The sequence below is a fragment of the Blastococcus sp. SYSU DS0753 genome (assembly GCF_054051175.1).
The window spans coordinates 1-56481 of record NZ_JBJHAT010000001.1 but is presented as its reverse complement, the minus strand read 5'-3'; the positions used below and the strand labels follow the sequence as shown (position 1 = coordinate 56481).

Annotated in this window: 54 protein-coding genes and 3 riboswitches (1 of these 57 only partly in view); of the genes, 32 read left to right on the top strand and 22 right to left on the bottom strand. The window is 76.4% G+C overall.

From position 1 onward, the window contains the following. Together ACI799_RS00270 and ACI799_RS00265 are read right to left on the bottom strand one after the other, a co-directional pair. Positions 1-893: the 5' portion of an LLM class flavin-dependent oxidoreductase gene (locus tag ACI799_RS00270; RefSeq protein WP_456588304.1), read on the bottom strand. 136 nt of this gene lie to the left of the window's left edge; 893 of the gene's 1029 nt are visible here — the first part of the coding sequence; the start codon lies at positions 891-893; the stop codon falls past the left edge of the window. Positions 894-943: 50 nt separating this feature from the next. Further along, positions 944-1546 (bottom strand): AAA family ATPase, encoded by a 603-nt coding sequence (locus tag ACI799_RS00265; RefSeq protein ID WP_456612066.1) that lies wholly within the window; start codon positions 1544-1546, stop codon positions 944-946. Positions 1547-1787: 241 nt separating this feature from the next. On the opposite strand from ACI799_RS00265, the gene ACI799_RS00260 reads away from it, so the two are divergent. The 4 genes from ACI799_RS00260 to ACI799_RS00245 are packed head-to-tail and all read left to right on the top strand — an operon-like array spanning position 1788 to position 5489. Further along, positions 1788-2486, top strand: a complete 699-nt coding sequence (locus ACI799_RS00260; RefSeq protein WP_456589661.1) for a hypothetical protein — start codon at positions 1788-1790, stop codon at positions 2484-2486. Positions 2487-2521: 35 nt separating this feature from the next. Then, a complete protein-coding gene (locus ACI799_RS00255; RefSeq protein ID WP_456589662.1) occupies positions 2522-3559 on the top strand; it encodes an AAA family ATPase in 1038 nt (345 codons plus the stop codon). After that, on the top strand, positions 3556-4536 hold the full coding sequence (locus ACI799_RS00250; RefSeq protein WP_456612065.1) for a DUF58 domain-containing protein: 981 nt from the start codon (positions 3556-3558) through the stop codon (positions 4534-4536). The genes ACI799_RS00255 and ACI799_RS00250 overlap by 4 nt, the downstream gene beginning before the upstream one ends. Then, positions 4533-5489: a VWA domain-containing protein gene (locus ACI799_RS00245; RefSeq protein WP_456612064.1), complete on the top strand. Its 957-nt coding sequence runs from the start codon at positions 4533-4535 to the stop codon at positions 5487-5489. The genes ACI799_RS00250 and ACI799_RS00245 overlap by 4 nt, the downstream gene beginning before the upstream one ends. A gap of 67 nt (positions 5490-5556) precedes the next feature. On the opposite strand, the gene ACI799_RS00240 is transcribed toward ACI799_RS00245, so the two are convergent. The 4 genes from ACI799_RS00240 to ACI799_RS00225 form a co-directional block, all read right to left on the bottom strand. Further along, positions 5557-6432 carry an alpha/beta fold hydrolase gene (locus ACI799_RS00240; RefSeq protein ID WP_456589665.1) on the bottom strand — a complete coding sequence of 292 codons (876 nt, stop codon included), beginning with the start codon at positions 6430-6432 and terminating at the stop codon, positions 5557-5559. A 108-nt stretch (positions 6433-6540) separates the two neighbouring features. Next, positions 6541-8361 (bottom strand): carbohydrate-binding domain-containing protein, encoded by a 1821-nt coding sequence (locus ACI799_RS00235; protein WP_456612063.1) that lies wholly within the window; start codon positions 8359-8361, stop codon positions 6541-6543. Beyond that, on the bottom strand, positions 8358-9170 hold the full coding sequence (locus ACI799_RS00230) for a polyphosphate polymerase domain-containing protein (protein ID WP_456589667.1): 813 nt from the start codon (positions 9168-9170) through the stop codon (positions 8358-8360). The genes ACI799_RS00235 and ACI799_RS00230 overlap by 4 nt, the downstream gene beginning before the upstream one ends. Further along, positions 9167-9805, bottom strand: a complete 639-nt coding sequence (locus ACI799_RS00225; RefSeq protein WP_456600381.1) for a DUF4956 domain-containing protein — start codon at positions 9803-9805, stop codon at positions 9167-9169. Before ACI799_RS00225 ends, ACI799_RS00230 begins: the two co-directional genes overlap by 4 nt. Before the next feature lie 179 nt (positions 9806-9984). On the opposite strand from ACI799_RS00225, the gene ACI799_RS00220 reads away from it, so the two are divergent. Both ACI799_RS00220 and ACI799_RS00215 read left to right on the top strand, forming a co-directional pair. Further along, positions 9985-10455, top strand: a complete 471-nt coding sequence (locus ACI799_RS00220) for a hypothetical protein (RefSeq protein ID WP_456600382.1) — start codon at positions 9985-9987, stop codon at positions 10453-10455. Continuing rightward, the gene (locus tag ACI799_RS00215; RefSeq protein ID WP_456600383.1) at positions 10452-10892 is read left to right on the top strand and encodes a VanZ family protein; all 441 of its coding nucleotides are present in this window, start codon (positions 10452-10454) and stop codon (positions 10890-10892) included. The genes ACI799_RS00220 and ACI799_RS00215 overlap by 4 nt, the downstream gene beginning before the upstream one ends. On the opposite strand, the gene ACI799_RS00210 is transcribed toward ACI799_RS00215, so the two are convergent. After that, a complete protein-coding gene (locus ACI799_RS00210) occupies positions 10867-11331 on the bottom strand; it encodes an SRPBCC family protein (RefSeq protein WP_456600384.1) in 465 nt (154 codons plus the stop codon). The two genes, ACI799_RS00215 and ACI799_RS00210, sit on opposite strands and share 26 nt — an antisense overlap. 59 nt (positions 11332-11390) lie before the next feature. Here ACI799_RS00210 and ACI799_RS00205 point away from each other — a divergent pair, with 59 nt between their 5' ends. Beyond that, entirely contained in the window at positions 11391-11822 is a 432-nt protein-coding gene (locus tag ACI799_RS00205) for a DUF1622 domain-containing protein (protein ID WP_456600385.1), read from the top strand. Beyond that, positions 11819-12175: a hypothetical protein gene (locus ACI799_RS00200; protein WP_456600386.1), complete on the top strand. Its 357-nt coding sequence runs from the start codon at positions 11819-11821 to the stop codon at positions 12173-12175. The genes ACI799_RS00205 and ACI799_RS00200 overlap by 4 nt, the downstream gene beginning before the upstream one ends. A 67-nt stretch (positions 12176-12242) precedes the next feature. Here the strand turns inward: ACI799_RS00200 and cobN are convergent, their stop codons facing one another. From cobN to ACI799_RS00170, 6 genes are all read right to left on the bottom strand, one after another. Continuing rightward, positions 12243-15869, bottom strand: coding sequence for a cobaltochelatase subunit CobN (cobN, locus tag ACI799_RS00195; RefSeq protein WP_456612062.1), 3627 nt, complete (start codon positions 15867-15869; stop codon positions 12243-12245). Positions 15870-15923: 54 nt separating this feature from the next. Further along, positions 15924-16004: riboswitch (cobalamin riboswitch) on the bottom strand. A 52-nt stretch (positions 16005-16056) separates the two neighbouring features. Beyond that, a complete protein-coding gene (locus ACI799_RS00190) occupies positions 16057-16680 on the bottom strand; it encodes an ABC transporter ATP-binding protein (RefSeq protein WP_456612061.1) in 624 nt (207 codons plus the stop codon). Beyond that, entirely contained in the window at positions 16680-17480 is an 801-nt protein-coding gene (locus ACI799_RS00185; RefSeq protein WP_456589676.1) for an ATP-binding cassette domain-containing protein, read from the bottom strand. Before ACI799_RS00185 ends, ACI799_RS00190 begins: the two co-directional genes overlap by 1 nt. Then, a complete protein-coding gene (locus ACI799_RS00180; protein WP_456589677.1) occupies positions 17477-18334 on the bottom strand; it encodes an ABC transporter permease in 858 nt (285 codons plus the stop codon). Before ACI799_RS00180 ends, ACI799_RS00185 begins: the two co-directional genes overlap by 4 nt. Beyond that, positions 18331-19464 (bottom strand): ABC transporter permease, encoded by a 1134-nt coding sequence (locus ACI799_RS00175; protein WP_456589678.1) that lies wholly within the window; start codon positions 19462-19464, stop codon positions 18331-18333. Before ACI799_RS00175 ends, ACI799_RS00180 begins: the two co-directional genes overlap by 4 nt. Beyond that, positions 19446-21059, bottom strand: a complete 1614-nt coding sequence (locus tag ACI799_RS00170) for an ABC transporter substrate-binding protein (protein ID WP_456589679.1) — start codon at positions 21057-21059, stop codon at positions 19446-19448. Before ACI799_RS00170 ends, ACI799_RS00175 begins: the two co-directional genes overlap by 19 nt. A 161-nt stretch (positions 21060-21220) precedes the next feature. On the opposite strand from ACI799_RS00170, the gene ACI799_RS00165 reads away from it, so the two are divergent. After that, positions 21221-22039: a DUF4383 domain-containing protein gene (locus ACI799_RS00165; RefSeq protein WP_456612060.1), complete on the top strand. Its 819-nt coding sequence runs from the start codon at positions 21221-21223 to the stop codon at positions 22037-22039. On the opposite strand, the gene ACI799_RS00160 is transcribed toward ACI799_RS00165, so the two are convergent. Beyond that, on the bottom strand, positions 22021-22761 hold the full coding sequence (locus tag ACI799_RS00160) for a siderophore-interacting protein (RefSeq protein WP_456612059.1): 741 nt from the start codon (positions 22759-22761) through the stop codon (positions 22021-22023). The two genes, ACI799_RS00165 and ACI799_RS00160, sit on opposite strands and share 19 nt — an antisense overlap. Positions 22762-22868: 107 nt before the next feature. On the opposite strand from ACI799_RS00160, the gene ACI799_RS00155 reads away from it, so the two are divergent. The 9 genes from ACI799_RS00155 to ACI799_RS00115 all read left to right on the top strand — a co-directional run bounded on the left by ACI799_RS00155 (position 22869) and on the right by ACI799_RS00115 (position 34270). Then, positions 22869-24368: a pyridoxal phosphate-dependent decarboxylase family protein gene (locus tag ACI799_RS00155; protein ID WP_456612058.1), complete on the top strand. Its 1500-nt coding sequence runs from the start codon at positions 22869-22871 to the stop codon at positions 24366-24368. Continuing rightward, positions 24365-25735 (top strand): lysine N(6)-hydroxylase/L-ornithine N(5)-oxygenase family protein, encoded by a 1371-nt coding sequence (locus ACI799_RS00150; protein WP_456612057.1) that lies wholly within the window; start codon positions 24365-24367, stop codon positions 25733-25735. The genes ACI799_RS00155 and ACI799_RS00150 overlap by 4 nt, the downstream gene beginning before the upstream one ends. Then, the gene (locus tag ACI799_RS00145; protein ID WP_456612056.1) at positions 25732-26316 is read left to right on the top strand and encodes a GNAT family N-acetyltransferase; all 585 of its coding nucleotides are present in this window, start codon (positions 25732-25734) and stop codon (positions 26314-26316) included. Before ACI799_RS00150 ends, ACI799_RS00145 begins: the two co-directional genes overlap by 4 nt. Next, a complete protein-coding gene (locus ACI799_RS00140) occupies positions 26313-28130 on the top strand; it encodes an IucA/IucC family protein (protein ID WP_456612055.1) in 1818 nt (605 codons plus the stop codon). The genes ACI799_RS00145 and ACI799_RS00140 overlap by 4 nt, the downstream gene beginning before the upstream one ends. Then, positions 28127-30280 (top strand): penicillin acylase family protein, encoded by a 2154-nt coding sequence (locus ACI799_RS00135; protein ID WP_456612054.1) that lies wholly within the window; start codon positions 28127-28129, stop codon positions 30278-30280. Before ACI799_RS00140 ends, ACI799_RS00135 begins: the two co-directional genes overlap by 4 nt. Next, complete coding sequence (locus tag ACI799_RS00130; RefSeq protein WP_456612053.1) at positions 30277-30864, top strand: GNAT family N-acetyltransferase; 588 nt, start codon at positions 30277-30279, stop codon at positions 30862-30864. The genes ACI799_RS00135 and ACI799_RS00130 overlap by 4 nt, the downstream gene beginning before the upstream one ends. Positions 30865-30895: 31 nt before the next feature. After that, the gene (locus tag ACI799_RS00125) at positions 30896-31468 is read left to right on the top strand and encodes a hypothetical protein (protein WP_456589688.1); all 573 of its coding nucleotides are present in this window, start codon (positions 30896-30898) and stop codon (positions 31466-31468) included. 147 nt (positions 31469-31615) lie between these two features. Continuing rightward, complete coding sequence (locus ACI799_RS00120) at positions 31616-33046, top strand: reverse transcriptase family protein (protein WP_456600397.1); 1431 nt, start codon at positions 31616-31618, stop codon at positions 33044-33046. Positions 33047-33091: 45 nt separating this feature from the next. Further along, positions 33092-34270, top strand: coding sequence for a precorrin-3B synthase (locus ACI799_RS00115; RefSeq protein ID WP_456612052.1), 1179 nt, complete (start codon positions 33092-33094; stop codon positions 34268-34270). Between the two features lie 73 nt (positions 34271-34343). Here ACI799_RS00115 and ACI799_RS00110 read toward each other — a convergent pair whose 3' ends face one another. Beyond that, positions 34344-34661, bottom strand: a complete 318-nt coding sequence (locus tag ACI799_RS00110; protein ID WP_456612051.1) for a hypothetical protein — start codon at positions 34659-34661, stop codon at positions 34344-34346. A 266-nt stretch (positions 34662-34927) separates the two neighbouring features. On the opposite strand from ACI799_RS00110, the gene ACI799_RS00105 reads away from it, so the two are divergent. From ACI799_RS00105 to ACI799_RS00090, 4 genes are all read left to right on the top strand, one after another. Further along, on the top strand, positions 34928-36157 hold the full coding sequence (locus tag ACI799_RS00105) for a DUF222 domain-containing protein (protein ID WP_456612277.1): 1230 nt from the start codon (positions 34928-34930) through the stop codon (positions 36155-36157). A gap of 141 nt (positions 36158-36298) precedes the next feature. Next, entirely contained in the window at positions 36299-36919 is a 621-nt protein-coding gene (locus ACI799_RS00100) for a precorrin-8X methylmutase (RefSeq protein WP_456612050.1), read from the top strand. Next, positions 36916-38424, top strand: a complete 1509-nt coding sequence (locus ACI799_RS00095) for a precorrin-2 C(20)-methyltransferase (RefSeq protein ID WP_456600401.1) — start codon at positions 36916-36918, stop codon at positions 38422-38424. The genes ACI799_RS00100 and ACI799_RS00095 overlap by 4 nt, the downstream gene beginning before the upstream one ends. Before the next feature lie 49 nt (positions 38425-38473). After that, entirely contained in the window at positions 38474-39700 is a 1227-nt protein-coding gene (locus ACI799_RS00090; RefSeq protein WP_456612049.1) for an MFS transporter, read from the top strand. Positions 39701-39722: 22 nt separating this feature from the next. On the opposite strand, the gene ACI799_RS00085 is transcribed toward ACI799_RS00090, so the two are convergent. Then, the gene (locus ACI799_RS00085; protein ID WP_456612048.1) at positions 39723-40460 is read right to left on the bottom strand and encodes a cobalt-precorrin-6A reductase; all 738 of its coding nucleotides are present in this window, start codon (positions 40458-40460) and stop codon (positions 39723-39725) included. A gap of 26 nt (positions 40461-40486) precedes the next feature. Between ACI799_RS00085 and ACI799_RS00080 the strand changes: the two genes are divergently transcribed. After that, complete coding sequence (locus ACI799_RS00080) at positions 40487-41578, top strand: cobalt-precorrin-5B (C(1))-methyltransferase (RefSeq protein ID WP_456612047.1); 1092 nt, start codon at positions 40487-40489, stop codon at positions 41576-41578. 74 nt (positions 41579-41652) lie between these two features. Here ACI799_RS00080 and cobM read toward each other — a convergent pair whose 3' ends face one another. The 6 genes from cobM to ACI799_RS00050 all read right to left on the bottom strand — a co-directional run bounded on the left by cobM (position 41653) and on the right by ACI799_RS00050 (position 46273). Then, on the bottom strand, positions 41653-42393 hold the full coding sequence (cobM, locus tag ACI799_RS00075; protein WP_456612046.1) for a precorrin-4 C(11)-methyltransferase: 741 nt from the start codon (positions 42391-42393) through the stop codon (positions 41653-41655). Beyond that, a complete protein-coding gene (cbiE, locus tag ACI799_RS00070) occupies positions 42390-43622 on the bottom strand; it encodes a precorrin-6y C5,15-methyltransferase (decarboxylating) subunit CbiE (protein ID WP_456612045.1) in 1233 nt (410 codons plus the stop codon). The genes cobM and cbiE overlap by 4 nt, the downstream gene beginning before the upstream one ends. Positions 43623-43718: 96 nt before the next feature. Next, positions 43719-44156, bottom strand: coding sequence for a hypothetical protein (locus tag ACI799_RS00065; protein ID WP_456589699.1), 438 nt, complete (start codon positions 44154-44156; stop codon positions 43719-43721). Continuing rightward, on the bottom strand, positions 44149-44745 hold the full coding sequence (locus ACI799_RS00060; protein ID WP_456612044.1) for a TetR/AcrR family transcriptional regulator: 597 nt from the start codon (positions 44743-44745) through the stop codon (positions 44149-44151). Before ACI799_RS00060 ends, ACI799_RS00065 begins: the two co-directional genes overlap by 8 nt. Positions 44746-44850: 105 nt before the next feature. Continuing rightward, on the bottom strand, positions 44851-45612 hold the full coding sequence (locus ACI799_RS00055) for a maleylpyruvate isomerase family mycothiol-dependent enzyme (protein WP_456612043.1): 762 nt from the start codon (positions 45610-45612) through the stop codon (positions 44851-44853). A 16-nt stretch (positions 45613-45628) separates the two neighbouring features. Beyond that, a complete protein-coding gene (locus tag ACI799_RS00050) occupies positions 45629-46273 on the bottom strand; it encodes a TetR/AcrR family transcriptional regulator (RefSeq protein ID WP_456589702.1) in 645 nt (214 codons plus the stop codon). A 127-nt stretch (positions 46274-46400) separates the two neighbouring features. Next, a riboswitch (cobalamin riboswitch) is annotated at positions 46401-46527 on the top strand. 73 nt (positions 46528-46600) lie between these two features. Here ACI799_RS00050 and ACI799_RS00045 point away from each other — a divergent pair. The 9 genes from ACI799_RS00045 (at position 46601) to ACI799_RS00005 (ending at position 56428) form a co-directional block, all read left to right on the top strand. Beyond that, positions 46601-48703, top strand: coding sequence for a putative cobaltochelatase (locus ACI799_RS00045; protein WP_456612042.1), 2103 nt, complete (start codon positions 46601-46603; stop codon positions 48701-48703). Then, positions 48703-49317 carry a cob(I)yrinic acid a,c-diamide adenosyltransferase gene (gene cobO, locus ACI799_RS00040; RefSeq protein WP_456595447.1) on the top strand — a complete coding sequence of 205 codons (615 nt, stop codon included), beginning with the start codon at positions 48703-48705 and terminating at the stop codon, positions 49315-49317. The genes ACI799_RS00045 and cobO overlap by 1 nt, the downstream gene beginning before the upstream one ends. Then, positions 49314-50711 carry a cobyrinate a,c-diamide synthase gene (locus ACI799_RS00035; RefSeq protein WP_456612041.1) on the top strand — a complete coding sequence of 466 codons (1398 nt, stop codon included), beginning with the start codon at positions 49314-49316 and terminating at the stop codon, positions 50709-50711. The genes cobO and ACI799_RS00035 overlap by 4 nt, the downstream gene beginning before the upstream one ends. Further along, positions 50698-51399, top strand: coding sequence for an energy-coupling factor ABC transporter permease (locus ACI799_RS00030; protein ID WP_456589706.1), 702 nt, complete (start codon positions 50698-50700; stop codon positions 51397-51399). Before ACI799_RS00035 ends, ACI799_RS00030 begins: the two co-directional genes overlap by 14 nt. Continuing rightward, positions 51396-51716, top strand: coding sequence for an energy-coupling factor ABC transporter substrate-binding protein (locus ACI799_RS00025; protein ID WP_456595445.1), 321 nt, complete (start codon positions 51396-51398; stop codon positions 51714-51716). Before ACI799_RS00030 ends, ACI799_RS00025 begins: the two co-directional genes overlap by 4 nt. Continuing rightward, complete coding sequence (gene cbiQ / locus ACI799_RS00020) at positions 51713-52450, top strand: cobalt ECF transporter T component CbiQ (RefSeq protein ID WP_456600408.1); 738 nt, start codon at positions 51713-51715, stop codon at positions 52448-52450. The genes ACI799_RS00025 and cbiQ overlap by 4 nt, the downstream gene beginning before the upstream one ends. Then, positions 52447-53292, top strand: coding sequence for an energy-coupling factor ABC transporter ATP-binding protein (locus tag ACI799_RS00015; RefSeq protein WP_456600409.1), 846 nt, complete (start codon positions 52447-52449; stop codon positions 53290-53292). The genes cbiQ and ACI799_RS00015 overlap by 4 nt, the downstream gene beginning before the upstream one ends. After that, entirely contained in the window at positions 53289-54938 is a 1650-nt protein-coding gene (gene cobA, locus ACI799_RS00010) for a uroporphyrinogen-III C-methyltransferase (RefSeq protein ID WP_456612040.1), read from the top strand. The genes ACI799_RS00015 and cobA overlap by 4 nt, the downstream gene beginning before the upstream one ends. 146 nt (positions 54939-55084) lie before the next feature. Then, positions 55085-55238: riboswitch (cyclic di-AMP (ydaO/yuaA leader) on the top strand. 14 nt (positions 55239-55252) lie between these two features. Further along, complete coding sequence (locus ACI799_RS00005) at positions 55253-56428, top strand: C40 family peptidase (RefSeq protein WP_456612039.1); 1176 nt, start codon at positions 55253-55255, stop codon at positions 56426-56428. Positions 56429-56481: the final 53 nt, after the last annotated feature.

Here is a 56481-nt window from a genome sequence, read left to right as displayed (position 1 = left end):
CGCAGCTTGGCGGCCACGGTCTCCGGGTCGCCCATGAAGAAGGCACCGTCGGGCCCGCTGGTCGCGTCGAACTGCGCCCGGGTCGGGGGCGCGAAGCCCCGCTCCCGGGAGATCTTCGCGAACATCTCGTGCCAGCCGGGATAGATCGTGTCCGCGGCCGCCTGGGTGCTCTCCGCGACGAACCCGAACACGTGCAGTCCGACCTGCAGCGCCTCGGGCGGGTGCCCGGCGTGCTCACCGGCCCGCCGGTACAGGTCCACCAGCGGGGCGAACTGCCGCGGCTCGCCACCGATGACGGCCACCATCAGCGGCAGCCCGAGCAGCCCCGCCCGGGCGAAGGACTCGGGAGTGCCCCCGACGCCGACCCAGATCGGCAGCGGGTCCTGCAGCGGGCGCGGGTACACCCCCTGACCGGTCAGGGCCGGCCGGTGCTTCCCCGACCAGGTGACGTGCTCGGACGCCCGGATGCGGAGCAGCAGGTCCAGCTTCTCGGCGAACAGCTCGTCGTAGTCGGCGAGGCTCAGCCCGAACAGCGGGAACGCCTCGGTGAACGACCCGCGGCCCACCACGAGGTCGATCCGGCCCCGGGAGATCAGGTCGAGGGTGGCGAACTGCTGGAAGACCCGGACCGGGTCGGCGGCGCTGAGCACCGCGACCGCGCTGCCGAGGCGGATGCGCGAGGTCCGCGCCGCCGCGGCGCCGAGGATCACCGGCGGCGCGGAGTCGTAGTACTCGCTGCGGTGGTGCTCCCCGATGCCGAACGAGTACAGCCCCACCCGGTCGGCGAGCTCGATCTCCTCCAGCAGGTGGGCCATCCGCTCCTCCGGGCCGATCAGCCGTTCGGTGCGCGGATCGGTGACCGCCGCGACGAAGCTGTCGACGCCGACGTGCATGGGCCGTCCTCCTGGGGCTCGGGGCGGGGCCGGCCGGCCCCGCCCTCCAGTCAACACCGGGACCGCGCCGGCCGCGCCCGCTCCCCCAGCACGGCGTCGCACGTCAGCTCCGCCGCCGCCGGCCGGTCGACGACGATCGCGTCACCGGCCTCGGCGGGGGCGTCCGCCAGCCGGGCGAGGTAGCCGCGCCAGCGGTGCTCGTGACGCCGCATCCGCGCGTCGGGAAGCGTCCGGCCGCGGGTGCGCTGCCCCTCCTGGGCGAGCTCCGTGGGCACGTCCAGCAGCACCAGCCGCACCGACCGGCCGGCGCAGCGGGCCGCCCGCAGCACCGCCGCCCGCCACACCGGGCTGGTCCAGGGATCGGTGAGGACGACGACGGACGACCCGCCGGCGACGTGCCGCAGGACCCGCCACCGGTGCACCAGGTGCACCCACGGGCGGAGCACCCGGTAGGGCACGCCGATGCCCGTTCCGCGGACCCGGGCGGCGACGTCCTCGGAGTCCAGGGCGGTGAGCGGCCCGCCACCGCCGTGCGCGAGCAGGCGTCGCAGCAGCGTGGTCTTACCGCTCCCGGGCAGCCCGGCGAGGACGACCAGGCCGTACCCGGTCACCGGGTCCGTCCCGAACGCCCCCCTGATCGGTGCCCTCACCATGCCGTCTCCTCCGTATGCCGGGTCGACTGTGCGCCCGGAAACTGCCGCCGGCGTGTGGCCTCGCTGGGAACCGGCTGGACGTCTCCTGGTGGTTGGGCCACCGGGCCGCGCGAACTCACAGCCGTCGCGCACCCGGTGATCAGCGGAGTTCCAGTTCGCGCACCCACGGTGGTGCTCCGAGGACGGCGCCGCGGTGCCCCGCGAGGGGGTGGCCGCGGCCCGTCGGACGAGGAGCACTCCCGTGCAGGAATGGGTCTTCGACCGGGACGGCGCGCTCACCCCGCGCTCCACCGGCACCGCACCGGCAGGCGAGTCGCCTGCGCCCGCACCCCCGGACCGCACCCGGCGTTCGAGGGGCCGGCGCCGCCGCTGGGCCGCAGCCGGCGCGGCCGCCGTGGCCGTGCTCGGCGCCGGGGTGGGGTTGGCCGTGGCGGCCGGCTCCCCGGCGCCGGAGACCACCGCGGCGGCGGCTCCGACCGACGCCGACGACCAGGGCGCGACGGAGGGCAGGCGCACCGGCCGGCTCCCGGCCGACCCGCAGCCGGACGAGGACGCGACCGCGCAGGAGGAGAGCCCGACCGGCTCGACGAGCACCCGGTGGTCGGCTCTTCACGAGGAGCAGGAGCTCCAGCAGCCCGACGGCAGCACGGTCACCATCGCCGTCCAGGGCGGCACCGTCACCGCGCTGGACACCGGTTCGGTGACCGTGCAGAGCTCCGACGGGTTCACCCGCACGTACGCGGTGACTTCGGGGACCCGTATCGCCGGCACCGCCCTCGCCGTGGGGGACCCCGTCCTGGTCGAAGCCGTCGTCGACGGCGGGACCGCCACCGCCACGACCATCCGCCCGACGGCCGGCGGCCGCGGCCTCCCGGGTGGCGCCACGTCGCCCGACACCGAGACCGGCACCGAGACCCAGGAACCCACGCAGGGCGCCTGAACCGAACCGCTCACCCACGATCCGAGGAGGACCCGTTGTCCGACACCCGCTCCCTGCCCACTCCCCCGGCGTCCGCCGCGCTGCTCGAGCACGCCCTGATGGAGGTGAAGAAGGTCGTCGTCGGCCAGGACCGGATGGTCGAGCGGATCGCCGTGGCGCTGCTGGCCCGCGGGCACTGCCTGCTCGAGGGCGTGCCCGGCGTCGCGAAGAGCCTGGCCGTCGAGACGCTCGCCCGGACGGTCGGCGGCAGCTCGGTGCGGCTCCAGTTCACCCCCGACCTGGTGCCGAGCGACATCGTCGGCACCCGCGTCTACCGGCCCTCCCAGGAGCGCTTCGACGTCGAGCTCGGCCCGGTGTTCGCCAACCTGGTGCTGGCCGACGAGATCAACCGCGCCCCGGCCAAGGTGCAGTCGGCGCTGCTGGAGGTCATGGCCGAGCGGCAGGTCTCCATCGGCGGTGTCACCCACCCGCTGCCCGACCCCTTCCTGGTGCTGGCCACCCAGAACCCGGTCGAGAGCGAGGGCGTCTACCCGCTGCCCGAGGCGCAGCGCGACCGCTTCCTCATGAAGGTGGTCGTGCCGCACCCGACGATGTCGGAGGAGATGGAGATCGTCCGCCGCATGTCGGTGCGCCCGCCGCGGGCCGAGCAGGCGCTGACGCTCGAGCAACTCGTCGCGCTGCAGGACGCCGCCGAGGCGGTGTTCGTGCACCACGCCATCGCCGAGTACGCCGTGGCCCTGGTCATGGCGACCCGCGAGCCGGCGGCGTGGCGGCTGCCGGAGCTGGCGCGCCTCATCGGCGTCGGCGCCTCGCCGCGCGGCAGCCTGGGCCTGGTCCGCGCGGCGCGCGCGCTGGCCCTGCTGCGCGGGCGCGACTACGTCGTCCCCGAGGACGTCGCCGACCTCGCCGTCGACGTCCTGGCCCACCGGCTGGTGCTCTCCTACGAGGCGCTGGCCGACGGGGTGACCGCGGAGGAGGTCGTCGGCCGGGTGCTGGCCACCATGCCGCAGCCGACGGTGGCCCCTTCGCAGCACACAGTCGTCCGCCCGGACCTGCAGCGGGTCGTGGCATGAGGCCGCTGCCCCCGCCGCCGGACGCACCGGAGGCGCAGGTCCGCCGGCTGACGCTGCAGGTGTCCCGCCGCCTCGACGGGCTGCTGCAGGGCGGCCACGTCCGGCTCACCCCCGGTCCGGGCAGCGAGCCGGCCGATCCGCGCCTGCACGCACCCGGGGACGACGCCCGCCGCATCGACTGGGCGGTGACCGCGCGCACCGGGGAGACCCACGTCCGCACCACGACCGCCGACCGGGAGCTGGAGACCACCCTGGTCGTCGACCTCACCCCGTCGATGGCGCTGGGCACGCGGCGCACGGAGAAGCGGGCGCTCGCCCTGGCCGTGGCCGGCGCCCTGGCGCAGCTGACCAGCGCGCACGGCGACCGGGTGGGCGCCGTCCTGCTGACCGCGGACGGCGTCCGGCGGGTGCCGCCCCGGGCGGGCCGCACCGCCGCGCTCGCGCTGCGGCACGTCCTGTCCAGCACGCCGCGGGCCGCCGACGGCCGGGGCGCCGACCTCGCCGACGTGCTCACCGAGCTCGCCCGCCCGCCCCGCAGGCGCGGGCTGGTGGTGGTGCTGAGCGACCTCGCCGAACCCGGCGGCGCCGGCGACGAGCCCCGCTGGGCCCGGGCGCTGCAGCTGCTCGCCCAGCGCTGCGACGTGGTCGTCTGCCACGTCCAGGACCCGCTGGAGACCGAGCTGCCGGCCGTCGGCACCCTGCACGTCGTCGACGTCGAGACCGGCCGCCAGCTGGAGGTGCGCACCACCCGGGCGGTGCGCGACCGGTACCGCGCGGCGACTGCGGCCCGCACCGGGGCGCACCGGGCCGCCGTACTCGCCGCGGGCGCGGGCCACGTGCTGCTGCGCACCGACCGCGACTGGCTGCCCGAGCTCGCCCGCCACCTGTCCGCCCGGCGCACCTCGCTGCGCCGGCGCCGGGCCGCCTCGCCGGCCCGGCGCCCGTCGCCCGTCATCCACCCGGGAGCATCCGCATGACCGACCTGTCGTTCGAGGCGCCGTGGCGCCTCCTGCTGCTGCTCGCCGTCGCGGCCGTCGCCGTCGGCTACCTGGTCGCGCAGCGGCGCCGCACCGCCTACGCCCTCCGCATCGCCGACGCCGACCTGCTGGCCTCCGTCGCGCCCCGGGCCCCGCGCTGGCGGCGGCACGTGCCGGCCGCCCTGCTGGTGACCGCGCTGGCGTTCATGGTCACCGCATTCGCCAAGCCGGCGGCCGCGGTGGAGGTGCCGCGCGAGGCGGCCACCGTCGTCGTCGCCATCGACACCTCGACCTCCATGCAGGCCACCGACGTCGCGCCGTCCCGGTTCGTGGCGGCGCAGGCGGCCGCGGTGGAGTTCGTCGAGCAGCTGCCCGAGGGCATCGACGTCGGGCTGGTGAGCTTCTCCGGCACGGCCGTGGTGGAGGTCGCCCCGACCGACGACCACGAGGCCGTCGTCTCGGCCATCGAGGAGCTGCGGATGTCCCAGGGGACGGCGATCGGCGAAGCGGTCGCCGCGGCGGTCGCCGCCGTCGGCCAGGCCGCGACCGAGGACGGCGCGGAGCCGGTCCCGGCGTCGATCGTGCTGCTCTCCGACGGCACCAGCACCCGGGGCCGCTCGGTCGAGGACTCCGTCGAGGTGGCGACGACGGCCGGCATCCCGGTCTCGACCATCGCCTACGGCACGTCCGACGCCGACGTGAGCGTGCAGGGACAGCGGGTGTCGGTGCCGGTGGACACCGCTGCCCTGGCGGACCTGGCGGCCGCCACCGGCGGGCAGGCGTACACCGCCGAGAGCGGCAGCGAGCTCGAGGACGTCTACGCCGACATCGGCGAGCAGGTGGGCACGACCACCGAGCGCGAGGACGTCTCCTCGGCCTTCGCCGGGGTGGCCCTGCTGGTCGCGCTCGGCGCGGCCGGCGGGTCCCTCGCCTGGTCGCCCCGGCTGCCCTGACCCGTTCGCCCGCACCCGACGCGGCGGCCACCCCCCCGGGAGGTGGCCGCCGCGGTGCGTTCCGCGGTCAGCCCGCCGGCGGGACGACCCGGTCCAGCCAGGCCAGCAGGTCGGCGACGACCTCGTCGCGGTTGGTCTCGTTGAACACCTCGTGCCGGGCGCCCGGGTAGGCCCGCAGCGTCACGTCCTCCACCCCGGCGCCGCGCAGCCGGTCGACGAGGACCTGGACGAGCGCCAGCTGCCCGTTGAGCGGGTCCGCGTCGCCGACCGCGACGTACACCGGCAGGTCGTTCCGGATGCCGCGCAGCCGGTCGGGGTCGGCCAGCTGCCGCCCCGAGAGGAACATCTGCCGGCTGTCCGCGGTGGCGAGGCCGAACCCGCACCGCGGGTCGGCGACGTAGGCGTCGACCTGGGCCTCGTCGCGGGAGAGCCAGTCGTAGTCGGTGCGGGCCGGCGCGAACGGCGCGTTGAACGCCGAGAGGTCCGTCGGTCCGTCGAGGTCGACGGCGGGCTCGAGCAGGTCCAGGACCGTCGTCCCGGTGAGCACCAGGGCGGCGAGGTCGGCGGAGTGGTCGAGGACGTGCTGCTGGGCGGCGAAGGAGCCCATGCTGTGACCGAGAAGCACCAGCGGGGCGTCGGGCAGGTCGGCGCGCACGTGCGCGGTGAGCCGGCCGATGTCGCGCACCAGCTCGTCCCAGCCGCCGGGGCCGAGTTCGCCCCAGTGGCCGTCCTGCGCGGTGGCGCCGTGCCCGCGGTGGTCCTGGCCGACCACCACCCAGCCGGCGCCGGTCAGCGCGGCGGCCAGCGGTTCGTAGCGGAGCAGGTGCTCGCCCATCCCGTGGGTGAGCTGGACGATCCCGCGCGCGGGACCGGCGGGGTCCCACCGGTAGGCGGTGACGCGGACGTCGGAGGCGGAGTCGAACGTGGTGGTCTGATCCGGCATGCGGGGAGGCTACGGGCGACCGGCGGCGGGTGGCAGGCCGGGCACGACGCAGCGGCGCCGCCCCCGGTCGCACGGGGCGGCGCCGCTGCTCGACGCGGGCCGGTCCGGTCAGCTGCCGGGCGGCGTCCCTCGGCCCGGCCGGCCACTCCCGCCGCCCATCCCGCCGGCGAACTCCCCGGCGGTCGCGGTGCCCGCCTGCTCGGCCCCGTCGGTGGTCCCGCTCGCCGCCAGCCCGCCCAGGTCGTTCCCGGCGGCGGTGCCACCGGTCAGGACCGTGTACGTGGCACCGCTCGCGACCTCGGCCGAGGAGTAGACGAGCGACCCGACGTCCTTCTGCGCGGTGTAGGTGGCCAGCACCTCGCCGTCGGCCGAGACGAGCTGCACCACGGTGCCCGCGGGCGCTGCGACGGTGGTCGCCACCCAGCTCTGGGCGGAGGAGGTCGTGGGGGCCTGCGCCATCCCCGCGCTGCCGGCCGCGAGCAGGACTCCCCCGCTGATCTCCAGACCGCTCTGCAGGTCGAGGGAGCCGTTGCCCGCACCGGTGGGGCCGTTGACGACCACCGTGCCGCCGGTCATGGTGCCCGTGCCGTTGGAGTCCAACCCGTCCCCACCGGCGTCGACCACGGTGCTGCCGCCGGTGACGGACAGCCGGTAGTCCCCCACCGCGGCGAACGCGTCGGCCCCGCCGCCGCCCGGGCCCAGCTGCCCGGAGCCGTCGTTGCCGCCGCCGACGTTGATGCCGTCGTCGCTCGCCGTCAGGTCCAGGTCGCCGCCGCTGATCGTGACGACGGCGCTCTCCAAAGCCTCGTACGACTCCGTGACGGTCACCGTCCCGCCGGCGACGGTCAGGTCGCCGTCGGCGTGCACGCCGTCGTCGGCGGTCGCCAGCGTCAGGGTGCCGTCGGAGATGCTGACGACGCCGTCGGAGTGCACGGCGTCGTCGGCGGCGTCGACGTCGACGGTCCCGCCGCCGACCACGACGCTGACCGTGCCCTCGAGGCCCTTCGCCGAGGCGTCCTCGGCGACGGTCTGTCCGCTGCCGCCGCCCGACACCACCGCCACGTCCCCGCCGCCGATGATCACGTCGGTCTCCGCGGTGACCCCGTCACCGGCGGCGGTCACGTCGACGGACCCGCCGGCCACGTGCACGTAGCCGGCCGCGGAGTCCTCGGCGTTGTCCGCCTTGAGCCCGTCGCCGCCCGCGGTGACGGTGAGGTCGGCGTCCCGGACGACGAGGTAGTCCTTGCCGCGGACGCCGTCGTCGACCGCGTCGACGGCGATCGTCCCCGAGTCGAGGACGAGCCCGTCCTTGCCCGCGATCCCGTCGTTGGCGTTGCCGGTGACATCGAGCGAGCCGCTGCCGGTGATCGTCAGGTCCGCGGCGCTGTACAGCGCCGCGTTCGGCTCGGCGCCGTCGGCCGCGTAGCCCGAGCCGTCGCTGAGCGCGTTCGACGACCCGTCGGCGAGCACGACGACCGCGGTGCCGGCGTCGAGGAACGCCAGGGCCGACGTGTCCGCCGACGAGACCTCGGCGTCGTCCAGGACGATCCGCACGACTTCCTCGTCCGGTGCGTCGACGACGACCTGGCCGTCGAGGGAACCGCTGAGCCGGTAGGTGCCGGCGGCGGTGATGGTCACCGTTCCGCCGTCCACGCTCACCGCGTCGGAGTCCGATGCGGCGGAGTCCCCGGTGAGCGACACGTCGACGACGTCGGCCGCTTCGTACGCCGGGTCCGCGTCGTGCGCCGCGGTGTTGGCGGCCAGGGCGTCGGCGACGCCGATCCCGCTGCCGGCGGCGATCTCCGCCGCTGAGACGGTCGCGGTCGCGCCGTCCGAGGAGCCGGCGGTCGACTCGGCCGTGCAGCCGGCGAGCACGGCAGCCACGAGGGCCGAGGCGAGGGTGGCGCGGATCTTCTTCGGACGGGTCACGGGAGGGTCCGATCGTCGGTGGCGGGGGCCGCCAGGGGGTGGAAGTGCCGGCGCAGGACCGGGCACCAGGTGTTGTCGGGGAGGTCGCCGCGCAGCGCGGCGAGGCCCGTGCCGTACTTGGAGATGCGGCTCGGCCGGTGCCCGGAGCGCCACAGCCGGCGGTCCGCGGCCGAGGCGGCGGCGCTGGACTTCGTCTCGACGACGGCGACCCCGGGGAGGGTCAGGGCGCGGCCACCCGGGAGCGCCCAGGTGAGGTCGGTGTCGATGGTGAGCCGGCTGTCGCCGATCGGGAGGTGCAGCGTGCTGCGCCGGTAGGTGGTGCGCAGGACGGGCCGCAGGTCCTCGCTGCGCACCCAGCCCAGGCCCGCCTCGCACAGCACGGCGTCGACGAAGGCTGCGCCGCCGTCCAGCCCGCGGGCCGGGCCGGGCAGCGGGATCCGGTTCTTGACCGTCGTCCCGCGACCGCCCCGGGTCTTGACCTCCAGGAAGTGGTCCCCGGAGTCCAGGTAGGTGCGGTGGCGCACCTTGAAGCGCCGCCGCCGCCGGCGGGCCGCGAGGTGGTAGCCGGCGAGGTCCGGGGTGTCGTAGTACAGGGACGCGTAGCCGAAGGAGCGGACGGCGTCGATCTCCAGCACCCGGGCGCCATCGGTCTCGGCGAGCCCTGCGACGACGTCGTCCACGGCCCCCAGGGGCAGCACGTACTTGCGGTCGACGCGCGTCTGCAGCGCCGCGCGGTCCACCATCTCCGCCAGCCCGATGGCGGGCAGCGCGCCCAGGGCCGGCAGCGCCGGGGCGGCCGGGCCGGTCACCGGACCACCGCGGCCGGGCGCGGCCGGCCGGGCTCGCCGGGCGCCGGCGCGAAACGCTCGCCAGCGCCCGTGCCGGCAGCCGGACGGCGCCGCGGGTCCAGCTCGTACCGGACGTCGACCCACGTCGTGTCGTTGACCAGGTCGACCCGCTGCACCGTCACCTGGTGCACCCGGGCGGAGAGCAGCGCCTCGAGGTGGCCGGTCAACGCCCGCTCGTCGGTGAAGGCGGTGTCGAGGACCATCACCTGCTGCCGGTACCGGCGCAGGAGGCGGGGGTGCCCCGCTGCGTACATGACGGCGAGGACCAGCGCCATCAGCGACATGGACAGCACCGGGCCCGAGGTGCCCAGGCCGCCGAGCAGGCCCAGCGCCAGGGCCGAGAAGTAGTACGCCACCTCGTGCTGCTCCAGCTCGGTCGAGCGCAAGCGGATGATCGCGAGCACCCCGAACAGCCCCAGGCCCACGCCGGCGCCCACCTCGCTGGTGGCCAGGGCGGCGGAGACGGCGAGGACGCCGACGTTGATGCCGAGGTAGGCGATGACCAGGTCGCGGCGGCGGTGGCGGGGGAAGTAGACGCCGAAGGTGAGCAGGCCGATGGCCAGCAGGTCGGCGCCGAGCAGGTAGGTGTGCGACATCGGGCTTTCCGGGAGGTGGACGGCAGGTCGACATCAGGTTGCGGTCCGGAGATGCGCTGGAACTGGGCGTGAGCTGGGGAGTTGCTGCCAGCAACCGTCCCGTCCTCGCCGTGGAACCCCACGGACGACGTCCAGCCCCCGCCCAGCCCGGTGCCAGCCGGCCGGGCGACCGTGGCGGCATGGCCGACCACGTGACCGACCTGCTCTTCGACTCCGCCGCGGCACGCACCGTGGTCCTCGCGCGGCGACCCGCGGGCGGTTGCGCCGTCGAGTGCGTCGTCTCCGACGTCGTCTGGAGCGACGTCGTCCGGCTGCTCCGGTGGGCCACGGCGGACACCCGCCACGACCTCGCCCTGGAGACCGGGGCGTGGTGGCGGCTGGCCGCCGCGTGCGCGGACCTCCTCGGCCGACTGCCGGGCCTCTGCGACGAGCTCGCCGAGCCGTGGGGCATCGACGGCTCGGTGGCGGTTCCGCCGGAGCTCGACGCCCGGGCCCGCATCGCCTGGTCGGCCGACCGGGTCGTGCGGCTGCTGAGGGCGCCGCACCCCGTGCCGCTGCGCACCCTCGCCGCCGAGATCGACGTGCTGGGCGCGGCCGCGGTGCAGTCGCTGGCCGGCTCCGCCGCCCCTGTCGTCAGGCCGGCAGCGTGAGCTCCCGGTCCACCGCTCTCCCCCTCGGCCTGGGGGCAGCCCTCCTGGCGGTCGCCGCCCTGACCCTGGCCCCGGAAGGCACCGGCTGGGCGTGGGGCTCACCGGCCGTGGAGCTGCGCTGGTACCTGGGCGGTCTGGACTCCGGCGCCACAGTGCTGCAGCTGCTGGGGAACCTGGTGCTGCTCGTCGTCCCGGCGGCGCTGGCGGTCCTCCGCTGGCCCGCGCTGGGCCGGCCGGGCCGGCTCGTCCTGGCCGCCACGGCCACGGCCACCGCCATCGAGCTCCTCCAGTGGGCGCTCCCGCTCGGGCGGGTCGTGTCGCCGCTGGACGCCGTGCTCAACGCCGCTGGCGCCGTCGCGGCCGGCCTCCTCGTGGCCGCCGCGACCGCGATCGGGCGGACCGGCGGCCGGCTCAGCCCGACTCGGCGATCCGCTTGATCGCCGCGAGGGTGGCGGGGATGCCCTCGTGCGCCTGCCGGGTGCGGAGGGCGATCTGCTCGTCGGCCCGCTCCCCGTAGCGCTCGGCGAAGAGGGCCAGCCCACCGGGCAGGAACTCCCACGACTCGGTGAGCTCCGTCCCGCCGGCGACGGGGGCGAGCGTGAAGCTCCAGTGCACCAGGTTGCCGCCGACGACCCAGGCGAACTCCCGGCCGCGGTCGGCCACCACCACCTGCGAGCGCGTCTCCCAGGTCCGGTCCGGGGTCACGTTGCGCCCGCTGAACCAGTCCCCGACCGCGCCCGACGCACCCTCGTCCCACCAGCACTCCCGGCAGACGGGGCTCCACTCCCCGGTGCGGGTCACGTCGGAGACCAGGTCGTACAGCTCCTCGGGCGACGTCGCGACGGTGATCGACCGGGAGTGGCGCAGCTCGCTCATCGGCGCAGTCTCGCAGGCGCCATGCGTGGTCGCGCGGGCCCGCCGGGTATGCGCGCCGCGTGGAAGAGCTGCTGCAGGACGTCGTGGACGTGCTCGTCGTCGTCGTGGAGGCCTGCGGTGCCGCCGTGATCATCATCGGGGCCGTGTGGGCGTTCATCCGGTTCGCCTGGGCCGGCCTGCGGCACCGCGACGTGCACGGCTTCGTGCCGGTCCGGCTGACGCTGGGCCGGTTCCTCGCCCTGGGGCTGGAGTTCCAGCTCGCCAGCGACGTCCTGCGCACCGCCGTGGCCCCCAGCTGGGAGGAGATCGGGCAGCTCGCCGCCATCGCGGCCATCCGGACGGCGCTGAACTACTTCCTCGGCAAGGAGATCGCCGAGGAGCGCCGCGAGGTCGCGGAGGACCGCGAACGGTCCGGGCGGGGATCGGACGACGCCGCGTCGCCGCAGCGCACGGCCGGGACGGCGCCGGACCGTCGGGGGCGGCCGGGGTGAACGCCTGGCTCGCCACGGTCACCGGCCTGGCCGCGCAGGTGGTCGTCGTGCTCGCCCTGCTGTCCGGCGCGCTGGTGCTGGCAGTGACCCGTTCGCCGGCTCCGGCGCTCGCGATCACCCTCGACCACCTCGTCGCGGCCGGGCTGCTCCGGCTGGCCGGCGAGCCGAGCTGGCAGGCGATCATGACGGCCGCGGTGGTGATCGCTCTCCGGCACCTGGCCGGCTACTCCCTGCGCCACGGGGCCGCGTCGTGGCGGAAGGGGCCGGGCCCCCGTGCCGGCCGGTCCCCCCTGCTCCCGCGGCGGCTGCAGGACGAGGTGCACCGCGCCCTGCACCCCGCCTGGCGGCGGTGACACCGTCGTCCTGGGGCACCTGCGGGCCACGACCCGGCTCCCCTGACCCGGTCCGCGGTCCCGGGGGTCAGGACCGCCCGGGCTCCGCCGACGCCGGCGTCTGCCCGCCCTCCAGGTCGCCCTCGGTGTCGAGGTAGGCCTGCTGGAGCTCGGCGAGCAGCGCCGGATCCGGCTCGGCCCACATCTTCCGGTCCACCGCCTCGAGCAGCCGCTCGGCGATCCCGTGCAGCGCCCAGGGGTTGCTCGTCTCCAGGAACTCCCGGTTCTCCGGGTCGAGCACGTAGGTCTGGGCCAGCTTCTCGTACATCCAGTCGGCGACCACGCCGGTCGTGGCGTCGTAGCCGAACAGGTAGTCCACGGTCGCGGCGAGCTCGAAGGCGCCCTTGTAGCCGTGCCGTCGCATGGCGGCCAGCCACTTGGGGTTGACCACCCGGGCGCGGAACACCCGCGCGGTCTCCTCGGACAGCGACCGGGTGCGCACGTGCTCGGGCCGCGTCGAGTCACCGATGTAGGCCGCGGGCGCCCGGCCGGTGAGCGCGCGGACCGTGGCCACCATCCCGCCGTGGTACTGGAAGTAGTCGTCGGAGTCGGCGATGTCGTGCTCGCGGGTGTCGACGTTCTTGGCCGCGACGGCGATCCGCCGGTACGCGGCCTCCATGTCCGGCCGCGCCTGGACGCCGTCGAGGTCGCGGCCGTAGGCGTAGCCGCCCCAGACGGCGTAGACCTCGGCGAGGTCGGCGTCCCCCCGCCAGTTGCGCGAGTCGATCAGCGGTAGCACCCCGGCCCCGTAGGCGCCGGGCTTCGAGCCGAACACCCGGGTGGTGGCCCGCCGCCGGTCGCCGTGGGCCGCCTCGTCCGCGTCCACGTGCGCCTTCACGTAGTTGGCGTCCGCCGGCTCGTCGAGCCCGGCGACCAGGGTGACCGCGTCGTCGAGCATGGTCACCACGTGCGGGAAGGCGTCCCGGAAGAAGCCGCTGATCCGCACGGTGACGTCGATCCGCGGCCGGCCGAGCTCGTCGAGCGGAACCGGCTCCAGCGCGGTGACCCGCCGCGAGGCGTCGTCCCACACCGGCCGGACGCCGAGCAGCGCGAGCACCTCGGCGACGTCGTCGCCGGAGGTGCGCATCGCCGAGGTGCCCCACACGGAGAGGCCGACCGAGCGGGGCCACTCGCCGGTGTCGGCGCGGTACCGGTCGAGCAGCGACTCGGCCATCGCCGAACCGGTCTCCCACGCCAGCCGGGAGGGCACCGCGCGCGGGTCGACGGAGTAGAAGTTGCGCCCGGTCGGCAGCACGTTCACCAGCCCGCGCAGCGGGGAGCCCGACGGCCCGGCGGGCACGTAGCCGCCCTCGAGCGCGTGCAGCGTCGCGTCCAGCTCGTCGGTGGTGCGCGCCAGCCGCGGCACCACCTCGTCGACGGCGAACCGCAGCACCGCGGCCACGGCGTCGTCGTCGTGGCCGAGCACCTCCCGGACGACGTCGGCCACGGCGTCGGGCGTCCACCCTCGGGCCTCCATGCCGGCGACGAGCGCCTCGGCCCGCGCCTCCACCTGGTCGGTGGCGGTGCGGCCGGCGGTGCCGTCCTCGGTCAGGCCGAGCGCCTCGCGCAGCCCGGGCAGGGCGACCGAGCCGCCCCAGATCTGGCGTGCCCGCAGCATCGCCAGGACGAGGTCCACGCGGTCCTGCCCCGACGGCGGGGTGCCGAGCACGTGCAGCCCGTCGCGGATCTGCGAGTCCTTGATCTCGCAGAGCCAGCCGTCGACGTGCAGGATCATCTCGTCGAAGTGGTCGTCCTCCGGCCGCTCGTTCAGCCCGAGGTCGGCGTCGAGCTTCGCCGCCTGCAGCAGCGTCCAGATCTGCGCGCGCACCGCCGGCAGCTTCGCCGGGTCCATGGCGGCGACGTTGGCGTGCTCGTCGAGCAGCTGCTCCAGCCGGGCGATGTCACCGTAGGAGTCCGCCCGGGCCATCGGCGGCACCATGTGGTCGACGAGCGTGGCGTGCGCCCGTCGCTTGGCCTGGCTGCCCTCGCCCGGGTCGTTGACCAGGAACGGGTACACCAGCGGCAGGTCGCCGATCGCGGCGTCGGGGCCGCAGGAGGGCGAGAGCCCGACGGTCTTGCCCGGCAGCCACTCCATGTTCCCGTGCTTGCCGACGTGCACCAGCGCGTGCGCGCCGAACACCGAGCGCAGCCACCAGTAGGCCGCGAGGTAGTGGTGGGACGGCGGCAGGTCGGGGTCGTGGTAGATCGCGATCGGGTTCTCCCCGAAGCCGCGCGGCGGCTGCACCATCACCACGACGTTGCCGGCGCGCAGCGCGGCGAAGACGATCGCCTGGTCGTCGCCGGAGCCGTCCACGAAGAGCGAGCCGGGGGCCTCACCCCAGTGCTCCACCATGGCCTCGCGCAGGTCGGCGGGGAGGGTGTCGAAGAAGCGCCGGTACTCGGAGGCATCGATGCGGACCGGGTTCCCGCTCAGCTGCTCCTCGGTGAGCCAGTTCTCGTCCTGGCCGCCGGCGGCGATCAGCGCGTGCACCAGGGCGTCGCCGTCGAGGTCGGCGACGCCGGGCAGCGCGTCGAGGCCGTCGAACGGGCCGATGTCGTACCCGGCGCCGTGCATGGCGGCGAGCAGCCGGACGACCGAGGCCGGCGTGTCCAGCCCGACCGCGTTGCCGATGCGGGCGTGCTTGGTCGGGTAGGCGCTGAGCATGACGACGATCCGGCGCTCGGCGGGTGGGGTGTGCCGCAGCCGGGCGTGGGCGACGGCGGTGCCGGCCACCCGTGCGGCCCGCTCGGGGTCGGGCACGTAGTGCGTCAGGCCGTCGGCGTCGGTCTCCTTGAAGGAGAAGGGCACGCTGATCAGGCGGCCGTCGAACTCGGGGATGGCGACCTGGTTGCCGACGTCGAGCGGCGACAGCCCGTCGTCGTCGGCGAGCCACTCCTCTCGGGAGCGGGTGAGGCACAGCCCCTGGATCACCGGCACGTCGAGCTCGGCGAGGGCACCGACGTCCCAGGCGCCGTCGTCGCCGCCGGCCTGCGCGGTCGCCGGGCGGGAGCCGCCGGCGGCCAGGACGGTGACCACCAGCGCGTCGGCGGTGCGCAGGGTCTCCAGCAGGTCGCCGGGCACGCTGCGCAGCGAGCTCACGAACACCGGCAGCGCGCGGCCACCGGCGTCCTCGATCGCGGTGCACAGCGACTCGACGAACGCCGTGTTCCCGGCCAGGTGGTGGGCGCGGTAGTAGAGCACCGCGACGGTCGGGCCGGTCCCCCGGGAGCTCCGCTCGAGCAGCCCCCAGTCGGGCGCGACCGACGGCGGCTCGAACCCCTCCCCGGTGAGCAGCACGGTGTCGGAGAGGAACCGGTGCAGCTGGGTGAGGTTGTCCGGCCCGCCCTGCGCCAGGTAGCCGTGCGCCTCGGTCGCCACGCCCATGGGCACGGTGGAGAGCTCCATGAGCTCGGCGTCGGGCAGCTGCTCACCGCCCAGCACGACGACGGGGACGCCGGAGCCCAGCAGCGGCGCGAGCACCTCCTCGTACTGGCGGCGGACGCCCAGGATGCGGACGACGACCAGCTCGCTGCCCTCCGTGAGGGCAGCCATGCCGGCGGCGTCGAGGCGGGCGGGGTTGCCCAGCCGCCAGTCGGCGCCGCTGGCGCGGGCGGAGAGCAGGTCGGTGTCGCTGGTGGAGAGCAGGGTGAACACGTGTGTGCGGCCTCCCTCGGGGTCCGCGCCCCGGGTCGTCGGGCACGGCAGCCGGAGTGTCTGGCTCGCCCCCGCTGCTGAGCGCAGCGCGGGCTCACAGTGGCGGGACCGCGCCGGGTTCGCACCGGCTTCCTCGCTGCACTGCCGTGTTGTGCCGCAGACGCTACCGGGCGGTCCCGCGACCGTCTCAGCCGTCGGTCCCGGCCCCGTCCCAGTCGACGACGCGGTCGGCCACCGCGTTCACCAGCGGGCGGTCGTGCGAGATCGCGAGGACGCCGATGCCGGCCGACCGGCAGTGCTCGAGCAGCAGCCGCCAGATCGCCGCCTGGGTGACCGGGTCGAGGCTGGCGGTGATCTCGTCGGCCACCAGGTGACGCGGCCGGGCGAGCAGTGCCCGGGCGAGGGCCACGCGCTGGAGCTGGCCGCCGCTGATCTCGTGCGGGCGGCGGTCCAGCCAGCCGGGGTCGACCAGCCGCGGGTCCAGCGCCGCCGGCTCGTCGGCCGGCGCGCCGGTCGCGGCGAGCACCTGCCGGACCGTCCAGCGCGGGTCCATCGCCCGCTCCGGGTGCTGGAAGACGAGCTGGACCGGGTGCGGTGCCCGACCGGACCGTGGCTCCCGGCCGTCGAGGGTGACCCGGCCGCGGTGCGGCCGCGCGAAACCGGCCAGCACCCGCCCCAGGGTGCTCTTGCCCCCGCCGCTCGGACCGCACAGCCCGACCACCTCGCCGGCCTCGATCGCGAGGTCCGCCCCGGCGAGCACCCACGGGCGGTCGCGGCCGTAGCGGAACCAGACGTCCTCGGCGCGCAGCATCACGCCTCCGCCGGCACGCGGAAGCCGTGCGCCGGCAGCGCCTGCCACATCGCCCGCGTGTAGGGGTGGGCCAGCCGCTCCCCGGTCCCGGTGAAGTCGGCGGGGCGGGCCTCGTCCACGGTGCGCCCCTCGCGGCAGATCACCACCCGGTCGGCGACCTCGACCGCGGCCTCGAGCTCGTGGGTGATGAGCACGACGGCGCAGCCGTCGTCGGCCAGCCCGCGGAGCTCGGCCAGCGTCGACCGGACGGTCGCGGTGGGCAGCCCGGTGGTCGGCTCGTCGGCGAGCAGCAGCCGGGGCCGGCTCATCGTCGCCATCGCGACCAGCACCCGGCGGGCCATGCCGCCGGAGAGCTCGTGCGGGTACCGGCGGAGCACCTCCGCGCCGAGGCCGCGCCGCTCCAGCGCCTCCGCCGCGGCGCGGCGCGGATCGGGGTGCCCGGCCAGCCGCGCCGACCGCCGGACCTGGCGGCCGACGGGGCTGGTGGGGTCGAGGAAGGCCGCCGACTGCGGCAGCAGCGTGGCCTCACGACCGGCCAGCCGGCGCCGGTCCTCCGGCGCACGCACGGTGCCGTCGAAGGCGATCGTCCCCCGCTCGACGGCGTTGGGCGGCAGCAGGCCCAGGACGGCGTGCGCGAGCAGGCTCTTGCCGGCCCCGCTGGCGCCGACGAGGGCGACCACCTCTCCGGCCGGGGCCATGAGGTCCATGCCGGCCAGCGCGGTCACCGTCCGGCGACGCAGCCCCCGCTCGTACTGGACGAAGTCCACCTCGAGGCCGCGGACCTCCAGCAGCGCGCTCACAGGTGGGCGCTCCGCGGGTCGAGCAGGGCGCGGCCGTTCTCCCCGATCGTGTCGACGAGCTTGACCACGGCCAGCAGGCACAGCCCCGGCAGGACCGCGAGCCACCACGTCCCCGCGCTCAGGTAGCGCATCGCCTCGGCCAGCAGCACCCCGATCGAGGGCTCACCGGGGTCGACGCCGAGCCCGAGGAACGACAGGGCCGCCTCGTGCAGGATCGCGTGCGGGAAGAGCAGGACCGTGCCGACGACGAAGTGGCCGGTCAGGTGGCCGGCCAGGTGGTGCCGGGCGATCCAGCCGCGACCGCGGCCGAGCTGCCGGGAGACGGCGACGTAGTCGGAGGAGACGACCTCGCGCGCCCGGCCGCGCAGCACCCGGGTCAGCGTCGGCCAGTGGGTCAGGGCCACGGCGACCACCGTGGCCCGCGTGCCGCCGCCGAGCGCGAACGCGAGCAGGATCAGCAGCACCAGGTGCGGCAGGGCGAGGAACAGGTCGACCAGCCAGCTCACGACCCGGTCGACGACGCCGCCGAACACCGCGGCGGCGCAGGCCAGCACCAGCGCGATCCCGGCGGAGATCAGCGCCGCACCCGTTCCGACGAGCAGGCTGAGCCGGAGCCCGGACAGGACACGGGCGAGCACGTCCCGGCCCAGCGGGTCGGTGCCGAACGGGTGCTCGGCCGACGGCGCCAGGTTGCGGTCGCCCAGCTGGGTCGTGACGGCGTCGTCGGCCGCCAGCCCCCCGGCGACGAGGACGGCGAGCACCACCACCAGGGACAGGCCGGTCCAGGCGAGGGTGCGGCGGCGGCGGTCACCGAGGAACCCCGGCCGGACGGCCGGCTCGGCGGCGGCGCTCATCGCACCCCCTGGCCGGCCGGGGACGGGGCGACCGGCGACGCCGCCCGATCGGGCAGCTCGTCGGGCGACGGGGAGCGGGGCGCGAGCACCGGGCCGCGCAGGCCGCGCCGCGCCCGGCGGGCGCCGGCGAGGTCCGCCGAGACCCGCGGGTCCAGCCGCGCGTGGACGAGGTCACCGAGCTGGTTGCCGACGAAGACGAACACGGTGGTGAACAGCACGATGCCCAGCAGCAGGGGCACGTCCTGCCCCAGCGCGGCGGCCGTCGTCGCCGCGCCGAGGCCGGGGTAGGCGAACACCTGCTCGGCCAGCACGGCGCCGCCGAAGAGCTCGCCCAGCGAGCTGAACTGCAGCAGCACGGCCGGCGCCGCGGCGTTGCGCAGCACCCGGTGGACGACGACGCCGCGCGTCGACTCCCCCTGAGCTCGGGCGAAGGCGACGTAGTCGCTGGCCAGCGCCTCCACGACCGCGTGCCGGGTGTGCAGGACGACCGGGGCGATGCCCACGACCGACAGCGTCAGCGCCGGCAGCGCGAGGTGGTGCAGCCGGTCCAGCAGGGTCACGTCCTCGGCGAGCGTCCCGACCGGGACGGCGCAGCACACCGGCGTCCACCCCAGCTGGACGGAGAAGACGTAGAGCAGGAGGAGCCCGACCCAGAAGGTCGGCGCGGAGGCCAGGGTGTAGGCCCACCAGCAGATCGCCCGGTCGGCGAAGCGTCCCCGCCGCGCCCCGGCGAGCACGCCGAGCGCGAACCCGACCAGCCCCGACAGCAGCCAGGCGGTGGCCATGAGCGCGAGGCTGGCGAGGAAGCGCTCACCGATGACGTCGGCCACGGGCTGGCCGAACGTCAGCGAGCGGCCGAGGTCGCCCTGCACGACCTGCCCGAGCCAGGCGGCGAACCGCTCGGGCGCCGGCTCGTCCAGCCCCCACCGCTCGGCGATCTGCGCCCGCTGCTCCGGGCCGATCGCGGCCACGTCCCCGCCGACGTAGGCGTTCACCGGGTCGACCGGTGAGTGGACCATCAGCGTGAACGAGGCGACCGCGACCGCCGCGAGGAGGAGCACGAGCCGCACCAGCCGGCCGCCCGTCCACCGCAGCGCCGGTCGAGCGCGGCTCAGCAGCTCCACTGCCACCCGGCGATGCCCGCGGTGATCGGCCAGCCGTGCCCGTGCGGTTCGACCTGCGTCGAGCCGAGGTCGAGGCACTCGTCGACGAAGTAGGTGTGGTCGAGGTTGACCAGCCACGCCCAGGCGGCGTCCCCCGACGGCCCGAAGCCGGTGCCCTCGCCGTCGTACTGGGCGGCCCGCCAGTGCGGGATGGCGCTCTCCTGGTCGGGCGCGGTCATCGCCGCCTCGAGCTGCTCGTCGACCGCCGGGTTGGCGTAGAAGCCCGGGTTCCAGTACTCGACCCCGGCCTGGCGCGAGGAGTAGAGGTTGTACATCTCGGTGGGGTCGTGGCTCCCCCAGCCGAACAGGACGGCGTCGGCGTGCAGCCGCTGGTCGATGACGTCCCAGCTGGCGCCGTCCGCGGTGACCTCGATGCCCACGGGCGCGAGCATGTCCGCGACCGACAGCGCGAGCGCCTGCCGCAGCGAGTCGCCCGCGGGGTAGAGCAGTGTGAACGCGGCCGGGACGCCGTCCCGCTCGCGCACGCCGTCGCCGTCGGAGTCCACCCAGCCGGCCTCGTCCAGCAGCTGCCCGGCCCGCTCCGGGTCGGCGTCCTCGATCGCCGCCGCCGGCTCCGCCCAGGGCAGGCCGTCGACCGGTCCCGTCGCCGGGGAGCCGAAGCCCTCCAGGACGCCGTCGACGAGCGCCGCCCGGTCCACTGCGTGGTTGACGGCCTGGCGGATCGCCCGGTCGGAGGTCACGTCGTTGCCGATCGGCTGCCCGTCGTCGGTGGTGCGGCCCTCGTCCGGCACGTACGGGAACATGATCCCGCGGTTGTCGACCGACGGGACGGCGACCAGCCGCATGCCCGGCACCTGGGTCGTCGCCAGCGCGGACGGGACCGCCGCCATGTCGACCTGGCCGGCCGTCGCGGCCGCCAGCGAGGTGTCCTCGCCGGTGAACTGGAAGACGATCCGCTCGAACTCCGGCTGCTCGCCGTAGTAGTCCTCGTTGCGGTTCACGATGAGCTGCTGGCCCTCGTCCCACTGCACGAAGCTGAACGGCCCCGAGCCCACCGGGTCGCGCGCGTAGTCCGGGCCGTGCGCGTGCTCGGGCACGATGCCCAGCGAGACGAGCCGGTTGACGAAGGTGCTCTGCGGTCGCTCCAGGCGGAGCTCCACCGTGTCCTCGTCGACGGCGACCGCCTCGGCCAGCGCGGTGACGTCGGTGAGGCCGCCGCTCCGGCTCGCGGTGGTGAACGTGTAGGCGACGTCGTCGGCGGTCACCGGCTCGCCGTCGGTGAAGCGCGCGTCGGTGCGGATGTCGACGGTCCAGACCAGACCGTCCTCGCTCACCGACCACTCGGTGGCGAGGTCCGGGACCAGGTCGAGGTCGGCGTTCCGGCTCAGCAGCGTGGACTGGAACAGCGGCGAACCGTACCGGCCCCAGCCGAGGGTCGGGTCGAAGCCGTCGTCCGGCTCACCGCCGATGGCCAGACGCAGCTCGGTCGGCGCGACGTCGGCGGCCGGTGCGGCCGCTCCCCCGCCGCCGCAGCCGCTCAGCGCGACCAGGGCCACCGCACCCATCGCGGCGACCCGCCCCGCCGGCCACTCCCCGCCCACGCCCGCTCCCGTCCTCGACCTGCTCCGACCCTCGGCCTCCGACTCTATTGCAAAGTCTTTGCAACAGACTCGTCGGTGTCGGTACCGGTGCCGCCCGGCGCATCCGGATGGGACCGCCCGGCGGAAGCAGGGGTGTCGAACGGACCACCGAGGGAGTCGTCATGGCACTGCGTCCCCACCTCCGCCGCACCGGCCCCGCCGCCGGGGCCCCACCGGCTGCCGGCGCGGCCGCCCCGCCGGCAGCCGGCACCCCGACGCCGCCGGCGTCCCGAACCCGCCCGGCGCCCTCCGCGCCGCCCGCGGGTGGCCGCAGCCCGGGCGGCGACCGGGTCCTCGCCGTGCACCGGATCGGCGCACTGCTCGTCGCCGCGGTGATCGCGGTCTTCGGCATCCTCGGCTTCGCCGACGGGCTGGAGTTCTTCTCGACCGACGGCGAGCGGATCCTGGGGCTGTCGTCCAACGGCCTGCTGTCGACGATCTCGGTGGTCACCGCCGCCGTGCTCGTCGCGGCGGCCCTCCGCGGGCCGCACATCGCGTCGACGGTCATGATCGTCGTCGGCGTGCTGTTCCTGGTCTCGGCGCTGGCCAATCTGGCCGTGCTGCAGACCGGGTTGAACGTGCTCGCGTTCCGCTTCGCCAACGTCGTCTTCTCGGTCGTCGCCGGACTGGTCCTGCTGCTCCTGGGCGCCTACGGGCGGGTCAGCGGGAACCTGCCGCCCGACAGCCCCTACGCCCGCCCCGGCAGCGATGCCGGCGGCGACGACCCGGCCGCCGACCACCCCTCCACCCCGGCGGAGTTCGCCGCCGAGCGGGCGATGCGGGACGCCGAGGTGGCGGTGGTGCAGCACACCGCGACCCCCGACCAGCAGCGCCGCGTGTCGGCCATGTCAGCCGCGCACAGCCGGGCGGAGCGCCGTCGGATCTGGCTCTCCTTCGACGCGCCCACCGGCGGGGCGAGGCCTCAGGTGGCCGACCAGTAGCCCACAGCGGAGACCCGGTCCCTCGCCACGCCGAGCTCCCGGCGCAGGTGCTTGGCGAGGGCCCGGGTCGCCGCCGCCTCGCAGGCGGCCCAGAACCAGTCCCGGGCCGGGTCGGCCCCCCGGGATGCCGTCGGACCCGCCGCCCAGGCGGCGGTCACCGCGTCGCGCAGCGCCTCCCCGGGCGCACCGTCGCGGTCCACCCACACGACCTCCTGCCCCGCGGCGGCGTTGACCGGGAGGTCGCGGTCGGACGGGTGGCCCGCCTCCAGCCACACGCGCGCGGGCAGCTCCGCGTGGTGGGCCAGCAGCGAGTTCACCGCGGGCAGCGACGCGGGGTCGCCGACGAGGTGGAGCAGCCGGGTGCCGGCGGGCGGCCACTCGTCGCGGGTGCCCTGCACCGTCACCTCGATCGTGTCCCCGGGGCGGGCGGCCAGGGACCAGTTCGCCGCCGGGCCGTCGTGCAGCGCGAACTCCAGGTCGAAGGTGCCCGCCGCGGGATCGGGGGCGACGAGCGTGTACGCCCGCTGGTGCGGCCGGCCACCGTCGGAGAACCAGACCCGCACCCACATCGCCGGGTGCGGCGGGCAGGCGGCGAGCAGACCACCGTCGGCCAGGTGCACCCGCTGGTACCGCTCCCCCACCCGCTCGCTGCCCCGCACGGTGAGGACGAAGTCCTTGCCGCGCAGCGCCTTCAGGACCACGCCTTCCCAGCCGTGCTGCACCGCTCGCCCCCTCTCGACGTCGTGTGCGGGACCCCCCGGAACCGGGCTCCGGAGCTGTGTATGGTCCCGCTTGGTTAGGTGAGGCTAACCTACGAGAGGGGACTTCCGTGACACAGCTCCAGCCGACCGCGCACCTGTTCTCGGGCGCGACGGTCGACCACTACGCCGCGGTCGTCACCGCAGCGCTCGGCGCGCTCACCGACCGGGTCCGGGTCGTCCGCCGCCCCCGGTCGGGCGCGCCGCAGGCCGATCTCGAGGACCTCGTCGACGGCATCGACCTCGACACCCCGCTCGGCGACACCTTCTCCGCGCTGAAGGAGACCTCCCGGCTCTACCTGGAGCACGCGGTCTGGTTCCACGAGCCCGGCTACGTCGCCCACCTGAACTGCCCGGTCGCCATCCCGGCGCTGGCGGCCGACCTGTTCGCGTCGGCGGTGAACACGTCGGTCGACACCTACGACCAGTCGACGACGGCGACCCTGATGGAGCGCCGGCTCATCGGCTGGGCCGCCGGGCGCGCCGGCCTGGGCCCGGCCGCGGACGGGATCTTCACCAGCGGCGGCACCCAGTCAAACCTCCAGGCGCTGCTGCTGGCCCGGGACGAGGCGCTCGCCGCGCAGCCCGGCGGAAGCCTGCCCGGCGGCGCCCGGCTCCGCGTCCTCGCCACCGACCAGGCGCACTTCAGCGTCGCGAAGGCCGCCCGCCTGCTCGGCCTGGGCGACGACGCGGTGGTGCCGGTGGCCACCGACGGGCAGCACCGGATGGATCCGGCCGCGCTCCGGTCGACCGCGGACCGGGTCCGGGCCGCCGGCGACGTCGTCATGGCGGTGTCCACCACCGCCGGCACGACCGACCTCGGCCGCATCGACCCGCTCGCCGCGGTGGCCGACGTCTGCGCGGAGGTCGGCGCATGGCTGCACGTCGACGCCGCGTACGGGGGTGGGCTGCTGGTCTCGCGCCGGCGCCGGCACCTCCTCGACGGCATCGAGCACGCCGACTCGGTGACGGTGGACTTCCACAAGACCTTCTTCCAGCCGGTGGCGTCCTCGGCGGTGCTGGTGCGCGACGGCGCCACGCTGCGACACGTCACCCACCACGCCGACTACCTCAACCCGCGCGGCGAACGGGCCCCCAACCAGGTCGACCGCAGCCTGCAGACCACCCGGCGCTTCGACGCGCTGAAGCTGTGGGTGACGCTGCGCGCCATGGGGGCCGATGCGGTCGGCGCGGCCTTCGACGCCTGCCTGGACCTCGCCGTCGACGTGCACGAGGACCTGGCTCGTGACCCGGAGTTCGAGGTGCACAGCGCACCGACGCTGAGCACCGTCCTCTTCCGCTACCGGCCGATCGGTGCCCACGGGCCGCTCGACCCCGCCGCCGCCGACCGGCTCGTCGGCGCGATCCGCGAGCGGTTGTTCGACGAGGGCGAGGCGGTCGTCGCCCGCACCGTCGTCGACGGGCGGCCCTGGCTGAAGTTCACGCTGCTCGACCCGGGCACCACCCGCGGCGACGTCCGGGCCGTGGTCGACCTCGTCCGCGCGGCCGGGGACGACCTGCTCGCCGCCGCCGGCACGCCCGTCCGCGACCGCGAGCAGGTGCTCGCGTGAGCGCCGCCGGCACGCCGGTGCACGACTTCGTCGCCGTCGGGATCGGCCCGTTCAACCTCGGACTCGCGGCCCTCAGCGCCCCGGTGCCCGACCTCTCCGGCGTCTTCCTCGACGAGCGCGAGGAGTTCAGCTGGCACCCCGGGATGCTGATCGAGGGCACCACGCTGCAGGTCCCGTTCCTCGCCGACCTGGTGACGATGGCCGACCCCACGTCGCCGTACTCGTTCCTGGCCTGGCTCAAGGAGACCGGGCGGCTGTACCCGTTCTACATCCGCGAGGACTTCCGCCCGCTGCGCGCCGAGTACGACACCTACTGCCGCTGGGCCGCCGGGCGCCTGCCGGGGCTGCGGTGGGGCCGGCGCGTGGAACGGGTCGAGCACGCCGACGGCGTCTACCGGGTCTCTGCCCGCGACGTCCGGACCGGCGAGGTCGAGGTACACCTGGGGCGCCGGCTGGTGCTCGGCGTCGGCACCGCGCCGTGGCTGCCCGAGCCGGTGCGGGACCTGCCCGGGCCGGCCTGGCACTCCGCGGACTACCTGCCGCACAAGGAGGAGCTGCAGACGCTCGGGCACGTCACGGTCGTGGGCAGCGGGCAGAGCGCCGCGGAGATCTACCTCGACCTGCTGACCGACGCCGACCGCCTGGGCTACCGGGTCGACTGGGTCACCCGCTCACCGCGGTTCTTCCCCATGGAGGTCACCAAGCTGACCCTGGAGATGACCTCGCCCGAGTACGCCCGGTACCACCACGGCCTGCCCATGGCGCGGCGCGACGCCCTCGCCCGCGAGCAGCGCCACCTCTACAAGGGCATCAGCGGCGAGCTGGTCGACGCCATCCACGACACCCTCTACCGGAGGGGCCGGCGCGGCGAGGTGCCGACCGAACTGCTGCCCGGTGTCGAGGTGGCCGGCGCGCGCTGGGACGCCGGGCAGCGCAGCTACGCGCTGCGGCTGCGGCACGCGGACCAGGGGCGCACCGCCACCCGGACGACGCGGGGGCTGGTGCTCGCCACCGGCTACCGCGCGCAGGTGCCGGCCTTCCTCGGCCCGGTGCGCGACCGCATCCGGTGGGACGCGCGCGGCCGGTACGACGTCGCGCTCGACCACTCGATCGACGTCGCCGGCCGGGAGGTGTTCGTGCAGAACGCCGAGGAGCACACCCACAGCCTGATCGCCCCGGACCTCGGTATGGGCGCCTACCGGAACTCGGTGATCATCAACGCGATGTGCGGGCGGGAGGTCTACCCGGTGGAGGAGCACATCGCCTACCAGACCTTCGGGGTCGGCGACGCCGAGGACGCCGAGGACGCCGGGGACACCGCCGGAGCCGGGACCGGCGCGCTGACCGCCGCAGGAGCTCCCCGGTGACCGCCGCACCGGCCTGGGCCGCCCGCTCGACGGTCGGGGTGCTCACCCTCGAGCCGCTGGACCTCGACCGCGACCTGCGCGTGCTGCACGCATGGGTGACGCACCCCCGCTCGGCCTACTGGCTGATGCAGGGGCAGGGGCCGGAGGAGGTGCGCGTCGCCTACGCCGCGATCGTCACCGACCCGCACCACGACGCCTGGCTCGGCCGGGTCGACGGCGTCCCGACGTTCCTCGCGGAGACCTACGACCCCCGCCACCGCGAACTCGCCGGCGTCTGGCCGGCCGCCCCCGGCGACGTCGGCATGCACCTGCTCGTGGCGCCGCCGGCCGACGGGGCCGCGCCGGTCCGCGGCCTGACGTCGGCGGTCATGGCGGCGGTCGTGCGGTTCTGCCTGGACCGCCCGGGGGCCCGCCGGGTCGTCGTCGAGCCGGATGCGCGCAACGCCGCCATCCGGGCCAAGAACCGGGCGGCGGGCTTCGTCGAGCACGGCGAGCTGGACCTGGGGCACAAGACGGCGGTGCTGAGCACCTGCACGGCCGAGTCGTTCGCGGCGAGCGAGCTGGCCGGGGTGCTGGCGTGAGCGCGGCGGGGCTCGAGCAGGAGCTCGCCGGCGCGGCCCACCTCGAGCCCGAGGCGATGGCCCGGGCGCACCGGCACGTCGTCACCAAGGCGCTGTCGGAGTTCAGCCACGAGCGCCTGGTCACCCCCGAACCGGCCGACGACGGGCCGGCCGACGCGCTGGGCCGGACCTGGTGGCGGCTGCCCACGGCGGCCGGGTCGGTCTACCGCTTCACCGCGCGGGTGCTGCCGCTGGAGCACTGGGACGTCGACCCCTCCTCGGTGAGCCGCACCGTCGACGGCGCCGCCGCGCCGCTGGACGCCCTGGCGCTGGTCGACGAGCTGCAGGCCGACCTCGGCATCCCCGACGCACTGCTCGGCACCTACCTGGAGGAGGTCAGCGCGACCCTCGCCGGCGTGGCGTGGAAGCTCCACCACCGCCGCGCCGACGCCCGCGAGCTGGCCCGCGCCGACCTGCAGACCGTCGAGCGGTCGATGACCGAGGGACACCCGGCCTTCGTCGCCAACAACGGGCGGATCGGCTTCGGGCTCTCCGACTCCGACGCGTACGCCCCGGAGGCGGGCGAGCCGGTCCGGCTGGTCTGGGTGGCGGCCCGGCGGGAGCACACCCACCTGGCCTGCGGCGACGGCGTCGACGAGGAGCGGCTCTACACGAGCCAGCTCGGCGAGCAGCTGCTCGCGCGGTTCGCCGGCCGGCTCCGCTCACTCGGCCTGGACCCGGCCGACTACCTCTTCCTGCCCGTGCACCCCTGGCAGTGGGAGCACCGGCTGGCGGTCACCTTCGCCGCGGACGTGGGCCGGCACGACCTCGTGCCGCTGGGGGTCAGCGAGGACCGCTACCAGGCGCAGCAGTCGATCCGGACCTTCTTCGACCTGGACCGCCCCGACCGGCACTACGTCAAGACGGCGCTGGCGATCCAGAACATGGGCTTCCTGCGCGGGCTCTCCCCGGCCTACATGCGCAGCACCCCGGCGATCAACGACTGGGTGGCCGGCATCGTGCGGGGCGACCCGGAGCTGACCGGCGCCGGCTTCGACGTGCTCCGCGAGCTGGCCTCGGTCGGCTACACCGGCGACGCGTACCACCGGATGGCCGGGCGCGGCATCCGCTCGCCGTACCAGCGGATGGTGGCGGCGCTGTGGCGCGAGAGCCCGGTGCCGCGGCTGGCGGCGGGTGAGCGGGCGATGACGATGGCGGCGCTGCTGCACCGGGATGCCGAGGGCCGGTCGCTGGTGGGCGGCCTCGTCGCCGACTCGGGGCTGGACCCGCGCACCTGGCTGCGCCGCTACCTCGACGCCTACCTCCGCCCGGTCCTGCACTGCCTGCTGGCCCACGACCTCGCCTTCATGCCGCACGGGGAGAACCTGATCCTCGTGCTGCGGGGCTCGGCGCCGACGCGGGTGCTGATGAAGGACGTCGGCGAGGAGGTCGCCGTGTTCGGCTCCCGGCCGCTGCCCCGGGACATCGAGCGGATCCGCGTGAACGAGCCCGACGACGTGCGCCTGCTGTCGGTGTTCACCGACGTCTTCGACGGGTTCCTGCGCTACCTCGCCGGCATCTTCGACGCCGACGGCCTGCTGTCGGCCGACGCCGTCTGGGCGTGCGTCGCCGACTGCCTGCTGGCGCACCGGGAGGCGTTCCCGGACCTCCACCGGCGCTTCGACCTGTTCACCCCCGCGTTCGCGCACTCCTGCCTCAACCGGCTGCAGCTGCGCAACACCCTGCAGATGGTCGACCTCGCCGACCAGGCGTCCTCCCTGCAGTACGCCGGGACGCTGGCCAACCCGGTCGCGCCGTTCGGGCCGCCGCGGTGACCGGGCCGGCTCCCGGGGTGGCCCGCGACCGGTGGGGCGTGCCCACCATCCGGGCGGGGTCGCTCGACGACCTCGCCCGGGCCCAGGGGTACGCCACCGCCGTCGACCGGGCCTGGCAGCTGGAGGTCGAGCGGTGGCGCAGCGAGGCGACCCTCGCCGCGCACCTGGGCGCGGCCGGGTTGGACTGGGACACCTTCGCGGCCCGCGCCCGGCTGGACGACACCGCCCGTCGCTGCCACGACGCCCTCGACCCGGGCACCCGGCGGTGGGTCGGGGCCTACGTCGACGGGGTGCGCGCCGGCCTGGCCGAGGGCGCCGCGCGCTCGCCGGAGCTGCGGGCCCTGGGCTGGGCGGGTGGGGAACAGCACGGCGGGCGCGGCGGCTGGCGGCCGTGGACCCCGCTGGGCATCTTCCTGGTGCACCACGTCCTGTTCGGTTCGCTGGGCACGACGGTGTGGCGGGGGCACCTGCTGCGTTCCTTCGGGCCGGGGCTCGGTCGGGAGCTCGCCGTCGCGCTGGGCCTGGGCCCGCCGGACGGCAGCAACGCGGTGGCGGTGACCGGCGCGCGGACGGCGTCCGGGCTGCCGCTGGTCGCCGGCGATCCGCACCGCCTGCTGGAGCGGCCCGGGATCTACCAACAGGTGCACCTCCTCGTCGAGGGAGCGGCCGACGACGGCGTCGACGTGGTCGGGCTGGCCTTCCCCGGCGTCCCCGGGGTCGCGCACTTCGGGCACACCGGCACGGTGGCCTGGGCGGTGACCAACGCGATGGCCGACTCCCAGGACCTCTACCGCGAGCGGCTGCGCCGGGACGGCGACCGCGTGCTGGCCCTCGGGCCGGACGGCTGGGAGCCGGCCGACGCCGCGACGGTCCGCCTCGATGTCCGCGACGGCGAACCGGTGACGGTGGAGACCGTCGAGACTGCGCGGGGGCCGGTCGTCGTCCCGTCGTGGACGGCGGAGGAGCCGGGCGAGCCCGAGGCGCTGAGCCTGCGCGCCCCGAGCCGGGTCGACGCCGCGCTCGGCTTCGATGCCCTGCCGCTGCTGCTGCGCGCCCGCACCGCGGCCGACGTCGAGGCGGCGCTCACCTCGTGGGTGGAGCCGGTGAACAGCGTCCTGGTCGCCGACAGCTCCGGCGACGTCCGCCAGCTCGTCGCGGGCCGGGTCCCGGACCGGGCGGCCGCGAACCGCTGGTACCCGGTGCCGGCCTGGGAGCGGGCGCACGCCTGGCGCGGGACCTGCCCGGCCCCGGCCGGGCTCCGGGTCACCGACGGACCCCCGTGGGACGGCGTGGCGGTGACGGCCAACGACCAGCGCCCCGACGTCGCCCCGTACGGCTCGGTGTTCGCACCGGGTCACCGGGCCGCCCGGCTGCGCGCGCTCCTCGGCGACCGCACCGGCCTGACCGCCGACGACCTGGCGGCGCTGCTGCTGGACACCGCCGCCCCCGCCTCCGGCCCGCTGCGGCTGCTCCGCGACCTCCGGCTCCCGGAGGCCCGCACCCCGGCCGCCCGGCTGCACGCGGAGATCGTCGGGTGGGACGGCCGGATGGACGCGAGCAGCCGCGGGGCGGCGGCGTTCGGCGCGTGGCGCGCGGCCCTGGTCCGGCGCGTCGCCGGCCTGCCGCTGCTCGCGCCCCTGCACCACCCGGCCGGCGTCCCCGAGGTGCTGGCGCCCTGGGTGTCCCCGGTCGAGCGGATCGGGACGGCGCTGGAGCGGCTGCTCCGCGTGCTCCCCCAGCACGGCGTCGACGTCGACGCGCTGGCCCGGGACGCGCTGGCCGACGCGGCGGGGAGCACCGCCGCGACATGGGGGGCGACGCACCGACTGCGCACCGTGCACTCCCTCGACGGCACCCCCTGGGAGGACGTCGTCGCCCGGCCCGCCGACGGCGCGCCGCTGGCCGGCGACACCGACTGCGTCCTGGCCACGACGAGCCTCCCCGGGCTCACCGACGTCTGCCTGCGCGGCCCCGTCGCCCGCTACGTCTGGGACCTCGCCGACCGCGACGCCAGCCGCTGGGTCGTCCCGCTGGGCGCCGACGGGGTGCCCGGCCCGCACGCGGAGGACCAGACGGAGCTCTGGCTGCGCGGCGACCTCGTCCCCGTTCCCCGCACCGCCACCCCCGCCGTCCTGGAGGAGATCTCGTGACCGACGCCCGCCTCGTCGAAGGAACCAGCCCGTTCGGAGACGGCCGCACCCTCGGGGTGCGCCGGCTCGACCCCGACCGCGACGCCCCCCTGGTGCACTCCTGGGTGCGCGAGGAGCGGGCCCGCTTCTGGGGGATGACCGACCACACCGAGGACCAGGTGCGGGACGTCTACGCATTCGTGGACTCGCTGCCCACCCACCACGCCTACCTGGTGTCGGTCGACGACGCCCCCGTCGCGCTGCTGCAGACCTACGAGCCGGCCGCGGACCCGGTCGCCGAGACCTACCCCGTGCAGGACGGCGACCTCGGCGTCCACCTGCTGCTGGCCCCGGCCCGCAGCAGGGAGGCGGGCTTCACCGCCCGGTTCGTGGCCGCCCTCGCGGCGGTGCTGCTGGCGAACCCGGCCGTGCGCCGCGTCGTCGTGGAGCCGGACGCCGGCAACGAGCTGGCCTTGGATCGCGTCCGCCGGACAGGGTTCGAGCTGGGGCCGGAGGTGGACCTGCCGGAGAAGCGCGCCCGGCTCGCGTTCCTGTCCCGGGAGACCCTCGAGGCGCTGACCGGCGCGGCACGGACATCGGGCTGACGCGCCCGGTCGGCCGCCCTAGCCTGCCGCGGTGGCCTACGACGCGCTGACGGAGAGCATCGCGCTCCTCGAGCGCGGTGTGCCGGACTCCCCGCCGCGGATCAGCCGACGCCGGCGGTTCGCCCCGCTGGCCGTCGACGTCGACGGGGACGTCGCCTGCACCCTCTTCGCCCGCCGCAGCGTCGGCTGCGCGGTGCAGGAGGCCTGGGTGCTCGTGCGGCGCGGGGCCCAGTGGTCGCTGCTCGGGGGCGGCGGGGGCGGCGGGTTCGAGGACGACGACCTGGCCGACCGCCCCGCCGCCGCGGCCCTGGGCGGTCACCTCCTCTGGCGCGGCGGTGGCTCGTCGCTCCGGAACGCCGGGCGGCTGCTGCCCTGGGGTGCCCGGTACGTCAGCTACGCCGTGCTCCGGGCGAGCGCGGAGGTCGACCGGGTCGTCGTCGGTCCGCGGGAGATCAGGGTGCCGCGGCACGGGCACCTCGTGGTCGTCTGGGACGGCGTGCCGCCCCTCGTGGAGGCACGGGCCGCGGACGGCCGGTTGCTCGCCGCGCGTCGGGTGGACCTGCGGCGCCGCCGCCTCCCCGAGGCGTACCGCGACCCCGCGTGATCGCCCGACCAGCGCGGATCCGCCGCCCGGACTGGTCAGGGCCGGATCGGCCCCCTACCGTGGCCGGGTGCGGCGGGGAGGGCAGGACGACCGGCGAGGAGCCGGTCCCTCCGGGGCAACCCCGGGGTCTCGCAGCAGAGCAGGGCGATGCGTCACCCGCCGGACGGCGCGCTCCGCGCACGTCCCGGCGCCTCCGTCACGGAGCGGCTGCCCTCCCCGCCGTCGCGCTCGGCGGCCCCGCCGGTGACGGCCACCCGGCGCGCCGAGGTCACCGCGAACGGCATCGCCACCGCGCTGCTCGCCGGGCGGTGGCGGCGCCCGCAGATGGTGCGCCGGGTCGCCGTCGCGCTCGGGTACCGGCGCGCCCCCCGCTGGGTGGGCACGCTGGTCGGTGAGGTGCTGGGGGCCTACTGGCACCCACCGGCCGACCGCCCGCGGGAACTGGCCGCCTTCCTCCGCACGACGGGGGGCTGGGCGCGCGGTCAGGCGGCCGAGGTGCCGCCGCGGGTGGTGCACTGGGAGCCGGTGCCGACCGCCGTCGTCCGGCCCCGGCTGCCCACGGTGGAGCTGCCCGACCTGAGCGCCCTGGCCCGGCTGCTCGACCTCGACCAGGGCGAGCTGGCCTGGTTCGCCGACGCCCGCACCGTCGAGCGCACGGCGCCCGAGCCCCTGCGCCACTACCGCTGGCGGGCGGTGGACCGGCCGACCGGGGTCCGGCTGCTCGCCGCACCGAAGCCCCGGCTGAAGGAGATCCAGCGGCGGCTCCTGCGGCACGTGCTCGACCCGGTCCCGGTGCACGGTGCCGCGCACGGCTGCGTGCCCGGCCGGTCGGTGCGGACGGCGGCCGCCCCGCACGCCGGCGCCGCCGTCGTCCTGCGGATGGACCTGGAGCACTTCTTCGCGAGCGTCCCCGCGCCCCGGGTGCACGGGCTGCTGCTGGGCCAGGCCGGCCTCCCCGAGCCGGTCGCGCACGCGGTGACCGGCCTGGTCACCACCGTGGTGCCCGCCGCGGTGTGGCGGCGCATCCCGCCGCCGGAGGACCCCGTGGCCCGGGAGCGGCACCGGCGGCTGGGGACGCGGCTCGCCGTGCCGCATCTTCCGCCGGGTGCGCCCACGTCCCCGGCCCTGGCGAACCTGGTCTGCTACCGGCTGGACCGCCGGCTGGCCGCGCTCGCGGCGACTTTCGGCGCGACCTACACCCGCTACGTCGACGACCTGACCTTCAGCGGCGGCACCCGGGTGGGGCGCGGCCGGCTGGCCCAGCTGGTGGGTGGGATCGCCCGGGAGGAGGGCTTCCGGGTGAACGCCGCCAAGACACGCGCGACCGGCTCGGCCCGCCGGCAGGCAGTGCTGGGCGTCGTGGTCAACGAGCGCCCGGCGCTGCCCCGCCGCGAGCGGGACGAGCTGCGCGCGCTGCTGCACAACTGCGCCACCCGCGGCTGGACCACCCAGCTCCGCGGCCGCGACCCCGCCACGTTCCGGGACCACGTCCTGGGCCGGGTGGCCTGGGCGGCGTCGGTGGACCCGGCGTCCGGGGCGCGGCTGCGCGCGCTGGCCGAGCGCATCGACTGGAGCTGACCGCCGACGGCTCGGGCCGACCCGGGACGTAGCCTCGCGGGCGCCATGTCATCAGCCGGGCTGCCCACGCCTCCCCTCCGGGACCGGGCCGACGCCTGCCCCGGCGCGCTGCAGACCCACTCCGCCGCCGACGGCGAGCTCGCGCGGGTGCGGGTCCCCGGTGGACTGCTGGTGGGCGACCAGCTGCGCGTCCTCGGCGCGGCCGCCGTCGAGCTCGGGGACGGCGCGCTGGAGCTCACCAGCCGCGGCAACGTGCAGCTGCGGGGCCTGCGCCCCGGATCGGCCGGCGAGCTCGGCGGCCGGCTGGCGGCGGCCGGGCTGCTGCCCAGCGACAGCCACGAGACGGCCCGCAACCTGTTGGGCAGCGTGTTGAGCGGGCGGACCGGGGGTCTGCTCGACGCCCGGCCCTGGGTGCGCGACTTCGACGCCGGGCTGTGCGCCGACCCGTCGCTCGCCGCGCTGCCGGGACGGTTCCTGGCCACGTTCGACGACGGCCGGGGCGACGTCGCCGCCCTCGGCGGGGACGTCGGCCTGTTCGCGCTCGCCCCCGACGCCGTCGCGCTGACCCTCGCCGGCGCCGACTCCGGCCTGCGCGCCGGTCCGGCGGACGCCGTCGACCTCGCGCTGGCGGCCACCCGGGCATTCCTCGACGAGCGCGCCGCCCAGGGCGGAACGGCCTGGCGGCTGGCCGAACTCGCCGACGGGCCGGCACGGGTGGCGGCGCGGCTGGACGCCCCGGCCGGGGAGCGGGTCGAGGTGCCGGCCCAGCCGCGGATCCGCCCGATCGGTGCGGTGCGGCAGGACGACGGCCGCACGGCCCTCGCCGCGGTGGTCCCCCTGGGCCGGCTGACCGCCGCCCAGGTGTCGCTGCTCGCCGACGTCGCGGCAGAGGTGCAGCTGACCCCGTGGCGCGGGGTCGTCGCGCCCGACCTGGCCGACGGGTCGGCGGCCAGGTCGCTGGCCGACGCCGGGCTGGTGCTCGACCCCACGAGCCCGTGGACGCGCGTGACCGCTTGCGCGGGGCTGCCCGGGTGCGCGAAGTCCCTGGCCGACGTGCGGTCGGACGCGACCGCTGCCGTGATCACCGGATCCCTCCCGGCGGACGGGGCGCGGCAGCACTGGGCCGGGTGCGAGCGGCGCTGCGGCCGGCCCGGCGGCGCAGTGGTGGACGTGGTCGCGACCGGCACCGGCTACCGGGTCGAGGGCAGCGGCCACCCCGGCTGAGGCCGGCTCGCTCCGGCAGGGGTGACGGACAGCAGCCCACGATGCTGAACCCGGGGCTGGGGCGTGCGCCCTGTTACCGGTAGTCGCTCAGCAATGCGCGGAGCACGCGGCCGACGTCGGCCAAGACGTCATCGAGGTCGGTGAGGTCCCGCCACTCGTGCCGGACCAGCCGGCGTCGCCACCAGCGGCCGCGGACCTGGTCGACCGCGATGTCCTCGTCGAGCCCGTCGAACCACACCTCGATCGGCTCGCCTGCCGTCCTGGGCTCGATCGTCGTGCCCCAGCCGTAGACGGCCTCCCGCCGGTTCCCGGACTGCCAGAAGCGGTCGTGGTGCCGGTACGACACGGTGCCCTCGTGGTCACGCAGCACTGACTCGACGATCGCGCGCAAGGCCACCTGCTGGGCGGGCGGCTCCGGAGCGGGGAAAGTCGGGCACGGCGCGACGCTAGCCCGGAGCCGGGCCGGAGGACGCACGTGGCGGGTCGGGCCATGCGAGAGCGGGCACCCGCCGCAGTGAACTCCCGAGCACCACGACCGACCGCTGTCCACGCTGTGCTGAAATCTGTGGACAGGCTTCTGACCTGCACTTTCGGGTTGCCGAGGCCGGTCCGCCCGGCATGTATTCGTACATGCGTTCGACCGCTGCGGGTGATGCGCTGGACCGGTTGACGGCCGCGCTGGACGACCTGGCGGCCGAGGACCTGGCCGGCCGGTTCGGCCCGCAGCTGCTCGACCGGCTGCGGCCGCTGCTGGTGGCGCAGAACCGGCTCGCCGCGGAAGTCACCCGCACCGTGCGGGAGTGCGGGGTCACCTCCGCCGCCGAGCACGACGGGCAGCGGACGATGGCCTCCTGGCTGCGCGGACATGCCCGGCTGTCGTCGGCCGCGGCGTCCCGGGTGGTGCGCTCCGGGCGGGCGCTGCCCGAGCTACCGGCGGTGCGAGCCGCGTTCGCCGCGGGTGCGATCACGGCGGAAGCGGTCGCGGTGATCGCCCCGGTCGCCGCACCGGTGAACGTGGCCGCCGCGCAGGCGCACGACGTGGACCTCGCCGGGGTCGACGCAACCCTGGCCGAGGTCGCCGCGAGTCGCCTGCACGCCGAACTCCGCCAGGTCGTGGACCACTACCTGGCCCGGCTCGACCCCGACGGCCCCGAGCCCGATCCCACCGAGGGCCGGTCACTGGTGTTCGTCACCCACGCCGATGGCCGCGTCGGGTTCCGCGGCGAGCTCGACGCCGTCGGCGGGGAGAAGTTCCAGGCCGCGGTCGAGTCGATCGTGCAGGCCTCCCGCCCCGCCGGGGACAGCCGCACCCGCGCCCAGCAGTCCGCCGACGCCCTGGTCCAGCTGGCCGACAACCAGCTCGCCTCCGGCGCCCTGCCGGTCCTGCGCACCGTGAAGCCGCACGTCATCGTCCGGATCGACCTCACCGACCTGGTCGACCCCGCCACCGGACCGGGCGCGGCCACCACCGGGCTCGGCGCCACCATCTCCGCCGCCCGCGCCCGCTGGCTGGCCTGTGACGGCAACGTCTCCCGCATCGTCATCGGCCCCGACGGCGAGCTCCTGGACCTGGGCCGCCGGCACCGGGTCGTCCCGCCGGCCCTGCGCCGCGCGGTCGAGTACCGCGACCGGGGATGCGTGTTCGCCGGCTGCGACGCCCCCGCCCACTGGTGCGACGTCCACCACCTCGTGCACTGGGCCGACGGCGGAGAGACCTCGCTGGAGAACTCCGGGCTGTTGTGCGAACGCCACCACACCAAGGTCCACCACGGATTCCGCATCGAACGAGATACCGCCGGCCGATGGCACACCTACCGGCCCGACGGCACCGAGATCCTGATCGTCCCCCGCATCACCGGCCAACCCGAACACTCGCGCACCGGCTGAGCCACCGACGCACGACGAACCCTCCCCGGGTCCTGGGAGGGGTTCGTCGGCCTGCTCAAGCACGCAGCACAGCGGTGGGCTGGGACCGCCCGCCGTTCCCCGGAGCAGGTGGCCCGAGCGCGGGACGTAGCCTCCTGCCCGATGTACGACTACGAGAAGGACGGCGCCGAGATCTACCGGCGCTCGTTCGCCACCATCCGCGCCGAGGCGAACCTCGCGAACCTGCCCGCCGACGTCGCCCAGGTGGCGGTGCGGATGATCCACGCCTGCGGGCAGGTGGACCTCGTCGACGACATCGCCCACTCCCCCGACGTCGTGCAGCGCGCCCGCGAGGCGCTGAACGCCGGCGCACCGGTGCTCTGCGACGCGCAGATGGTGGCCAGCGGCATCACCCGGCGGCGGCTGCCGAAGGACAACGACGTCATCTGCACCCTGAACGACCCGCGGACCCCCGGGCTCGCCGCCGAGCTGGGCACCACCCGCACCGCCGCGGCGCTGGAGCTGTGGCGCGACCGGCTCGACGGCGCGGTCGTCGCGATCGGCAACGCCCCCACCGCGCTGTTCCATCTGCTCGAGATGGTGGCCGCCGGTGCCCCGCGCCCCGCCGCCGTGCTCGGCATCCCTGTCGGGTTCATCGGCGCCGCCGAGTCCAAGGACGCCCTGGCGGAGTCCGACCTGGAGTTCCTGGTGGTCCGGGGCCGGCGCGGCGGCAGCGCGATCACCGCGGCCGCCATCAACGCGATCGCGAGCACCGTCGAATGAGCGGACAGACGACCGGCCGGCTCTACGGGGTGGGGCTGGGCCCCGGCGACCCCGAGCTCGTCACGGTCAAGGCCGCCCGGCTGATCGGCGCCGCCGACGTCGTCGCCTTCCACGCCGCGCGGCACGGCCGGTCGGTGGCCCGCGGCCTGGCCGAGCCCTACCTGCGCGAAGGGCAGATCGAGGAGCTGCTGGTCTACCCGGTCACCACCGAGACCACCGACCACCCGGGCGGCTACCAGGGCGCGATCGACGAGTTCTACGAGGCCGCCGCTGCGCGGCTGGCCGCCCACCTGGACGCCGGCCGCGACGTCGTCGTCCTCGCCGAGGGCGACCCGCTCTTCTACGGCTCCTACATGCACATGCACAAGCGGCTGGCGCACCGCTACCCGACCGAGGTCGTCCCCGGGGTGACCAGCGTGAGCGGCGCGGCCGCCGCGGTCGGCCGGCCCCTGGTGGAGCGCGACGAGGTGCTCACGGTGCTCCCCGGCACGCTGCCGGCCGACGAGCTCGCCGCCCGGCTGGCCGGCACCGACTCGGCGGCGGTGATGAAGCTCGGCCGCACCTTCCCGCAGGTGCGGGAGGCGTTCGAGCGGGCCGGCGTGCTCGACCGGGCGCTCTACGTCGAGCGGGCCACCACCGACCGGCAGCGGTGCCTGCCGCTCGCCGAGGTCGACCCGGCGAGCGTCCCGTACTTCTCCCTCGCCCTGCTGCCCAGCCCGCTCACGCCGCAGGTCACGGAGCCGGCCCAGCCCTCCGGCGAGGCGGCCACGCACGGAGAGGTCGTCGTCGTCGGCCTCGGTCCGGGCGCGCGGAGCTGGACGACCCCGGAGGCCGCCGAGGCGCTCGCCGCCGCCGACGACCTCGTCGGCTACGGCCCCTACCTCGACCGGGTCGCGGCCAACCCGCGCCAGACCCGGCACCCCAGCGACAACCGCGTCGAGGCCGACCGTGCCGCGCACGCGCTGACGCTGGCCCGGGAGGGGCGGCGGGTCGCGGTCGTCTCCAGTGGAGACCCGGGCGTCTTCGCCATGGCCGCCGCCGTGCTCGAGGTGGCCGAGCGCCCCGAGTTCGCCGGTGTCCCGGTGCGGGTCGTCCCCGGCCTCACCGCCGCCCAGGCGGTCGCCTCCCGGGTGGGGGCCCCGCTGGGGCACGACTTCTGCGTGCTGTCGCTCTCCGACGTCCTCAAGCCCTGGGAGGTGATCACCGATCGGCTGCGCCACGCCGCCGCCGCCGACCTGGTCATCGCCCTCTACAACCCGCGCTCGAAGCACCGCCCGCACCAGCTCGGCGAAGCGCTGCGGGTGCTGCTGGAGGTGCGCCCGCCGGAGACCGTGGTGGTCGTGGGGCGGGACGTCGGCGGGCCGGAGGAGAGCCTCCGGGTCACCACCCTGGGCGCGCTGGACCCCGCGACCGTGGACATGCGCTGCCTGGTGCTGATCGGCTCCTCGCAGACCCGCGTCACCGCCTCCGGCGCGGTCTACACCTCCCGCCGCTACCCGGGCTGACACGCCGGGGCGGGGAATGCCCGCGCGATCGTTGCCCTTTCCCACCGTCGTGGCACCCCCGACGCTCAGCAGAGCCCCCGCGTTCTGGACCACCGCCGGCCTGCTGCTGCTCGTCCTCGCGGCCTCGGGGGTGCCCACGCCGCTGTACCGCGTCTACCAGGAGCAGTTCGGCTTCGGGCCCGGCATGCTCACGACGGTCTTCGGCATCTACGCCCTCGCCCTGCTGGCCGCCCTCCTCGTGGTGGGTGGCCTCTCCGACCACGTGGGCCGCCGGCCGGTGGTGGCCGGCGGGCTGCTGCTGCAGGCGGTCTCCATGGCCGTCTTCCTGACCGCCGACAGCGTCGGCTGGCTGCTCACCGCCCGGGTGCTGCAGGGCCTGTCGATGGGCGCGCTCACCGGCACCCTCGGCGCCCTGCTGCTCGACACCCAGCGCCCGGCCCGCCCGCTGGGCCCGCTGGTCAACAGCGCCGGGCCCGGCATCGGGCTGTCGCTGGGGGCCGTGGGCGCCGGCCTGGTCGTGGAGTACGTCGCCTCGCCCACGCGCTGGGTCTTCGCCGTCCTGACCGGGGTGCTGCTCCTCGCCGCCGCGCTGGTGCCGCTGCTGCCCGAGACCTCCCCCCGCGCACCGGGAGCGCTGCGCTCGCTGCGGCCGACGGTGCGCGTGCCCGCACCCCAGCGCCCGGCGTTCCTCACCGCGCTCCCGGCCATCGTCGCCGCGTGGGCGCTCGGCGGCCTGTACCTCTCCCTCGGCCCCTCGCTGGTCGCCTCGGTCTTCGGCATCGAGGACCACCTGGTCGGCAGCCTGCTGGTGCTGGCCATGCAGGGCACCGCGGCGCTCGGCGCCGTCCTGGGCCGCGACCTCGCACCGGAGCGCGCCATGGTCGCGGGCGCCTCCGTGTTCGCCGTCGGGGTGACCGGCACGATCGCCGCCCTGCTGACCGGGCAGGTCGTCGTGCTCTTCGGCTCCGCCGTCGTCTCCGGCCTCGGCTTCGGCCTGGCCTTCCTCGGCGCGGTCGCCACGGCCAGCGCCGGCGTGGCACCGGCCGAGCGCGCCGGACTCCTGTCGAGCGTCTTCGTCGTCGGCTACCTGAGCTTCAGCGTCCCGGCCGTGGCCGCCGGGGCCGCCGCCGGGGCGTTCGGCCTGGCACCGGTCACCGAGGTCTACGCCGCCGTCCTGGTCGTCCTGGCGCTGGCCGCGGTCGCCGGTGTGCGGCTGCGCCGCCGGGCGACCCCACCCGACCGGACGCCGGACGCCGCGGAGTCGCTGCCCGCCTGAGCCGGGTCGGCGGTACGTCGGATCAGGTCGTGCGCGACCGAACCCATTCCCGGGCCGCCTCCACGGTGTCGGCCACCGCGACCCCCGGCGGCAGCGGCGGGCGGCGCACCAGCACGACCGGCACCCCCAGCTCGCGAGCGGCGGTCAGCTTGGCGGCGGTCATCCCGCCCCCGCTGTCCTTGGTGACGACGACCTCCACGGCGTGCGCCCGCATCAGCGCGATCTCGTCCGCGACGGTGAACGGCCCGCGGGCGAGCACCACCGTGCTGCGCCGGGGCAGCGGCGGCGACGGGGGGTCCACCGACCGCACCAGGCAGTGCCCCGGGACGTCGGCGAACGCGGCGAGCCCCTGCCGCCCGGTCGTGAGGAACACCGAGTCGTACCCGGTCACCGCTGCCGCCGCTCGTTGCAGTGACCCGACCCAGTGCCAGTCGTCCCCCGGCGCGGCGGACCAGCCCGGTCGTTGCAGTCGCAGCAACGGAATTCCGGCGACCGCCGCCGCCTCCGCCGCCGCCGCCGTCATCCCGGTGGCGAACGGGTGCGTGGCGTCCACGACGGCCGCCGTCGGGGCCTCCCGCAGCCAGGCCGCCAGCCCCGCCGCACCGCCGAACCCGCCGATCCGCACCGCACCCGCCGGCAGCAGGGGCTCGGCGACGCGCCCGGCCAGGGAGCTGACGACGTCGACCCCGTCATCCACCAGCGCTCCGGCCAGCCGTCGCGCCTCCCCGGTCCCCCCCAGGACCAGCACCCGGCCGGTCACGCCGCGCCGCCGTGCATGCTGATCACGTGACGACGGCGGACCGGACGGACGGCACGGGCCTGCGCTCGGGCTGGACCACGGGCGCCTGCGCGACCGCGGCGGCCACCGCCGCCTACACCGCGCTGCTCACCGGCGAGTTCCCCGACCCGGTCACGATCGACCTGCCGCACGACCGGCACCCGTCGTTCGCGCTGGCCATCGAGCGCCTCGAGGACGGCGCCGCCACCGCCGGCGTGGTCAAGGACGCCGGAGACGACCCCGACGTCACCCACGGCGCGCTCGTCTCCGTGCGGGTGACCCACGGGGCACCCGGCAGCGGGGTCACCTTCCGCGCGGGCGAGGGCGTGGGCACGGTGACCAAACCCGGGCTGCCGCTGGCGGTCGGCGAGCCCGCGATCAACCCGATGCCCCGGCAGTTCATCGCCGCGCACGTGGCCGCGGTCGCCGCCCGCCACGGCGGCTCCGGGGACGTCGTCGTCGAGGTGTCGGTCGAGCACGGCGCGGAGCTCGCCCGCCGGACCTGGAACCCTCGGCTGGGCATCCTGGGCGGGCTGTCGATCCTGGGCACCACGGGCGTCGTCGTCCCGTACTCCTGCTCGGCGTGGATCGACTCGATCCGCCGGGGCATCGACGTGGCCCGCGCCGCCGGGTACGCGCACGTGGCGGCCTGCACCGGCAGCACCAGCGAGCGGGTGGCCGTCGAGACGTACGGGCTGCCCGAGGACGCGCTGCTGGACATGGGCGACTTCGCCGGGGCCGTGCTCAAGTACCTGCGCCGCCACCCGATCGGCCGGCTCACGATCGCCGGCGGCATCGGCAAGCTCGCCAAGCTCGCCGACGGGCACCTCGACCTGCACTCCGGCCGCTCGCAGGTGTCCTTCGAGTCGCTGGCCGGCCGGGTGCGCGCCGCGGGCGGACCCCCGGAGCTGGTCGACGGGGTGCGGGGCGCCAACACCGCGCTGGACGCGCTGCAGCAGTGCCGGGCGGCCGGCCTCCCGCTGGGCGACCTGGTGGCCGCCGCGGCGCGGGAGACCGCGCTCGGCGTGCTGCGCGGCGCCCCCGTGGCGGTCGACGTGATCGTCATCGACCGCGCGGGCACCGTGGTCGGCCGGAGCTAAGCCTCGTCCGGTTGGACGGCCCTGCTGCAGGGGCCCGCCGCGAGCTCGCGAGCGGTGGGGGGCAGCAGGGTCCTTCATCGGCATCGGCTCGTCGAGTAGAGGTGGCTGTCGGGGAACTCCCCGGCGGTCAGCACCGAGCCGACGATCACCACCGCCGTCCGCTTCACCCCGGCGTCGGCGACCTGCGCCGCGATGTCGGCCAGGGTCCCGCGCAGGACCAGCTCGTCGTCCCGGCTGGCGCGGGCGACGACGGCGACCGGGCAGTCGGCGCCGTAGGAGGGCAGGAGCTCGGGCACCAGCTCGGCGATCCGCTGCACCGCGAGGTGCAGCACCAGCGTGGCGCGGGAGGCGCCGAGGGTGGCCAGGTCCTCGCCCGGCGGCATCGGCGTGGAGCGGGCCGAGGTGCGGGTCAGGATCACCGTCTGCCCGACGCCGGGAACGGTCAGCTCACGCTTCAGCGAGGCGGCCGCCGCGGCGAAGGCGGGCACGCCCGGGACGACGTCGTAGGGCACGCCGGCCGCGTCGAGGCGCCGCATCTGCTCGCCCATCGCGCTGTAGACCGACGGGTCGCCGCTGTGCAGCCGGGCGACGTCGAGCCCGGCCTCGTGGGCCGCGACCAGCTCGGCGGTGATCTGGTCGAGGTCGAGGTTCGCGGTGTCGACCAGCCGGGCGCCCGGCGGCGCGGTGTCCAGCAGCTCGCGGGGCACCAGCGCCCCGGCGTACAGGCACACCGGCGCCGTGGCGATGAGCCGGGCGGCCCGGACCGTGACCAGGTCGGCGGCGCCGGGCCCCGCGCCGATGAAGTGCACCGTCATGGCTTGACTCCCGACCAGATCGTCACGGGCATGGCCGCCTTCCAGCCGGTGAAGCCGCCCACGGGTGCGGCGGTGGCGACGGCGAGGCGCACCAGCTCGCCACCGTGCCGCGCGTACCGGTCGGCCAGCACCGCCTCGCTCTCCAGCGTGACGGCGTTGACCACCAGCCGGCCACCCGGCGGCAGCGCGGCCCAGCAGGCGTCCAGCACGCCGGGGACCGTCGCGCCGCCGCCGACGAAGACGGCGTCGGGGGCGGGCAGGCCCGCCAGCGCCTCGGGGGCGCTCCCCCGCACCACCCGCAGGTCGGGGACGCCGAGCCGCCCGGCGTTGCGCGCGATCCGCTCGGCCCGCTCCGCGCGGGACTCGACCGCGACCGCGCGGCAGGACGGGTGCGTCCGCATCCACTCGATGCCGATCGAGCCGGCACCGGCTCCGACGTCCCAGAGCAGCTGGCCCGGCAGCGGGGCCAGCCGGGCCAGGGTCACCGCCCGCACGTCGCGCTTGGTCAGCTGGCCGTCGTGCTCGTAGGCGTCGTCGGGCAGGCCCGGAACGGTGGGCAGCGGCACGGTGCCCGGGTCGGCGACGACCTCCACGGCGGTCACCACCAGCGGGTCGGTCTCGGCGTGCGGCCACCCCGCGGCGGTGCCGGTGAACCGCCGCTCGCCCGGCCCGCCCAGCTGGGCCAGCGCGATGACCCGGGTGGCGCCGTACCCCCAGGCCACGAGACGGTCCGCGACCGCCGCCGGGGACGACGTGTCGGACCCGAGCACCAGCAGCCGCCGGCCCGGCGTCACGTGCGGGGCCAGCAGCTCCACCGGCCGGCCGACGACCGTTACCACCGTCGTCTCCTCCACCGCCCAGCCCAGCCGCGCGCACGCCAGCGTCACCGACGACGGGTGCGGGACGACGTCGACCGCGTCGGCCCCGAGGACCCGCACCAGCGAGGTGCCGATCCCGGAGAACATCGGGTCGCCGCTGGCCAGCACGACTACCCGCCGGCCGGGGTGCGCCGTGGGCAGGGCGCGGATCGCCGGCCCCATCGGCGAGGGCCAGGGCACCCGCTCCGCGGCCACCGACGGCGGCACCAGAGCCAGCTGGCGCGCGCTGCCACGCAGCACCTCGGCCGTCTCGATGGCCCGCCGTGCCGTCGGCGACAACCCGTCCCAACCGTCCGCGCCGATGCCCACGACCACGATCGGGCGCTCGGCGGGGACCTCGGGGGCTGGCACGGGCGCCGATCCTAGGCAGCCCTCCCGACCGCGGCCGGCGCACGGGTGCCGGGCTGCGCCGGCCGGGCCGCGGTCGGGGTCGCGCGCCGCAGCGGATCAGGCGGGCGCGAGGCCGCCGGCGTGCAGCCGGCGCTTGGCGACCGCGATGGGCACCTGCCCCACGACGGCAGGCAGCACCCAGAACACCGGATTGGCCGTCTCGGCGACCAGGAGGGCGGTCACGAGGGCTATGTAGGAGCCGCCGAGCAGGTGCGGCTGGAGCGTGGCCCAGTGGTGCCACGCCCGCCGGCGGGCGAGCGCGCCCGCCACGGCGAGCACCTCCGTGAGCACGGCGACCGGCAGCAGCCAGAGCAGACCCGGCGACGTCGCCGCGAGCACCCCGCCGGTGACGGCCGCGACCACGACGGCGACCTGGTAGCCGGCCGCCGCGGCAACGCCCCGAGCACCCGCGCGACGGGCCGCGAGCCACACGGGCCCGAGGAGCAGCCCGGCGGTCCCCGCGAGGACGTGGACACCGAGCAGGGGGTCATCCATGGCCGGTCTTCCTTCCCGGTGAACCGAACAGCATCCCGGCCGCACGCCGGGCGAGCTCGAGCAGCGCCTCACCACCGCCGTCGGGGGCGAGACCGGCTCTGGCGAGGTTCCCGGTCGCCGCCAGCCCGGCGAACCCGTGGACCAGGGACCACGCGGCCACGACCGCGGCCCGCGCGTCGTCGACCCGACCGTCGACGGTCAGCGCGTCGACCCCGCGCTGGAGCACCGCGAAGGTCCGGGCCCGGGCAGCGGAGAGCTCGCCGTCGTCCGGGTCGAGGACGTCGGGGGCGAACATCACCGCGAAGTGACCGGGGTGGTCGCGGGCGAAGCGCACGTAGGCCACGCCGACCTCGCGGAAGTCGGAGGCGGCCGCGTCCTCGAGGGCACTGGCGAGCATCCGGTGGCCCTCGGCGGCCAGCGCCGTCAGCAGACCGGTCCGTGAGGCGAAGTGGTGCCGGTGCGCGGCGTGGGACACGCCCGCCGAGCGGGCGAGCGCCCGGATCGAGACCTCGGCGACGCCGGAGCGGGCCGCCACCTCGGCCGCGGAGCGCAGCAGCACCGCGCGGAGGTCGCCGTCTGGCCGGGTCACACCAGCAGCTTGCCACTGACAACTTGCCAGTGACAAGCACTGATGGACGGCGCTGCTCGGCGACGCGGCCGGGGCCTGTCGCTCCGTCGACCGGCAGGGGCGGGATCAGAAGGGCACCTGCTGGCCCAGGAGGCCGGCTCCGCTGCCCCGGCCCGAGAGGACCCGGCAGAACTCGACGGCGTCGAGCTCCAGCTGCTCGCCGTCCGTCCCCGCCGACCACTGGCCGCCGGCCGGGCCGGTGAGGGTGAGCCGGTACGGCCGGCCGTGCCGCCCGGCCCACTCGGCGACGACGTCGGCGACCAGCACCCCGTCGTGCTCGGGCGTGAGCTCGGGCTCACGGCCGGTCGCGCGGCTGACGTCGACCCGGTGCATCCAGACGTCGCGGGTCAGGACGACGTCGAGCAGGAAGCCGATCCGCCAGAACTCGCGGACCGTGCCGTTGACCTGCTCCTCGGGCAGCTTGACCCGCCCCGCCACCCGGGACAGCCGGCGCCGCCCCCGCAGCGCACGCGGCGCCGTGACCTCGAGCGCGGCGACGACTGCCGGGCCGTCGAGGTCGGCGTGCGCCCGCACCTGCACGTCGGTCAGCGCGTCGATGCCGCCCCCGGCCTTGCCGGCGAGCCGCTGCTGGCGGGCCATCTCGCACACCGAGGCGGCCATCTCCGCCATCCCGAGCACGTGCGCGGCCATGGCCCGCACGTCCCAGCCCGGGCAGTCGGTGGGCCGGCTCCAGTCGTCGGCGTCCAGCTGCCGGAGGAGGGCGACGATGCGCTCGTACTCCGTGGCGGCGAGGCGGTAGGCGGTGTCCCGGTCCAGGGCGGCGGACCGCGGGCGGGGACGGGCAGGGGCAGGAGAGGGAGCGGTCACGACGGACCTCCTCGGATCAGCGGGTGGATGGGTTCCTCTGGTGGTGGCCGAGCCACATGTCCATGACGTCGGGCAGGACGGTGGTGAAGGCGCCGGTTTCGAACGGCTCGCCGGGCGCGTTGGACAGCTGCTGGGAGATGACCCCGCCGACCAGCGCCGTCCAGGCGCGGTAGGCGCGGTCGAGGTCGACGTCCGCGGCGAGGTGCCCGGCGTCCCGCAGCCGGGCCAGCAGCGCGCGGGACTCCGCGTCCAGCGCGACGGCCGGCTCGTACGCCCGCGGCGAGGGCGTGAAGCCGGGCACCGGGCGCCAGAACATGAGCGCGGAGTGGGCGGGGTGCTCGACGGCCCAGCGCACCAGGGCGGTGGTGCCCGAGCGCAGGGCGTCGAGCGGGTCGGCGTCCTCCCGCGTCGCGCCGGCGTGCCGCAGCACGTCGGCGAGCGCACGCCAGCCGCGTTCGAAGAGGGCGTCGTAGAGCGCGTGCTTGCCGTCGAAGTACCCGTAGAGGGACGGCGGGCGGATGCCCATCCGGCGGGCCACCTCACCGAGGGTCAGCCCGGCGACGCCGTGCTCGGTCATCACCTCCACGGCGACGGCGACGACCTCCTCGATCGTCTCCTGCCGCCGCCGTTGACGGCGGTCCGGCGGTGCCGCCCCGGTCACAGGCGCATTGTTTTCCTAACGGCGTTAGGAAGTCAACGAGGTCTTAGGTCGCTATCGGGCGGCGGGGGGTCTGTCGCCGGCCGGGCCGCTCGTGGTCTGATGACGCAGCCACACGCGACGGCAGCGGAGGAAGCCCGGTGAGAATCCGGCGCGGTCCCGCCACTGTGACCGGGGAGCCCGTCCCCACGCTCGGCCACTGCTCCCCCGGGAGCGGGAAGGTCGGGGACGGGCGTCGAGCCGGGAGCCAGGAGACTCCAGCCGTCGTCCCTGCCACCTCCGGGCGTGGACACCCGGGGAGAGGACGCGTGCCATGCGCGGGTACCCCGCATGAGCTTTCCCTTCACCGCCGTCGTCGGCATGGACGACCTGCGGCTGGCCCTGCTGCTCAACGCCGTCTCCCCCGCCGTCGGCGGGGTGCTGGTGCGCGGCGAGAAGGGCACGGCGAAGTCGACGACGGTCCGCGCGCTGGCCGCCGTCCTGCCGCCGGTCGACGTCGTCGCGGGCTGCCGCTTCGGCTGCGACCCGGCAGCGCCCGACCCCGCCTGCCCCGACGGCCCGCACGAGCCGGGTGCGGCGGCCCGCACCCGCCCGGCCCGGCTGGTCGAGCTGCCCGTCGGCGCCTCCGAGGACCGGCTCGTCGGCTCCCTGGACCTGGAACGGGCGCTCACCGAGGGGGTCAAGGCCTACGAGCCGGGCCTGCTCGCCGCCGCCCACCGCGGGGTGCTCTACGTCGACGAGGTCAACCTGCTGCACGACCACCTGGTCGACCTGCTGCTCGACGCCGCCGCGCTGGGCACCGCGTACGTCGAGCGCGAGGGCGTCTCGGTGCGGCACGCCGCCCGCTTCCTGCTGGTCGGCACCATGAACCCGGAGGAGGGCGAGCTCCGCCCGCAGCTGCTGGACCGGTTCGGGCTGACCGTGGAGGTCGCCGCCCCGCGCGACCCCGCCGTCCGCGCCGAGGTCGTGCGCCGGCGGTTCGCCTCCGACGCCGACCCGGCCGGTTTCGCCGGGCAGTGGGCCGCCGACGAGTCCGCGCTCGCCGCCCGCATCGCCGACGCCCGCGCCCGCCTGCCGCACGTCACCCTCTCCGACACCGCGCTGCGCCAGGTCACCGCCGTCTGCGCCGCGTTCGACGTCGACGGTCTGCGTGCGGACATCGTCACCGCCCGCGCCGCCATCGCGCACGCCGCCTGGTGCGGCCGCGACGAGGTGACCGAGGACGACGTGCGGGTGGCCGCACGGCTGGCGCTCCCGCACCGGCGCCGGCGCAACCCGTTCGACGCACCCGGGCTCGACGAGGAGACCCTGGACCGGGCGCTGGAGGACAGCCGCCCCGAGGACGACCCGGAGCCCCCGGACGGCCCGCAGGACGGCGGCCCGGACGACAGCGGCCCGGACGACAGCGGCCCGGACGGCGGTGGCCCGGACGACGGCGGCGGCCCCGGCGCGGACCCAGGCATAGGAAGCAATACACCCATGTCCGACGCCGAGACGCAGGTAGAGCCTCCTATGCCTGGGGACGACGGGGGGGAGGTCCCGCCGACGACCGCCCCGCGCGGTGAGGGCGGCGGGCACACCGACGCGGCCCCGGCTCCGGAGAAGGCCGCGGTCGCTCCGTCCGACCCGTTCCGCACCCGGCGGCTGGAGGTGCCCGGGATCGGCGCCGGGGCCGCGGGCCGCCGGTCGCGCGCGCGGTCGGAGCGCGGCCGGGTGGTCGGGTCGACCCGCCCCGAGGGCACCGTCACCAAGCTGCACCTCGCCGGCACCGTGCTCGCCGCGGCGCCCCACCAGCGCGCCCGCGGCCGCAGCGGCCCGGGGCTGCGGATCGAGCGCGACGACCTGCGCCAGGCCGTGCTCGAGGGCCGCGAGGGCAACCTCGTGCTGTTCGTCGTCGACGCCAGCGGCTCGATGGGCGCCCGCTCCCGGACGGCCGCGGTGAAGGGCGCCGTGCTCTCCCTGCTGCTCGACGCCTACCAGCGCCGCGACAAGGTCGGGCTGATCACCTTCCGCGGCGGCGCGGCCGAGCTCGCCCTGCCACCCACCTGGTCGGTCGAGGCGGCCGCCGCCCGCCTCGGCAGCCTGCCCACCGGCGGGCGCACCCCGCTGGCCGCCGGGCTGCTCGAGGCCCACCGCACGCTCACGCTGGAGCGGGTGCGCGACCCGCGGCGCCGGCCGCTGCTGGTCGTCGTCACCGACGGCCGGGCCACCGGCGCGCGCGGCGGCGACCACCTGGGCGAGGCCCGCCGGGCGGCCGGGCTGCTCGCGGCGGCGGACGTCGCGAGCGTCGTCGTCGACTGCGAGTCCGGGCCGGTACGGCTCGGGCTGGCGGCGTCCCTGGGGCTCCAGCTCGGTGCGCAGACGCTGCGCCTGGAGGAACTGGGCGCCGAGTCCCTGGCCAGCACGGTCCGCGACGTGCGGAAGGCCGCCTGATGCCGCAGGGACAGGTCGCCGTCGTCCCGCAGGACGGGCTCACCACCCGGCAGCGCCGCAACCGCCCGCTGCTCGCGGTGCACACCGGCGAGATGAAGGGCAAGTCCACCGCCGCGTTCGGCATGGCGATGCGGGCGTGGAACCAGGGCTGGTCGGTCGCGGTCTACCAGTTCGTCAAGAGCGCCAAGTGGAAGGTCGGCGAGGAGAACGCGCTGACCGCGCTGGGCCGGCTGCACGAGCAGACCGGTGAGGGCGGGCCGGTCGTCTGGCACAAGATGGGCGCGGGCTGGAGCTGGTCGCGCAAGCACGGCGAGGAGACCGACCACGCCGCCGACGCGGCCGAGGGCTGGGCACAGATCAAGCGCGACCTCGCCGCCGAGGCGCACCGGTTCTACGTGCTCGACGAGTTCACCTACCCCCTGAAGTGGGGCTGGGTGGACGTCGACGACGTCGTCGCGACGCTCACCGCCCGGCCCGGCAGCCAGCACGTCGTCATCACCGGACGGGACGCTCCCCCGGCGCTGGTCGAGGCCGCCGACCTGGTCGTGGAGATGACGAAGGTCAAGCACCCGATGGACGCCGGCCAGAAGGGCCAGCGGGGGATCGAGTGGTGACCACGGGCGGGCGGGAGCTGCCCCGGATCGTGGTGGCCGCACCGTCGAGCAACGCCGGCAAGACGTCGGTCACCACCGGGCTGATCGCCGCCCTCACGGCCCGGGGGCTGACGGTCTCCCCGCACAAGGTGGGCCCCGACTACATCGACCCCGGCTACCACGGGCTGGCCGCCGGGCGGCCGGGCCGCAACCTCGACCCCTGGCTCGTCGGCGAGGAGCGGATCGCGCCGCTGCTGCTGCACGGGGCCCGCGGCACCGACGTCGCCGTGGTCGAGGGCGTCATGGGGCTGTTCGACGGCGCCACCCACCCGAGCGTCGAGCCCGGGTTCGCCTCCACCGCGCACGTGGCCGGGCTGCTGCGCGCGCCGGTGGTCCTCGTGGTCGACGCCTCCTCGCAGGCCCGCAGCGTCGCCGCCCTCGTGCACGGGTTCGCCACGTTCGACCCGTCGGTGCGGCTCGGCGGCGTCGTGCTCAACCGGGTCGGCAGCGACCGGCACGAGGCGATCCTGCGCGAGGCGCTCGGCGCCGCCGGCGTTCCGGTCCTCGGGGCGATCCGGCGGCTGGAGACCCTGCACACGCCCTCCCGCCACCTGGGCCTGGTGCCGGCCGCGGAGCGCTCGGCCGAGGCGGTGGCCACGGTGCGCCGGCTCGGGGAGGTCGTCGCCGCCGGGGTCGACCTGGACGCCGTGCTGCGGCTGGCCCGCTCGGCACCCGACCTCGCCGAGCAGCCGTGGGATCCGGCCGCGGAGGTGGCGCCGACCGGCAGCCGGCCGCGCATCGCGGTCGCCGGCGGCCCGGCGTTCACCTTCGGCTACGCGGAGAACGCCGAGCTGCTCGCGGCCGCCGGTGCCGAGGTGGTGACCGTCGACCCGCTGCGCGACGAGGCACTGCCCGCCGGCACCGCGGGGCTGGTCGTCGGCGGTGGCTTCCCCGAGGTCTACGCCGCCGAGCTGTCGGCCAACGAGTCCCTGCGCGCCGACGTCGCCGCGCTCGCCGCCCGCGGGGCACCGATCGCCGCCGAGTGCGCCGGCCTGCTGTACCTGGCCCGCGAGCTGGACGGCGTCCCCATGTGCGGGGTCCTGGACGTCGGGACGGCGATGGCCCCCCGGCTCACCCTCGGCTACCGCGCCGCGGTGGCGACCACCGACTCCGTGCTCGCCGCGGCCGGCACCCGGGTGCGCGGCCACGAGTTCCACCGCACCCACGCCGATCCCCCGGCCGGCCCCACCCCCGCCTGGCAGTGGGCCGCCACCGGTCCCGAGGGGTTCGTCTCCGGCGGGGTCCACGCCTCCTACCTCCACCTCAACTGGGCCGGCAGCCCCGAGCTGGCCCAGCGCTTCGTCACCGCCTGCGCCCCCGCCGTCCGAACGGAGCACGCCCGTGCACATCGCTGAAGGCTTCCTGCCCGCCGGCCACGCGATCGGCTGGACGATCGCCGCCGCGCCCTTCGTCGTGCACGGCGCCCGGGCCGTGGTCAAGGAGGTGCGGGAGAACCCGGAGTCGACGCTGCTGCTCGGCGCGGCCGGGGCGTTCACCTTCGTGCTGAGCGCGATCAAGCTGCCGAGCGTCACCGGCAGCTCGAGCCACCCGACCGGCACGGGGCCGGGCGCGATCCTCTTCCGGCCCCCGGTGATGGCGCTGCTCGGCACGGTCGTGCTGCTGTTCCAGGCGCTGCTGCTGGCGCACGGCGGGCTGACCACGCTCGGTGCCAACGCCTTCGCCTTCGCCGTCGTCGGGCCGTGGGCCGGGTACGCCGTCTACCGGCTGACCCGCGCCGCGGGGGCCGGGCTGCTACCCGCCGTCTTCGCCGGGGTCGCGGTGGCCGACCTGGCCACCTACGTCACCACGTCGGTCCAGCTCGCGCTGGCCTTCCCCGACCCGGCCAGCGGCCTCGCCGGGGCGCTGGCCAAGTTCCTCGGCGTCTTCGCCGTCACCCAGATCCCGCTGGCCATCGGCGAGGGCCTGCTCGGCGTGCTGCTCTTCCGGGTGCTCACGGTCAACGCCCGCCCCGAGCTCGAGCGGCTCGGCATCCTGAAGCCCGCCCCCGTTCCCGCGGCCGTGCCCGCCGGAGGTGCCGCGTGAACCGCCGCGCGCTCGTCAACGCCCTCCTCGTCGTGGCGGTGGTCGCGCTGTTCGCCGTTCCGCTGCTCCTCGACGGGGGCAGGTCGGAGTTCGGCGGCACCGACGCCGCGGTGACCGAGGAGCTCGAGGCCGACGGCTACACCCCGTGGTTCGACTCGCTGTTCAGCCCGTCCGGTGAGGTGGAGTCCGGCCTGTTCGCCCTGCAGGCGGCCCTCGGCGGTGGCGTGCTCGGCTACGTGCTGGGCCGGCTGCGCGGCCGGCGGACGGCAGCTCCCGCGCCCGCCACGAGCACGCCGGCGGAGACCGACCCGCGGTGAGCGGCCTCGCGGTCGACGACGCGGCGTGGCGCAGCGCATGGCGCGGGCGTTCGCCCGGGGACAAGCTGCTGCTCTGCGCCGGCCTCGTCGGCTGCGCGCTGGTGCTGCCCGCCTGGCCGGGCAGCGTGCTCGTCGGGCTCACCGCCGTCGGACTGGCCCTCGGCCCGGCCCGGGTGCCCGCCCGCACCTTCGGCCGGGCGATCCGCTGGCCGCTGGCGTTCATCGCGATCGGTGCGCTCACCGCGGTGGTGTCCGTCGGCGACGGCGGCATCGGCTGGGCCCCGGACGCCGCCGCGCAGGCCGGCTCGCTGGTCGGGCACGCGGTCGCCGGCAGCGCCGCGGTCCTCCTGCTGGCCACCACCACGCCGATGTCGGACCTGCTGCCCGCGCTGCGTCGGCTCCGGGTACCGGCCGCGGTCGTCGAGGTGGCGGGCGTGATGTACCGGCTGCTGTTCGTGCTGCTCGACAGCCTGCACACGATCCGCGAGGCGCAGACGGCGCGGATGGGCTGGTCCTCACCGCGCCGCTCCTACCGCTCCGCCGGGCTGCTCGCGGCCGGGGTGCTCACCCGCTCCTGGGACCGCGCCCGCCGGCTGCAGGAGGGCCTGGCCGGCCGGGGCATGGAGACCGACCTGCGCGTGCTGCCCGAGGTGCTGCCGTCGTCCCGGCTCTTCCTGGCCACCGCGCTCACCGGCCTGGCGGGGATCGTCGCGATCAGCGTGGTGGTGGCATGAGCCACCGGACCCTCGGCGCCACCGGGCTGGTCGTCGGTTACGAGCGCGGCCGCCCGGTCCTCGACGGCGCCGACCTCACCGTCCCCGCCGGCCGGCGGCTGGCCGTGCTCGGGGCCAACGGCTCGGGCAAGACCACGCTGCTGCGCTGCCTGTCCGGCGCGCTGGCGCCCGTCTCCGGCGCGGTGACCGTGGACGGGGTGCCGCTGGAGCACACCCGCCGCGGCCTGCGGCAGCACCGGCAGACCGTCCAGCTGGTGCTGCAGGACCCCGACGACCAGCTGTTCTCCGCTTCCGTGGCGCAGGACGTCTCGTTCGGCCCGCTCAACCTGGGGCTGGACGAGGACGCGGTGCGCGCGCGGGTGGCCGAGGCCCTGGACCTGCTCGCCGTCGACCACCTCGCCGCCCGGCCCACCCACCAGCTCTCCTACGGAGAGCGGAAGCGGGTGGCGATCGCCGGTGCGGTGGCGATGCGGCCGTGCGTGCTGCTGCTCGACGAACCCACCGCCGGGCTCGACCCCTCTGCGGTCACCGAGGCGCTGGCCGCGCTGTCCCGGTTGCAGGAGCACGACTCCACCGTGGTGATGAGCACCCACGACGTCGACCTGGCGCTGCGCTGGGCCGACGAGGTGGCCGTCGTCGTCGACCGCGCGGTGGTGCAGGGCGCCCCTGACGACGTCCTCGGCGACGGCGAGCTGCTGGCCCGCGCGCGGCTGTCCCGCCCCTGGGCGCTGGAGGTGGGTGCCCGGCTGCGCGAGCTCGGTCTGCTCCCCGAGGGCCCCCTCCCCCGGGACGCCGCCGGGCTGCTGGGCGCCCTGCCCGACCGTCCCGGCGTGCCCACGTGAGGACCGTCGGCATCGGGCTGTCCTCCGGGGTGAGCGCCGCCGAGGTGCTCGCCGCCGTCGACGCCGTCCTCCCCCGGCCGTGCGGGCCGGTCCGGCTGGCCACCCTGGACACGCGCGTGCGCGAGCCGGGGCTGGTGGACGCCGCCGCCCGGCGCGGCTGGCCGCTCGCCGGTCACCCGGCCGAGGCGCTGGCCGGGGTGCGCGTGCCCGCACCGTCCGGCGCGGTCGCCGACCGGGTGGGCACCCCGTCGGTCGCCGAGGCGGCGGCGCTCCTCGGGGGCGGGGTGCTCGAGGTCGGGAAGACGGTGCGCGGCCGGGTGACCGTCGCCGTCGCGCGGCCGCCGGACCCGACCGCCGACCCGCACCGGACCACCCCCACCGATGCAGCAGGAGGACCCGTGACCACCCAGCCCACCGGCGACGGCGTGCACCCGGTCGGGCTGCGGCTGGCCGGCCGGCGCGTGATCGTCGTGGGCGGGGGTACGGCCGCGCACCGCGGGGTGACCGGCCTGCTCGCCGCCGGCGCGGAGGTGACGGTGGTCAGCCCGGGCCTGACGCCGGCGCTGGAGTCGGCCGCCACCGCCGGGCACCTGGAGTGGTGGCCGCGGCGCTACGCCGCCGGGGATCTCGCCGGGGCGTGGTTCGCGCTGGCCGCGACCGGCGATCCCGACGTCGACACCGCGGTGGCCCGGGACGCCGACCGGCACCGGATCTTCTGCGCCCGCACCGACGGTGCGCGGGCCGGCGCCGAGCTGCCCGTCACCGGCCGCGCCGGCGACCTCGTGCTGGCGGTGCACGACGCGGCCGCCCCCCGGGCGGCGGCCGGGCTCCGCGACGCGGTCCTCGCCGGGGTCGCCGACGGCACCCTGCCGGTCCGCCGTTCCGACACCGGGGCGGGGCGGGTCGTCCTCGTCGGTGGCGGCCCGGGTGATCCGGGGCTGATCACCGTGCGCGGCCGGCAGGCGCTGGCCACCGCCGACGTCGTCGTCGCCGACCACCTCGGCCCCCAGCCACTGCTCGCCTCGCTCCCCCCCGAGGTCGAGGTCGTCGACGCCTCCAAGCTGCCGCGCGGCCGCTCGATGGCCCAGGAGACCATCAACGACCTGCTGATCACCCACGCCCGCGCCGGCCGCCGCGTCGTCCGCCTCAAGGGCGGCGACCCCTTCGTCTTCGGCCGCGGCTTCGAAGAGGTCCAGGCCTGCACCGACGCCGGCATCCCGGTCGAGGTCGTGCCCGGCATCACCAGCGCCGTCGCCGTCCCCGCCCTCGCCGGCATCCCGGTCACCCACCGCGGCCTCACCCACGAGTTCGTCGTCGTCTCCGGCCACCTGCCCCCCGGCCACCCCCAGTCACTGGTCGACTGGGCCGCCCTCGGCGCACTGCGCGGCACCCTCGTCGTCCTCATGGGCGTCGACACCGCCCCCGCCATCGCCGCCGCCCTCGTCGAGCACGGCCGCGCACCCGACACCCCCGTCGCGGTCGTCACCGACGGCTCCACCCCCACCCAGCGGTCGCTGCGCACCACCCTGGCCAACCTCCCGGCCACCCTCACCGAGCACGCAGTCCGCCCCCCGGCGGTCTGGGTCGTCGGTGAGGTGGTCCACCTCACGTCAGCCGACCGCGGGCGTGTCACGGCGCGTCGGTGACTGGGCGTGAACGCCCGCCGGACTGTCGGCCACGGTGCTGGACGAAGTCGTCCCCAGGCATGGTGATCGGCCGGATCGGCACCTAGCGTGGGCCCGTCCGGACGGACCCTCTCGTCACTCGACCCGTGACAGCCGCCCGGACGCCGCCGAACCACCCGCCGGATCCGTCCGGCACCCGGACCGGGGACCCAACGCACCACCTGGGGTGAAGCGACGAGCGGCCCGCACGGGCCGTCCGCCGCCGGGCGACTTCCCGCCCGAACCCGTCAGCTAACCCGGTAGGCGGCCGTGGAAGAAAGGAAGACCCGCCGAACATGGCGAGTTCGCTCAGCCCTGCCCACCGCCGCATCACCGGACGGCGGGCCCTGCTGGCCCTCGTGGCCGCCGGCGGCGTCGTCCTGGCGCCGCTCCCCGCCGTCGCCGACCCCGAGCCGGCCACCTCCCAGGAGGCCGCGGACCTCGTCGCCGCCCGCGCGCACGACCTGGAGGTGCTCACCGAGCGCTTCAACGAGACCCGCGAGCACCTCAAGGCGGCGCAGGCGTCCGCCGACGCGGCCGCCGAGGAGCTCACCGCCGCGCAGGCCGCCCTGGCCCAGGCGCAGGACCGCGTCCGCACGGTGGCCCGCAGCGCGTACACCGGTGACCGGCTGGACACCGTGACGGCGATGCTGACCAGCGGCTCGCCCACGGAGCTGATCGACCGGGTCGGCCTGCTCGACACGATCGCCGCCCACAACAACGGCGTGCTCGGGGAGGCCCGGACCGCCGGCGAGGACGCCGAGCGCGCCCGTGCGGACGCCGAGCGGGCCGCGGCGGACGCCCAGGCGCAGGTCGACCGCGTGAACGCCGAGCGGGCGCGCCTCGACGAGGAGATCGCCGTCTACCAGGCGCACTTCGACCGGCTGAGCGCCGAGGAACAGCGCGCCTCCCGCGCCGCCGCCGAGCGGCACGCCGCCGAGGAGGCCGCCGCGGCCCAGGCAGCCCAGGCCGCCGAGGAGGCGCCGGCCGCCGCCCCGGCTCCCGCCGCCCCGGCTCCCGCCGCCCCGGCTCCCGCAGCCGCGGCTCCCGCCCCGGCCCCCGCGGCTCCCGCCCCGGCCCCCGCCCCCGCGCCGCCCGCGCCGGTGTCCGGCGGCAGCGGCGCGGCGCAGACCGCGGTGAACACCGCCATGGCCCAGATCGGCGACCCCTACGTGTGGGCGGCCGCCGGCCCGAACGCCTTCGACTGCTCGGGCCTGGTGCAGTACGCCTATGCGGCCGCGGGCATCAGCCTGCCGCACTCCAGCCGCATGCAGTCGACCATGGGGACGCCGGTCTCCCGCTCCGCCCTGCAGCCGGGTGACCTGGTCTTCTTCTACAGCCCGGTCAGCCACGTCGGCATCTACATCGGCAACGGCCAGATGGTGCACGCCGCCACGTCCGGTGTCCCGGTGAAGGTCGCGTCGATCGACTCGATGGGCGGCTACAACAGCGCCCGGCGGATCGCCGGCTGACGACCGCCGGCTGAGACACCCGGGCGCGCGGGGCGGTCCGTCCGCCCCGCGCG

Bases quoted from the DNA above. Each gene is read 5' to 3' on its own strand.
- ACI799_RS00265 (WP_456612066.1), bottom strand. From the start codon at position 1,546: ATGGTGAGGGCACCGATCAGGGGGGCGTTCGGGACGGACCCGGTGACC.
- ACI799_RS00250 (WP_456612065.1), top strand. From the start codon at position 3,556: ATGAGGCCGCTGCCCCCGCCGCCGGACGCACCGGAGGCGCAGGTCCGC.
- ACI799_RS00245 (WP_456612064.1), top strand. From the start codon at position 4,533: ATGACCGACCTGTCGTTCGAGGCGCCGTGGCGCCTCCTGCTGCTGCTC.
- ACI799_RS00240 (WP_456589665.1), bottom strand. From the start codon at position 6,432: ATGCCGGATCAGACCACCACGTTCGACTCCGCCTCCGACGTCCGCGTC.
- ACI799_RS00225 (WP_456600381.1), bottom strand. From the start codon at position 9,805: ATGTCGCACACCTACCTGCTCGGCGCCGACCTGCTGGCCATCGGCCTG.
- ACI799_RS00220 (WP_456600382.1), top strand. From the start codon at position 9,985: ATGGCCGACCACGTGACCGACCTGCTCTTCGACTCCGCCGCGGCACGC.
- ACI799_RS00210 (WP_456600384.1), bottom strand. From the start codon at position 11,331: ATGAGCGAGCTGCGCCACTCCCGGTCGATCACCGTCGCGACGTCGCCC.
- ACI799_RS00190 (WP_456612061.1), bottom strand. From the start codon at position 16,680: ATGCTGCGCGCCGAGGACGTCTGGTTCCGCTACGGCCGCGACCGCCCG.
- ACI799_RS00180 (WP_456589677.1), bottom strand. From the start codon at position 18,334: ATGAGCGCCGCCGCCGAGCCGGCCGTCCGGCCGGGGTTCCTCGGTGAC.
- ACI799_RS00165 (WP_456612060.1), top strand. From the start codon at position 21,221: ATGGCACTGCGTCCCCACCTCCGCCGCACCGGCCCCGCCGCCGGGGCC.
- ACI799_RS00120 (WP_456600397.1), top strand. From the start codon at position 31,616: ATGCGTCACCCGCCGGACGGCGCGCTCCGCGCACGTCCCGGCGCCTCC.
- ACI799_RS00115 (WP_456612052.1), top strand. From the start codon at position 33,092: ATGTCATCAGCCGGGCTGCCCACGCCTCCCCTCCGGGACCGGGCCGAC.
- ACI799_RS00100 (WP_456612050.1), top strand. From the start codon at position 36,299: ATGTACGACTACGAGAAGGACGGCGCCGAGATCTACCGGCGCTCGTTC.
- ACI799_RS00095 (WP_456600401.1), top strand. From the start codon at position 36,916: ATGAGCGGACAGACGACCGGCCGGCTCTACGGGGTGGGGCTGGGCCCC.
- cobM (WP_456612046.1), bottom strand. From the start codon at position 42,393: ATGACGGTGCACTTCATCGGCGCGGGGCCCGGCGCCGCCGACCTGGTC.
- ACI799_RS00065 (WP_456589699.1), bottom strand. From the start codon at position 44,156: ATGGATGACCCCCTGCTCGGTGTCCACGTCCTCGCGGGGACCGCCGGG.
- ACI799_RS00045 (WP_456612042.1), top strand. From the start codon at position 46,601: ATGAGCTTTCCCTTCACCGCCGTCGTCGGCATGGACGACCTGCGGCTG.
- cobO (WP_456595447.1), top strand. From the start codon at position 48,703: ATGCCGCAGGGACAGGTCGCCGTCGTCCCGCAGGACGGGCTCACCACC.
- ACI799_RS00015 (WP_456600409.1), top strand. From the start codon at position 52,447: ATGAGCCACCGGACCCTCGGCGCCACCGGGCTGGTCGTCGGTTACGAG.
- ACI799_RS00005 (WP_456612039.1), top strand. From the start codon at position 55,253: ATGGCGAGTTCGCTCAGCCCTGCCCACCGCCGCATCACCGGACGGCGG.